54 protein-coding genes, 8 tRNA genes, 1 pseudogene and 1 riboswitch (1 of these 64 running past the window's edge) are annotated in these 57,671 nt (G+C 36.4%); of the genes and pseudogenes, 44 read left to right on the top strand and 19 right to left on the bottom strand.

The features are described from left to right. A protein-coding gene (locus tag RZ74_RS05395; RefSeq protein WP_053950388.1) for a YbhB/YbcL family Raf kinase inhibitor-like protein crosses the window boundary here: on the bottom strand, positions 1-485 show its 5' portion. 28 nt of this gene lie to the left of the window's left edge; the window shows 485 of its 513 coding nt (coding positions 1-485); it begins with the start codon at positions 483-485; the stop codon falls past the left edge of the window. A gap of 12 nt (positions 486-497) precedes the next feature. Then, entirely contained in the window at positions 498-950 is a 453-nt protein-coding gene (locus tag RZ74_RS05390; protein ID WP_053950387.1) for a hypothetical protein, read from the bottom strand. 133 nt (positions 951-1,083) lie between these two features. Between RZ74_RS05390 and RZ74_RS05385 the strand changes: the two genes are divergently transcribed. The 4 genes from RZ74_RS05385 to RZ74_RS05370 all read left to right on the top strand — a co-directional run bounded on the left by RZ74_RS05385 (position 1,084) and on the right by RZ74_RS05370 (position 4,051). Further along, positions 1,084-1,947, top strand: a complete 864-nt coding sequence (locus tag RZ74_RS05385; protein WP_053950386.1) for an NAD(P)-dependent oxidoreductase — start codon at positions 1,084-1,086, stop codon at positions 1,945-1,947. 183 nt (positions 1,948-2,130) lie between these two features. Then, on the top strand, positions 2,131-2,595 hold the full coding sequence (locus RZ74_RS05380) for a hypothetical protein (RefSeq protein WP_053950385.1): 465 nt from the start codon (positions 2,131-2,133) through the stop codon (positions 2,593-2,595). A 93-nt stretch (positions 2,596-2,688) separates the two neighbouring features. Beyond that, the gene (locus RZ74_RS05375; RefSeq protein WP_053950384.1) at positions 2,689-3,408 is read left to right on the top strand and encodes a hypothetical protein; all 720 of its coding nucleotides are present in this window, start codon (positions 2,689-2,691) and stop codon (positions 3,406-3,408) included. A 16-nt stretch (positions 3,409-3,424) separates the two neighbouring features. Then, complete coding sequence (locus RZ74_RS05370; RefSeq protein WP_053950383.1) at positions 3,425-4,051, top strand: zinc metalloprotease; 627 nt, start codon at positions 3,425-3,427, stop codon at positions 4,049-4,051. Between the two features lie 42 nt (positions 4,052-4,093). Here RZ74_RS05370 and RZ74_RS05365 read toward each other — a convergent pair whose 3' ends face one another. From RZ74_RS05365 to RZ74_RS05345, 5 genes are all read right to left on the bottom strand, one after another. Then, positions 4,094-4,864 carry an ABC transporter ATP-binding protein gene (locus RZ74_RS05365; protein ID WP_053950382.1) on the bottom strand — a complete coding sequence of 257 codons (771 nt, stop codon included), beginning with the start codon at positions 4,862-4,864 and terminating at the stop codon, positions 4,094-4,096. Then, a complete protein-coding gene (locus RZ74_RS05360; RefSeq protein ID WP_053950381.1) occupies positions 4,857-5,753 on the bottom strand; it encodes an ABC transporter permease in 897 nt (298 codons plus the stop codon). The genes RZ74_RS05365 and RZ74_RS05360 overlap by 8 nt, the downstream gene beginning before the upstream one ends. Beyond that, positions 5,750-6,745 (bottom strand): tryptophan ABC transporter substrate-binding protein, encoded by a 996-nt coding sequence (gene trpX / locus RZ74_RS05355; protein WP_053950380.1) that lies wholly within the window; start codon positions 6,743-6,745, stop codon positions 5,750-5,752. The genes RZ74_RS05360 and trpX overlap by 4 nt, the downstream gene beginning before the upstream one ends. 364 nt (positions 6,746-7,109) lie before the next feature. Continuing rightward, positions 7,110-8,750 carry an APC family permease gene (locus RZ74_RS05350; protein WP_053950379.1) on the bottom strand — a complete coding sequence of 547 codons (1,641 nt, stop codon included), beginning with the start codon at positions 8,748-8,750 and terminating at the stop codon, positions 7,110-7,112. Between the two features lie 166 nt (positions 8,751-8,916). Beyond that, positions 8,917-9,291 (bottom strand): VOC family protein, encoded by a 375-nt coding sequence (locus RZ74_RS05345; RefSeq protein WP_053950378.1) that lies wholly within the window; start codon positions 9,289-9,291, stop codon positions 8,917-8,919. A gap of 191 nt (positions 9,292-9,482) precedes the next feature. On the opposite strand from RZ74_RS05345, the gene RZ74_RS05340 reads away from it, so the two are divergent. Next, on the top strand, positions 9,483-11,036 hold the full coding sequence (locus RZ74_RS05340; protein WP_053950668.1) for an ABC-F family ATP-binding cassette domain-containing protein: 1,554 nt from the start codon (positions 9,483-9,485) through the stop codon (positions 11,034-11,036). 40 nt (positions 11,037-11,076) lie between these two features. Here RZ74_RS05340 and RZ74_RS05335 read toward each other — a convergent pair whose 3' ends face one another. From RZ74_RS05335 to RZ74_RS05325, 3 genes are all read right to left on the bottom strand, one after another. Then, a complete protein-coding gene (locus RZ74_RS05335) occupies positions 11,077-11,886 on the bottom strand; it encodes a hypothetical protein (protein WP_053950377.1) in 810 nt (269 codons plus the stop codon). A 106-nt stretch (positions 11,887-11,992) separates the two neighbouring features. Next, positions 11,993-12,904 carry a proline iminopeptidase-family hydrolase gene (locus RZ74_RS05330; RefSeq protein ID WP_053950376.1) on the bottom strand — a complete coding sequence of 304 codons (912 nt, stop codon included), beginning with the start codon at positions 12,902-12,904 and terminating at the stop codon, positions 11,993-11,995. A 36-nt stretch (positions 12,905-12,940) separates the two neighbouring features. Next, positions 12,941-15,358, bottom strand: a complete 2,418-nt coding sequence (locus tag RZ74_RS05325; protein ID WP_053950375.1) for a Xaa-Pro dipeptidyl-peptidase — start codon at positions 15,356-15,358, stop codon at positions 12,941-12,943. A gap of 135 nt (positions 15,359-15,493) precedes the next feature. Between RZ74_RS05325 and RZ74_RS05320 the strand changes: the two genes are divergently transcribed. Together RZ74_RS05320 and RZ74_RS05315 are read left to right on the top strand one after the other, a co-directional pair. Continuing rightward, entirely contained in the window at positions 15,494-15,910 is a 417-nt protein-coding gene (locus RZ74_RS05320) for a bis(5'-nucleosyl)-tetraphosphatase (protein ID WP_053950374.1), read from the top strand. Between the two features lie 3 nt (positions 15,911-15,913). Then, positions 15,914-16,459: a guanylate kinase gene (locus RZ74_RS05315; protein ID WP_053950373.1), complete on the top strand. Its 546-nt coding sequence runs from the start codon at positions 15,914-15,916 to the stop codon at positions 16,457-16,459. A gap of 33 nt (positions 16,460-16,492) precedes the next feature. On the opposite strand, the gene RZ74_RS05310 is transcribed toward RZ74_RS05315, so the two are convergent. From RZ74_RS05310 to hflX, 3 genes are all read right to left on the bottom strand, one after another. After that, positions 16,493-16,816 (bottom strand): AzlD domain-containing protein, encoded by a 324-nt coding sequence (locus RZ74_RS05310; RefSeq protein ID WP_053950372.1) that lies wholly within the window; start codon positions 16,814-16,816, stop codon positions 16,493-16,495. Continuing rightward, positions 16,803-17,459, bottom strand: coding sequence for an AzlC family ABC transporter permease (locus RZ74_RS05305; RefSeq protein ID WP_378252666.1), 657 nt, complete (start codon positions 17,457-17,459; stop codon positions 16,803-16,805). The genes RZ74_RS05310 and RZ74_RS05305 overlap by 14 nt, the downstream gene beginning before the upstream one ends. Positions 17,460-17,531: 72 nt before the next feature. Further along, positions 17,532-18,806, bottom strand: a complete 1,275-nt coding sequence (gene hflX, locus RZ74_RS05300; protein ID WP_053950371.1) for a GTPase HflX — start codon at positions 18,804-18,806, stop codon at positions 17,532-17,534. Positions 18,807-19,125: 319 nt separating this feature from the next. Here hflX and RZ74_RS05295 point away from each other — a divergent pair, with 319 nt between their 5' ends. The 5 genes from RZ74_RS05295 to RZ74_RS05275 all read left to right on the top strand — a co-directional run bounded on the left by RZ74_RS05295 (position 19,126) and on the right by RZ74_RS05275 (position 24,848). Then, positions 19,126-20,751, top strand: coding sequence for a peptide ABC transporter substrate-binding protein (locus tag RZ74_RS05295; RefSeq protein WP_053950370.1), 1,626 nt, complete (start codon positions 19,126-19,128; stop codon positions 20,749-20,751). A 133-nt stretch (positions 20,752-20,884) separates the two neighbouring features. Beyond that, a complete protein-coding gene (gene opp3b, locus RZ74_RS05290; protein WP_053950369.1) occupies positions 20,885-21,814 on the top strand; it encodes an oligopeptide ABC transporter permease in 930 nt (309 codons plus the stop codon). Next, positions 21,814-22,833 (top strand): ABC transporter permease, encoded by a 1,020-nt coding sequence (locus RZ74_RS05285; protein ID WP_053950368.1) that lies wholly within the window; start codon positions 21,814-21,816, stop codon positions 22,831-22,833. Before opp3b ends, RZ74_RS05285 begins: the two co-directional genes overlap by 1 nt. 9 nt (positions 22,834-22,842) lie before the next feature. Then, the gene (locus tag RZ74_RS05280) at positions 22,843-23,895 is read left to right on the top strand and encodes an ABC transporter ATP-binding protein (RefSeq protein WP_053950367.1); all 1,053 of its coding nucleotides are present in this window, start codon (positions 22,843-22,845) and stop codon (positions 23,893-23,895) included. An 11-nt stretch (positions 23,896-23,906) separates the two neighbouring features. Then, positions 23,907-24,848 carry an ABC transporter ATP-binding protein gene (locus RZ74_RS05275; RefSeq protein WP_053950366.1) on the top strand — a complete coding sequence of 314 codons (942 nt, stop codon included), beginning with the start codon at positions 23,907-23,909 and terminating at the stop codon, positions 24,846-24,848. A gap of 53 nt (positions 24,849-24,901) precedes the next feature. Here RZ74_RS05275 and RZ74_RS05270 read toward each other — a convergent pair whose 3' ends face one another. Beyond that, positions 24,902-25,564, bottom strand: coding sequence for a histidine phosphatase family protein (locus RZ74_RS05270; protein ID WP_053950365.1), 663 nt, complete (start codon positions 25,562-25,564; stop codon positions 24,902-24,904). Between the two features lie 145 nt (positions 25,565-25,709). On the opposite strand from RZ74_RS05270, the gene helD reads away from it, so the two are divergent. The 6 genes from helD (at position 25,710) to RZ74_RS05240 (ending at position 33,557) form a co-directional block, all read left to right on the top strand. Then, a complete protein-coding gene (helD, locus tag RZ74_RS05265) occupies positions 25,710-28,010 on the top strand; it encodes an RNA polymerase recycling motor HelD (RefSeq protein WP_053950364.1) in 2,301 nt (766 codons plus the stop codon). A 119-nt stretch (positions 28,011-28,129) separates the two neighbouring features. Then, positions 28,130-29,053, top strand: coding sequence for a type I pantothenate kinase (coaA, locus tag RZ74_RS05260; protein WP_053950363.1), 924 nt, complete (start codon positions 28,130-28,132; stop codon positions 29,051-29,053). 77 nt (positions 29,054-29,130) lie between these two features. Then, positions 29,131-30,678: a glutamine-hydrolyzing GMP synthase gene (gene guaA / locus RZ74_RS05255; protein WP_083437202.1), complete on the top strand. Its 1,548-nt coding sequence runs from the start codon at positions 29,131-29,133 to the stop codon at positions 30,676-30,678. Between the two features lie 135 nt (positions 30,679-30,813). After that, positions 30,814-31,722: a DMT family transporter gene (locus RZ74_RS05250; RefSeq protein WP_053950361.1), complete on the top strand. Its 909-nt coding sequence runs from the start codon at positions 30,814-30,816 to the stop codon at positions 31,720-31,722. 75 nt (positions 31,723-31,797) lie between these two features. Further along, complete coding sequence (locus tag RZ74_RS05245) at positions 31,798-33,189, top strand: flavocytochrome c (protein ID WP_053950360.1); 1,392 nt, start codon at positions 31,798-31,800, stop codon at positions 33,187-33,189. Positions 33,190-33,200: 11 nt separating this feature from the next. Next, on the top strand, positions 33,201-33,557 hold the full coding sequence (locus RZ74_RS05240) for a hypothetical protein (protein ID WP_053950359.1): 357 nt from the start codon (positions 33,201-33,203) through the stop codon (positions 33,555-33,557). A 26-nt stretch (positions 33,558-33,583) separates the two neighbouring features. Here RZ74_RS05240 and RZ74_RS05235 read toward each other — a convergent pair whose 3' ends face one another. Next, complete coding sequence (locus RZ74_RS05235) at positions 33,584-34,216, bottom strand: carbonic anhydrase family protein (RefSeq protein ID WP_053950358.1); 633 nt, start codon at positions 34,214-34,216, stop codon at positions 33,584-33,586. A gap of 78 nt (positions 34,217-34,294) precedes the next feature. On the opposite strand from RZ74_RS05235, the gene RZ74_RS05230 reads away from it, so the two are divergent. From RZ74_RS05230 to RZ74_RS05210, 5 genes are all read left to right on the top strand, one after another. Continuing rightward, positions 34,295-35,188, top strand: coding sequence for an RluA family pseudouridine synthase (locus RZ74_RS05230; RefSeq protein WP_053950357.1), 894 nt, complete (start codon positions 34,295-34,297; stop codon positions 35,186-35,188). Next, on the top strand, positions 35,188-35,946 hold the full coding sequence (locus tag RZ74_RS05225; protein WP_053950356.1) for a DUF1003 domain-containing protein: 759 nt from the start codon (positions 35,188-35,190) through the stop codon (positions 35,944-35,946). The genes RZ74_RS05230 and RZ74_RS05225 overlap by 1 nt, the downstream gene beginning before the upstream one ends. Before the next feature lie 2 nt (positions 35,947-35,948). Next, entirely contained in the window at positions 35,949-36,347 is a 399-nt protein-coding gene (locus tag RZ74_RS05220; RefSeq protein WP_053950355.1) for a hypothetical protein, read from the top strand. Positions 36,348-36,526: 179 nt separating this feature from the next. Then, positions 36,527-37,069, top strand: a complete 543-nt coding sequence (locus RZ74_RS05215) for a GNAT family N-acetyltransferase (RefSeq protein ID WP_053950354.1) — start codon at positions 36,527-36,529, stop codon at positions 37,067-37,069. Between the two features lie 70 nt (positions 37,070-37,139). Next, positions 37,140-38,048, top strand: coding sequence for a cation diffusion facilitator family transporter (locus RZ74_RS05210; RefSeq protein WP_053950353.1), 909 nt, complete (start codon positions 37,140-37,142; stop codon positions 38,046-38,048). A gap of 60 nt (positions 38,049-38,108) precedes the next feature. Here the strand turns inward: RZ74_RS05210 and RZ74_RS05205 are convergent, their stop codons facing one another. Then, positions 38,109-38,453, bottom strand: coding sequence for a hypothetical protein (locus tag RZ74_RS05205; RefSeq protein ID WP_053950352.1), 345 nt, complete (start codon positions 38,451-38,453; stop codon positions 38,109-38,111). A 156-nt stretch (positions 38,454-38,609) separates the two neighbouring features. Between RZ74_RS05205 and RZ74_RS05200 the strand changes: the two genes are divergently transcribed. The 4 genes from RZ74_RS05200 (at position 38,610) to RZ74_RS05185 (ending at position 41,044) form a co-directional block, all read left to right on the top strand. Further along, the gene (locus RZ74_RS05200) at positions 38,610-39,269 is read left to right on the top strand and encodes a metal-dependent transcriptional regulator (protein WP_053950351.1); all 660 of its coding nucleotides are present in this window, start codon (positions 38,610-38,612) and stop codon (positions 39,267-39,269) included. 102 nt (positions 39,270-39,371) lie between these two features. Further along, positions 39,372-39,704 carry a hypothetical protein gene (locus RZ74_RS05195; protein ID WP_053950350.1) on the top strand — a complete coding sequence of 111 codons (333 nt, stop codon included), beginning with the start codon at positions 39,372-39,374 and terminating at the stop codon, positions 39,702-39,704. Positions 39,705-39,812: 108 nt separating this feature from the next. Beyond that, entirely contained in the window at positions 39,813-40,577 is a 765-nt protein-coding gene (locus RZ74_RS05190; RefSeq protein ID WP_330376134.1) for a threonine/serine exporter family protein, read from the top strand. Further along, positions 40,574-41,044 carry a threonine/serine exporter family protein gene (locus RZ74_RS05185; RefSeq protein WP_263505217.1) on the top strand — a complete coding sequence of 157 codons (471 nt, stop codon included), beginning with the start codon at positions 40,574-40,576 and terminating at the stop codon, positions 41,042-41,044. The genes RZ74_RS05190 and RZ74_RS05185 overlap by 4 nt, the downstream gene beginning before the upstream one ends. A gap of 25 nt (positions 41,045-41,069) precedes the next feature. Here RZ74_RS05185 and RZ74_RS05180 read toward each other — a convergent pair whose 3' ends face one another. Both RZ74_RS05180 and RZ74_RS05175 read right to left on the bottom strand, forming a co-directional pair. Further along, positions 41,070-41,438: a DUF1634 domain-containing protein gene (locus tag RZ74_RS05180; protein ID WP_053950348.1), complete on the bottom strand. Its 369-nt coding sequence runs from the start codon at positions 41,436-41,438 to the stop codon at positions 41,070-41,072. 10 nt (positions 41,439-41,448) lie between these two features. Then, complete coding sequence (locus RZ74_RS05175; protein ID WP_053950347.1) at positions 41,449-42,291, bottom strand: sulfite exporter TauE/SafE family protein; 843 nt, start codon at positions 42,289-42,291, stop codon at positions 41,449-41,451. Positions 42,292-42,439: 148 nt separating this feature from the next. Between RZ74_RS05175 and RZ74_RS05170 the strand changes: the two genes are divergently transcribed. Continuing rightward, a complete protein-coding gene (locus tag RZ74_RS05170) occupies positions 42,440-43,108 on the top strand; it encodes a phosphatase PAP2 family protein (protein ID WP_053950346.1) in 669 nt (222 codons plus the stop codon). 21 nt (positions 43,109-43,129) lie between these two features. Here RZ74_RS05170 and RZ74_RS05165 read toward each other — a convergent pair whose 3' ends face one another. After that, on the bottom strand, positions 43,130-43,948 hold the full coding sequence (locus tag RZ74_RS05165) for a lp_1002 family arylesterase (RefSeq protein WP_053950345.1): 819 nt from the start codon (positions 43,946-43,948) through the stop codon (positions 43,130-43,132). A 59-nt stretch (positions 43,949-44,007) separates the two neighbouring features. Between RZ74_RS05165 and RZ74_RS05160 the strand changes: the two genes are divergently transcribed. The 16 genes and pseudogenes from RZ74_RS05160 to RZ74_RS06895 form a co-directional block, all read left to right on the top strand. Then, a complete protein-coding gene (locus tag RZ74_RS05160) occupies positions 44,008-44,496 on the top strand; it encodes a GNAT family N-acetyltransferase (RefSeq protein ID WP_053950344.1) in 489 nt (162 codons plus the stop codon). 44 nt (positions 44,497-44,540) lie between these two features. Then, positions 44,541-44,719, top strand: a riboswitch (Lysine riboswitch). Positions 44,720-44,829: 110 nt separating this feature from the next. After that, complete coding sequence (locus tag RZ74_RS05155; protein ID WP_053950343.1) at positions 44,830-46,287, top strand: amino acid permease; 1,458 nt, start codon at positions 44,830-44,832, stop codon at positions 46,285-46,287. Between the two features lie 117 nt (positions 46,288-46,404). Then, on the top strand, positions 46,405-47,046 hold the full coding sequence (locus tag RZ74_RS05150) for a deoxynucleoside kinase (RefSeq protein WP_053950342.1): 642 nt from the start codon (positions 46,405-46,407) through the stop codon (positions 47,044-47,046). Positions 47,047-47,316: 270 nt separating this feature from the next. After that, positions 47,317-48,600 carry a serine--tRNA ligase gene (serS, locus tag RZ74_RS05145; protein ID WP_053950341.1) on the top strand — a complete coding sequence of 428 codons (1,284 nt, stop codon included), beginning with the start codon at positions 47,317-47,319 and terminating at the stop codon, positions 48,598-48,600. 306 nt (positions 48,601-48,906) lie between these two features. Next, positions 48,907-48,979: transfer RNA gene (locus RZ74_RS05140), tRNA-Val, on the top strand. Positions 48,980-48,981: 2 nt separating this feature from the next. Beyond that, positions 48,982-49,054: transfer RNA gene (locus tag RZ74_RS05135), tRNA-Lys, on the top strand. Between the two features lie 35 nt (positions 49,055-49,089). Beyond that, positions 49,090-49,173: transfer RNA gene (locus RZ74_RS05130), tRNA-Leu, on the top strand. Positions 49,174-49,195: 22 nt separating this feature from the next. After that, positions 49,196-49,269, top strand: a tRNA-Thr gene (locus RZ74_RS05125). Positions 49,270-49,274: 5 nt separating this feature from the next. Further along, positions 49,275-49,346 (top strand) — tRNA-Gly (locus tag RZ74_RS05120). A gap of 12 nt (positions 49,347-49,358) precedes the next feature. Next, positions 49,359-49,444: transfer RNA gene (locus tag RZ74_RS05115), tRNA-Leu, on the top strand. A gap of 25 nt (positions 49,445-49,469) precedes the next feature. Beyond that, positions 49,470-49,543: transfer RNA gene (locus tag RZ74_RS05110), tRNA-Arg, on the top strand. A gap of 12 nt (positions 49,544-49,555) precedes the next feature. Continuing rightward, positions 49,556-49,629, top strand: a tRNA-Pro gene (locus RZ74_RS05105). Between the two features lie 126 nt (positions 49,630-49,755). Further along, the gene (locus tag RZ74_RS05100) at positions 49,756-50,223 is read left to right on the top strand and encodes a CtsR family transcriptional regulator (protein WP_053950340.1); all 468 of its coding nucleotides are present in this window, start codon (positions 49,756-49,758) and stop codon (positions 50,221-50,223) included. Positions 50,224-50,238: 15 nt separating this feature from the next. Beyond that, the gene (locus RZ74_RS05095; RefSeq protein WP_053950339.1) at positions 50,239-52,737 is read left to right on the top strand and encodes an ATP-dependent Clp protease ATP-binding subunit; all 2,499 of its coding nucleotides are present in this window, start codon (positions 50,239-50,241) and stop codon (positions 52,735-52,737) included. A 273-nt stretch (positions 52,738-53,010) separates the two neighbouring features. After that, complete coding sequence (gene rpoB, locus RZ74_RS05090; protein WP_378252643.1) at positions 53,011-56,610, top strand: DNA-directed RNA polymerase subunit beta; 3,600 nt, start codon at positions 53,011-53,013, stop codon at positions 56,608-56,610. Between the two features lie 17 nt (positions 56,611-56,627). After that, positions 56,628-57,671, top strand: a pseudogene (locus RZ74_RS06895) (DNA-directed RNA polymerase subunit beta'); the annotation flags it as partial.

The following is a 57,671-nucleotide window of genomic DNA, read 5'->3' as shown; positions in this document are numbered from 1 at the left end:
TTGACTTTTTCAATAATATGACCAGCCATATTATGAATTAGTTCGTTGTACCAAAAGCCATCATTGAAATTTAATTTGGTGTCTAATGCATAGACAGTTAAGGTGTAGTCATGAACACCACTAGGTGGTTTGGGTCCCATGTAATGTTGACTGATAGGTTGGTCTTTCATGTCATAGATGTGACCAGCGGAACTGTTGTAACCTTGTGTCCAATTTAATGGGTTGTTACGACTAGAGTCTTCTGGGACGTCAACATCGTGGCCGTCTAAACCAGCGACTAACCAGTGAATCCATTCAAAACCACATACTGGAATTGAATCTAAATCAGTTAATGCAAAGGCAATTTCTTTGGTGCCTGCAGGGACATCTTTGATTGAAAATGGGAATGATACCACTGGAAAATCATGTTCCATATATTCAACAGCAGCGTGCCTAGTATATTTATCTGGAAGACGATTATTATCTAAGTTAACTTCAATCTTCATAGTACAAACCTCCTATTTAATAAATTTCAAAATATAATAACCTTGTGAATCAGCTGACACGGTATAGTTGGTATAACCAGCTTTTAACCATTGGTCTTGAGTTGCCTTAGCATAGTTTTGAGCATCAGCAACTGAACTGAAAATATGGGTACGATCAAACATCGTTTTCTTGCCAGATTTCTTAGTTGGCATGGCATATTGATTTCTATCATTTTGATTCTGTGAATCGGTTTGAGATTGTTTATTTTTAACTTGTGAACTCATCTCGGTTGACTGGTTTGAGTGGCTATTAGAAGTAAAGTAGGTGATGGTTTTAACACCAGCTAGAATTAATCCAGCCACTACGACGATAAAAATTATGATCGGCCAAATGCGGTTATTGTTTTGGCGACTTTTATTAGCATTTGTAACAGTATCATCAAACGTGTATTTACGGATTCTACTGTCGTTATCACCATTATTCATACAAATAATCCTCCATTCGGAAAAATAGTATTACTTATCTATTATAACAAAAATTGCCTGCGATAGGAATTAAGCAGAAAGTTTGCGAGAAAGTGATAATAGTTATAGGCTATAAGAAAAGGAGGAATCAACTATGAAAATTGGTTTTATTGGAACCGGAGTAATGGGTTCTTCAATGATTCAAAACTTATTGAAAGCTAACCACGAGGTGAACGTATTTAACCGTACTAAGGCACATGCACAAACGGTTTTAGATGATGGAGCTAAATGGTATGATACACCAGAAGAAGTGGCTAAAAATTCATCAGTGGTGATTACTATTGCTGGTTTTCCAGATGACGTTAAAGAAATTTACTTTGGCGACCACGGATTATTTGCTGGATCTGATGATCAGACCATTTTAATTGATTCGACGACAAGTACTCCTAAACTAGATGAAGAAATTTATGCAGAAGGACAAAAACGCGGGATTCAAACATTAGATGCACCAGTTTCTGGTGGGGATGTTGGCGCTAAGAACGGTACGCTTACCATTATGGTCGGTGGTGATGAAGCTACCTTTAATCAAGTCAAACCAGTCTTAGAAGTGATGGGAAGCCAAGTGAAATTATTTGGTGGTCCCGGAAAAGGCCAACATACTAAGATGGCGAACCAAATCATGATTGCTGGGACGATGACCGGGATGGTTGAAATGTTCGAATATGGTAAAGCCGCCGGACTGGACTTAGCTTCGATGATGGATACTGTTTCTAGCGGAAGTGCTGATAACTGGAGTCTCGACAACTATGGACCTAGAGTATTAGCGGGTGATTTTAAACCTGGTTTTTCAGCTAAGCACTTCTTAAAGGATCTACGCATTGCTCTTCAAGGAGCGGAAGAAATGCAAATTGATTTGCCTGCTACTAAGCTAGCAAAAGAACTCTACGAAAAGATGGTTGATGAATACCATTTAGGCGATGATGGAACACAAGGACTAGTGAAAATTTATAAGAAGTAAATAAAAAAGATTGTGATTTGAATGAAAAAATCACAATCTTTTTTTGATTTCAGAGCTAAATATTAATTTTCTTTTAATTTATAAGAATATATATATATATATATAAGTTAGTGGTAATATCTAATTAAGATATAGAAAGTATATCTGCAATTATTTTATTTTATTCAAAGGAGATCTTGTATTATGAAGATTAATAAAGGAATTTTAACAGGGATGACAGCTTTATCCCTATTCGCAACATCAGCTGCCGCTGCTACAAGCGCGGTTACTCCAGTAATCTCAAATGCGGCTGCTAAGAAAACAGAAGTAAAGAGATCTGTTAAATATGTTTTCTTAGAAAAGGTAGTAAGTAAGGGTCATGCAACTAAATACTTTAAAATTGTCGCAAAAAGCCCTAAGATGACTAATGATAAACTACAACTTGGGTGGGGCGTTTCTATTGCTTCTCAAAAGGGATATTCTGTCAAAAACAAAAGACTTGACTTTGGAACAATGCCAAACGGTCGTGTTGTTGCCTCATTTGCCTCATACGCAACATTTACAAACATTAAACACAAGGCTATTAAGGATTCTCAATTTGTAGGCGATGGAGCTGTTCGTATTTCAAAAGCTGAATTTAACAAAATTGTTAAACAACAAAAACTTTAAAATCAAAACGGCATAAAGTTGATAATAAACAAGTCTCGCAATTTATGCGAGACTTGTTTTACATAAAGTAAAAACGGAGGAATCTGAATATTGATGAAGAATAGTAATTTAGAAATTATCCGACAAATTAGAGACAAAAAAGTTGATAATCAAAACGGCGAAAAATTAAGCTTAAGCCGAGTATCTTCTTGGTTTCTATATCAATCAGAAGGATACGCACTTAATGACCCCAAGAGAATAGATGATTATTTTAATCGAAAAAAGAAAATCCAAAGAGATGAATTATTATTTCCTACTAAATATCAAAATGATGATGATCTCGCTAAGGTGATTACTACAGATGTGATTGTATATGGTCTAAATCCTTCATCTAGAGGGATTAATCAGAACTATTCTGATTGGGCTAATTTTCACGATAACGACGGTAAGACTAGGGACAGGGCATTTCTTTTTGAAAGATATAATAACGACTGTTTAAATGGATGTTATATGTCAGATCTTTTTAAAGGTTTTTCTGAAGACTCGAGTAAGATTACTGTTAAGCAATTTATGGACGGATTAGAACAATCCAAAACATCTAAATATAAGACTAAAGAATATTTGCAAGTCTTAAACTTTGAAATTAATTTAATTAAGCCTAAAAAAATTGTTTTATTCGGAAATAAAGTTCAAGATTGTTTTGAACGATTATGTGAACAAAATAAAATTGAATTTCCGAATGAAGATATATGTATTATTAATCGGGCTCACCCTAGTGGAACTAGTTGTACATTCAAAGAAAGAGCGGATTCGAACGAGATTTGCAAAAAATAATAGGAGATGCAGTGACATGAAAATGAATAAATTAATTTTAGCGGGGATGGCAGGAACCTTATTATTATTTACTGGGGTTAGTTACCAATCAGTGATTAATGGCACTAATGTGACTGCTAATGCGGCTAAGAAGACTCACAAAAAAGCTAAGAAAACTGTAAAGAAACATGCGAAAAAGGCAGTAAAAAGTAATGTTCCAAGTTCATATAATGGTCAAAAGTTCCACTACGACTATGATTTTAAGCAAAGCAAACGAACAATTAAGTACTATATTGCCCCAAGTGAAAAAAAGAATGAAGCTACTATTGATTTGGCGACTAGCAAGTTTAACGATACTGGTGTAATTAAGTTTATTAAAGTTAATAACAAGAAACACGCAGATATTACATTTAAACTTTCAAGTAAAATACCTATGGACTCATCAGTTGCCCACAACAATTTCTTAACTACGTGGCTTGATTTGGGTCAAAGTTCAAGCGACACCGGTTTCTTAAATGTAGTTATGTTGGGATTAGGGTCTGCAGTTGGCTTAGATAATAACAATATTGATAATTCAGTTATGAGCGAGGACATAAGTATTACCACTTTATCGCCATATGATGTTGCTTCATTACAATATTTATACAGAAATACTAAATGGTAAAAATTAAAAAACACCTTTGATTAATTCAAAGGTGTTTTTTGTTTATTGAATTTCATTGAAGAAAGTCATTAGTTGTTCTTTTGTTAACTTGGCTTTTTCTTCTCCAGAGATGTCATATGAGATTTTACCTTGGTGTAATACCAATAGGCGGTTTCCATATTTTAAGGCATCTTCTAGGTGATGAGTAATCATTAGACAAGTTAGTTTTTGTTCTTTGATGGTTTCATCGGTGATGTCCATTAACTTTTGAGAAGTTTTAGGATCCAATGCAGCGGTATGTTCATCTAATAATAAGATGCCAGGACGATTGATGGTAGCCATTAAGAAACTCAATGCTTGGCGTTGACCACCAGATAAGCTACCAGTGGCGGTGTTTAAACGATGATTTAGGTTATTATTCATTTTAGCAGTAATTTCCGCAAAGTGTTTCATTTGGGTCTTCAAACGACGAGGAATAAGGTGATGATGACCACCACGTTTTTCAGCTAGTAATAAGTTTTCGGCAACGGTCATACGAGGGGCAGTCCCTAATTTAGGGTCTTGGAAGACGCGACTTAGAAATGAAGTGCGTTTTACGACTGACATATTAGTGATGTCTTTATCCTTGTAGATAACTTGGCCGGAAGTAGGGCGAAGGTTACCACCAATGGTATTAAATAAAGTTGACTTACCAGCACCGTTAGAACCTAAAATGGTAATGAAGTCACCTTCATGAATGTCTAAATTGACGTGATCTAAAATGTTTAATTCTTCAGGAGTATCAGGGTTAACAGTTTTAACCACATCTTTTAATTGAAAGATTGTCTTAGTCATTTTTTAGCCCCCTTTTTAAAACATGTTTTAGATGGAAGCGTGATTCGAAAGCAGGTACTCCCATGAAAATAGCTAATAAGATTGATGAAATTAAGTTCAAGTCGTTGGCGTTAAAGCCTAGTTGAAGCACTAGTAGTAATACTAAACGGTACAAAATACTACCCACAATGACAGCGACTAGACGTTGATTCATAGTTAAATCACCGAAGATAACTTCACCGATAATGATAGAAGCTAGGGCAACAACGATAATTCCAATTCCCATATTAACGTCAGAGTAACCGTTGTTTTGAGCAACTAGGGCACCACCTAGGGCGATTAATCCGTTAGAAACACTGACACCCATGATTTTCATGTTATCGGTGTTAATTCCTAGTGATTCAGCCATGTTTTCGTTATCCCCAGTGGCGATGAAAGCTTGTCCTAAATCAGTTTGTAGGAAGTAGATTAAAATGACAGTCACAACTGTAATAACAATTAGTCCTAACACAACACCATCAAAGTAGGCAGGAAGTGATTTTAGGAATTTACCACTTAATAAAGTAGGTAGGTTTAATAATGATAAGTTTGGTTTACCCATGATACGAAGATCAATTGAGTAAGAAGCAGTCATTACTAGAATTCCGGCTAATAGAACAGGAATCTTAGCTTTAGTGTAAAGTAATCCGGTTACTAGACCAGCAAGACAACCAACCACAAAGGCTAGTAGTGTTGCCAAGAGTGGATTGATACCATGAGCGATGGCAGTTACCGCAGTGGCAGCTCCCATTGGGAAAGTTCCTTCAACAGTCATATCAGGGAAATCAAGAATTCTAAATGTTAGATATAGTCCAATTCCAATGACAGCCCATAATAGGCCTTGTCCGATTGCAGATATAATTAAACTCATTTGTAGATCACTCCATTTCTTTTGGCTTCTTTGATTAGTGAATCAGGAATTTTAATACCCAAGCGTTTAGCCTGTGCTAGGTTGATTGCTAAGTCACCGTGAGCTAATTTTTCGATTGGCATAGTTGCTGGGTTAGCACCCTTTAGAACTTTAGCAGCCATCTTACCAGTTTGAACACCTAGTTTGTATTGGTTTAAACCAATTGTAGCTAGCGCACCTTGTTTAACAACAGTTGATGCAGTAGGGAAGACAGGCACGTTCTTTGTGTTAGCAACGTTAACTAATGTTTGGATTGCTGATGCAACAGTGTTGTCATTTGGTACATATACCGCGTCAACATTTTGCACCATTTGAGTTGCTACTTGGTTCAAGTCGTTAGTGTTAGAGATTGAGTAACCTTTAACGTTAATATGTTCTTTTTTACATAATGCAACGAATTGATGGTATTGAGAAGTTGCTGAATCATCACTTGATGTGTAGATTACCCCTAAAGTATGTAGGTTAGGCATAATTTTTTTGATTAGTTCTAGTTCTTCTTTCATTGGTGGGAAATCGGACACACCAGTAACCAATCCACCAGGGTGTTCGTTTGATTTAACCAATCCAGCTGATTTAGGGTCTGTAATGGCACCTAATATTAATGGAGTGTTCTTAACAGTGTTTGCTAAGACTTGTGCTGACGGTGTGGTAATTCCGATTGATAAATCAACATTTTCAGTCGCAAACTTAGAACTCATTGTCTTTAGGTTGCCTTGATCACCTTCAGCGTTTTGGAAATCAATGTTGATGTTCTTACCTGGTGTGTAACCAGATTGTTTTAGACCAGCAATGATTCCAGCATGAATCGCGTCTAGGGCAGGGTGTTCTGTTAATTGTAGAATTCCAACAGTAGGAATATGATTAGTGCTAATTTTATGTGGTTGTTTTTCTTGGTAAAAACCAAATCCTAATAGTACAACTAGGATACAAATGACTGTATATAGTCTCTTCATAATAGATTCTCCTTTTTGGTTAAGATGGTTATTAATGCAATAAAAAAACGGATAACCCAAAACACAACAGGTTATCCGATACATTTTTGGCCTGTGGTGTCTGAATCATATCCGCACAGGCTTATTATTTCGTGAGAAAGAAGCCGGTACAGATGCGCTTAATGATTGCATCATATAAGTCGCATCTGTGATAGGGCATGCGACTTATAGGCACCAGCTTTGCCAACGAGAACTTAAACTTGATGATAACATATTCTTCATTGGTTTCTTTCTCCTTTCAATTAAGTTAAGTTTATTTTAAGTTTATCAAATTTAATTGTCAAGAAATAAAATAAAAAAGAACACCAAATGGTGTTCTTTTGCTTTATTTGTCTTCTTTATTTTCGTTAGTTGGTTCATCTTCATATGCATCCAAGTTGATTTGGTCATTGACCATTTTTGCATTGTGAAGATCAGTACTTACCATTGAACTGGAGATTCCCCATCTGTAGAAGATTAGAGAAACAATGATGATAACAACGAAGTCTAAAGGATATGGAATCCAGTTTTGACCACCAAATGGGGTAGAACCTACGTATGACATCACTGAGATAAAGATTAGGTAACCAATCATCCAGAAACTTCCGGCAAATTGGTTCTTAGTCTTGCTCCAGTTAGTTTTCCATTCGAAGTAGAAGTAGAATGGTAGACCCAATAGAATTACGATAATAACCTTTACAGTTGTAGGCCACATTGCCCAGTAAGCAGCTAAACTAGCTAATACAAAAGCAAATGGTGCCATAAATTGTAGCATTCTCATACGGATTGGACGCTTAAAGTTAGGTGCCATCTTTCTCAATGATGTTACAGTAACAGGACCTGTTAAGTAAGCAATCAAAGTAGAAGTAGAGATAACACTAGCGAGTGTACCCCAACTTCTAAATAAAGCAACTAATAGCACACTGATAATCATGTTAACGACCATCGCAATTCGAGGGATACCCCAACGAGAATTAATTTTACCTAAGAATTTAGGCATATGTTCATTTTCAACCATCGCAGCAAGAGTACGACTTGTTTGAGCAACGAATGATACCCCAGTACCGAATGGTGAAATGAATGCATCAAAGTATAGCAATACAGCTAACCAGTGTAGACCTAACATAATCGCTAAGTCGGCAAATGGAGATTCAAAGTTAATTCCATGCCAACCAACTTTGGCTAGCACTGATGGTTCAACGGCACTAATAAATGTGAATTGTAGTGCAACGTAGATAACGATACTGATTGCAAGTGAGATTGTAATACCTAATGCGATGTTTCGCTTAGGGTTCTTGATTTCTTTTCCCATGTTAATAACTACTTGGAATGCATTGTATGAGAAGATGATCCCGGATGCAGTAGTTGCTGAGAAAATAGCGGCACTACCATAAGGCATGAAACCTTGTGAAGTGAAGTTTCCACTGTGGAAACCTGACAAGATTAACATAATGATAGTAAGTAGCGGAATTCCTAGTTTGAAAATTGAAATAAAACTAGTGAATCTAGCTAGTAAATTAACAGACCAATAATTTAATAGCGTGAAGACTAATATGAAAAGAAAAACGACAAATAAACCTAGATTAGAAATTTCTCCATTAATTAGGAATCCGTGAGTCCAGTGAGCCCATTTCCAAGGCCATGAACCCATGTATTGAGTAGCAGCAACGGCTTCAATTGGGATCAAAGTAACTAATGAAACCCAGTTTGACCAGGCAGCAATAAATCCTAATAATGACCCGTGGGTGTATTGAGCATACTTACTCATTCCACCACTTTCGGGGAACATTGAACCTAATTCGATGTAGTTAAAGGCGATTGAAGCAATAACAATGGCACCGATAACCCATGAGATAATGGCAGCTGGTCCAGCAACACGAGAAGCCTCCCATGAACCAAACAACCAACCAGAACCAATAATGGAACTAAGTCCTAACATTACAATTTGAAATAAACCTACTTTTCTTGATTTCTTATTTTTTTTCATAAAACTCCTTTCATGGTCTTTGAGTATACTAACAAAAAACACTTTGCATGTAAAATGTTTAAAGACCTGTCATGGCAAAGCTTTTGGTGCTTATCGGGCATAATAATAGCGTTTGTTAGCACTTAAAATTTATTAAAAAAAGTGTGATATTGTTGATAATTTTTGATTAATATTCGCAAATTTCAATCACATTGTTTTCTGGATCATTTATGAAAATTGAGTTCATCATACCGTTAGCGCCCTTAATTTTTTTCGGACCGTCAATGATTTTGACCCCATAATTGGCAAGATGTGAGCTTAAATCATTTAATGAATCCTTCACAATGATGCAGAATTTAGCTGAACCCGCAGTAAGATTTTCCGGGACGTTATCATCGCTATCATTTTGAAGGAAGATTAGTTTTTGTTTTCCTAATTGAAATTCTAACTTAGTGTCAGTCATTTCAATGATAGGTAAATCTAAAACTTCATGGTAAAAACGCATGCAAAGTTTTAAATCAGCGGCAAAGATGGTTATATTATCAATATCTTTTACCTTCATTATGATCATTCCTTTGTTTTTATTTATCTAATTAATTATACCATTGTCGAAATAAAATATTGTTTAAATATCTCTAAAGACGCCGAAAAATTGACGTTGATGGCAAAAATATGTTAATTTTATAATTATATATAAGTACGGTAGAAAGAGGAGAATATGAATTGGCCTTATTAGATGTAAAAGATATAAGCATGGGCTTTGCTGATAAGATGCTATACGATGAAGCAAGTTTCACTTTGAATAAGGGTGAACACATGGGAATCGTTGGCCAAAATGGAGTGGGTAAATCAACTCTAATTAAGATTATCACTGGAGTGGAATTACCAATTTCCGGTTCAGTTAAATGGCAAAACAACGTCAGCGTTGGATATTTGGATCAATACGCTGATATTCCAGAAGGAATGACATTGATTGATTTCTTACATACTGCTTACCAAGATTTATATGATAAATCTAAGCACATGCAAGAACTATATGAACAATACGCAGAAAACTTTGATGATAAGTTATTAACGCAAGCTGGACGGATTCAAGAAGAATTAGAAGCTAATAACTTCTATGACATTGAAACTGAAATTGAACGAGTAATCACTGGTTTAGGTTTAGATGATGTCAAAAGAGATCAACAAATCACTAACATGTCTGGTGGGCAACGTTCAAAGATTATCCTTGCGAAATTGATCTTGGAAAATCCAGATGTAATTCTTTTGGATGAACCTACTAACTACCTTGATGTGGCACACATTGCGTGGCTAGAAGATTACATCAATGGCTTCGAAGGTGCAGTCATGGTAATTTCCCATGATTATGATTTCTTGGAAAATGTTACGAACTGTATCGTCAACATCGCATTCGGTAAGATTACCAAGTATCGTGGTGACTTTAAGTCAGCTATGAGACAACGTGCTGAACGTGAAATGGTTCAACAAAGAGAATACGATAAGCAACAAGTAGAAATTGAAAAAGCCAAAGCGTTTATTCGTAAGAATAAGGCAGGTTCAAAATCTACCATGGCTAAATCAAGAGAAAAGATGTTATCACATATGGAATTGGTTGATCCACCTTCGACTAATATTCATGCATCATTTAATTTCCCATACGAAGATACTGGTTCACAAAATGCATTGGTGGTTGATGAACTATCAGTTGGTTATGATAAACCATTATTAAAACCAGTTAGTTTTTCAGTGAATACTGATGAAAAGGTTGGTTTCCAAGGATTTAATGGGGTGGGTAAATCTACTCTAATCAAGTCGATTTTAGGTTTATTAAAACCAAAGGGTGGAAAAGCAACATTCTCACCATCAGCTAAAGTCAGCTACTTCAGTCAAGATTTAGTTTGGAGCAACAATAATGAAACACCAATGCAAATTATCCAAAATAAGTTCCCTAAATTGGAACAAAAAGAAATTAGAACTAAGTTAGCTAAGTGTGGCTTAGACGCTGCTAACGCTTCTAAGCCAATTGGCGAACTATCTGGGGGAGAACAAACAAAAGTTAAGTTAGCGATGCTAGAATTTACACCATCTAATTTCTTAATCATGGACGAACCTACCAACCATTTGGATGATGAAACCAAAGAATCATTAAAGCATGCAATTAATAACTTCCCAGGAAACGCAATTATCGTCTCCCATGAAACTAGTTTCTATAATGGACTAGTCGATAAGGTCTTAGATGTTGAAAAACTTAGTCTAAGAGATGCCGATGAGATTGCCAAAGCCCAAGGTCAAGTTAATAACTAAAACAAAAAAGACTAGTTGGTTATCAACTAGTCTTTTTTTACTATATAAAGTTACCTGGTTCGTCAGCATAATCTTCTAAGAAGTTTTTGGCATCACCATAGGTTGCGAATTGACTGACGATGGAGATGTCAGGGCGATGCGAACGGTCGCTGCGGTGGGTTACTTGTTTAACTAAAAAGTATTCTTTGATTTCGTCTAATGGCTTTTCTTCGTTATTACGGACATATAGTTGTAGGTAAATGTGTTGATCTGAAAAGACCAGTTCACGTTTCGCTAACTTAATGTAATTCTTAGAATTAAGTTGTGATTGACGGGGATGTTTTTCCGCCAATGCATTGTCGTTTTGACAGAAGTAAACCGCAAACCAATAAACGTTTAATAAGAATAATGATAAGGCGAAACAATTTCTAAATAATGTTGGCCAAAACACTGATTGTGTACTTAGCGCTTTGGCATCCATAATGAATTTGAAGTCGATTAAACTTTCTAGGTTCGTAGCTAATAAACAAACTGTGAATACTATAATCCATACATATTTGTATAGTTTAATTAACTGCCTGAAAAAATTGCGGTGTAAATTATCTAAATAGCGATGATGCATCGATGCTTCAGATACTAAGAATAAGATAATAACAGTAATTAAACAAATTAGTGGGATTTTATAACTAGTAATTAAGTAGAAAACACTTAATAAGAAGTTGTTCATAGCAGGGGTTAGAAATGATGGGACACGATACCCAAATACTTCAAGGACAACAAGGATAATTGCGCCTTCTCTGAATAGATTGATGAATCGTTCCACGCTATTACTGTTGGTTCGATTCATGACGATATTATAAACATTTTGCATAGTATTTGAACTCCTTTATTCAATACCTTATTTATACCACGAAAAACTTAAAAAGATATAAAAAAAAGACCCATTGGGTCTTTTTTAATAGATTCTTAAACAATCATTATTTGTTAAAAGTATCGCTTTCAACTTCACGAATGAAAGTTGCTAGGTGATCGTAGTAAACTGGCGCGTTATCAATCATGTGGTGATGACCAGCGTTTGGAGTTGAAACGAATTGGGCGTTTGGAATCATTTCAGCCATACGTTTACCAGTTTCAACAGGCATTGATTCATGTTCACCGAAAGTAACTAGGGTAGGGACATGGTTTTCTGATAAATGATCAGTGTTGTGCCATTCACCTAACTTACCAGTGATAACAAATTCATTGTCACCTTGGAATTCATTGTAGATGTCAGTGTTTGAAACGCTGATTAAATGTTCTAGTTTTGAAGGTTGCTTCCTATCAATGTATCCCTTGTTTAGTTGGTCAACATCGTTTTGGTAACGTTCGTTATCGTAATCGTTGTTAGCTTCACATTCCTTCATGAATGCTAATTCTTCAGGTGAGAATTCTTTTTCACGAATTTCATCTAAATGCTTAGTGTAGTCATCAATTTCATCAACCATTGAAGAAATGATGGCACCCTTTAGATGGTCACCATATTTTTGGGCGTATAGTTGAACTAATACACCACCCCATGATTGACCAATTAAGTAGAAGTCGTCTAAGCCAAGCTTTTGACGAACTTCTTCAACTTCGTCTACGTAGTAGTCGTAAGTTAGGATTTTTTTAGCAACTTCAGGATCTGAGAAGTCAGGAGTATCTGAGTACCATGAACCTAATTGGTCATAGTATGATACGGCAACGTCTAGTCCTTGTTTCTTTAATTGATCTGCAGCATCTTCCCAGTATTCGTGGTTTCCACCAGGGCCACCATGTAATGCTAGTAGGTTGATCTTACCTTCTCCAGAAGTGTGAGTCCATAAATGGTATCCGTTATCTAAAGTAATAATTTTTGTTTGTTGCTTCATCTCAATACCTCATTTCATTTTAATCATATTCTAATATTAATCTTTATTGACTGGTAGTTCAATAGTAGAATTTTCCAAATTAATGGTGTATTGAACATCTTGATTACCACGAATACTCTTATCAAAGTCTGTTGCATAGATGATTACAGCTAGTTGATGATCAGCTTTGACACGATATACATTTGGTTGTAAATCAAATTCGATGTCATAGAAATGACCAGCTTCCAATTCTGATACTTGGTAAGCATTATTTCTATTTTGCATATTGATATGACCTTCGGCTACTTTCTTGAATGGTGACTTTGCTTTTTCAAATTTAAATTCACGAAGGTAATCTTCACGCCATAGGTATCCTAAACTAATTCGTTTGTTATCAACTGGAAGTGGGTTAGCACTTAGACGATAGTCTTCACCTAGATCAACTAATTGGGCACTTAACATTCCAAAGTTTTGAGAAGAAGCGGCGTTGATTTTAATACGTGCGCTTCCGTTTAAGGTGATATCGTTGTCTAGTTTGTCTAACTTGAAGATAACACGATTATCAGTCATTGTAGATTGACTATCACCTAGCACTAAGTCATGTTGCCATTGTTTAGCATTGTGACAGTACTTGTTAAAGTCATCGTCGGATAGATTATCTTTGAATGATACTTGGTTATTTTCAACTCTAGTACCGTCTTCAGGAGTACCTAAGCTAACTGATTCAACGTTTTCACGACCGTCAAAATCGTCTACTTCATACCAGCTTTGTTCTGAAGCGTTATCTTGAACTAAGATATTTGGAATTAAGTTGTCGGCATCATTTTCGACTTCTAATAATTTGTTGGTAAACCACAAGTTCACCATTTCAGAGAAATCAATTGATTGGAAAGCATTGATGTAGATGTGTTGGCCTTGGTGTAAAATCATTTTTTTGCTGATCTTAAGTGGGGCTACTGCTTTCCAAATATTAGCAACGTTGATTGGTTTAACGTTTTCGTCATTTAGTCCATGGACGAAGAACATATCAGCCTTAATCTTCTTGGCATCATTTAAGTAATTACGAGCGTCCCAAAAGGCATTGTAATCACCAGTTTCACGGTCTTGTCCTTCAGTAATAGCTTTTAGTTGCTTATCCCAAACTTCCTTATTCTTGATGGCTTCTGCCGCTGATTTTTGACGACTGTAAGTTTCAACAGCTAAGACGTCAGCATCTTCACCTTGGAAACCACCGGGAGCCATCACTAGACCATTTTCACGGTAGTAGTCGTACCAATTAGAAATTGCCGCTTCAACTAGGCAGGCTTTTAGGCCTTCGACACCAGAGGTGGCTGCAGCAATTTGAAGGGTACCTAGGTATGATCTTCCAGACATGGCAACGTTACCGTTTGACCAGTAAGCTTCAATTTGGTTGTTATCGAATTTATTAGTAAAAGCAACGCGATTACCAGCTAACCATTCGATCACAGCAGTAGCTGAAATAGTTTCGCTAGCATCACCAGTAGTTCTAACACCATCAGATTCGTAAGTGCCGACACCTGCAGAGTAGACGATTGCAAAACCACGAGCTAGTAAGTAATCATTTAAAGTGTATGATTGTTCACGGCTAAAAGTTTGTTCAGCTTTTCTAGTTTTACCTTCGACTTCACGAGGTGCTGGTAAATCAACGCTTTCTTTCGTACTTAATTCAGAAAGAGAAGTTTGGTTAGGAGTCTTATGTTTTAATCCATAATTAACGTTATGAGTTAATTTTTCACCGTCAGCATCATTAGTTCCTTGGTTGTAAGGACTAGCAGTTAAGATGGCTGGTACTTTTTGTTTATTACTTTCTTTTGGACGGATAATTTCGGCTTTTAGTAAGTCTAGTTTGCCGTCATGATCAGTGTCTAGCGGTGCTTCAACATAGACCACTTCACGAATTAAGTTACTAGTATCGTAAACAGGCATGGATTTACCATTGAAAATTAATGGATTATCAAATGAATTGTAGTTTTGCGCGAAGTAACCTTCGTTAGCTAAATCATCAATCAAAGTAATACCATGCTTAGTTCTAGTATTTAATAGTAGGTACCAAGCACAAGTAACGTCGTATAGGTTCATCGGATCGTTAACGTCAGCGATTGGTAGGTTTAAAGTTTTCATCTTAGTAATTGAGTTATCAATTAAAAAGTCTTCGCCAACTTCAAAGTGAAGTAATTGAAGGGCAATATTATAGAAAGCAATTTTTGATAGTGGTGCGTTTTTATCTAAATATGTTAGAGCATCTTCTTCAAAACTAGCCATCATTTGAGAAATCTTTTGGCCTCTAATAGCGATGCTTTGTGAATCTAGAAAAGCAGTCATTAAGAAGTGCTTTAATAAAGCGGATGGATTGTCGATCTTGTCAGTTTCTTCGTCTAAGAAATGAATAGAACGTAATTCTTTTTGTGCAATTTTTAAATTGTATTTGGCAATTGCATATTGGTGATTTTTCATAATCATCCTCCTAACGTATATGTATGGCTTCATTATATCAGATTCCAAATAAAATCAAGAAAGTGATTGATGAAAAACTTAATATCGTCCCTGCAAGGTGCTATAATAATTACAAATTATTGTGGAGGGATTATTATGACAACAGAAATTGATGGTGGGGCAATTGTTTATCGCGTTGTCGATAATCAACCGGTTTATTTATTAGAAAAAAGTGCTACTAGTGACTTTTGGGGTTTTCCTAAGGGCCACGTTGAAGGTAGTGAAACATTGGAACGAGCGGCCATTCGTGAAATTAAAGAAGAAACCGGGATTGATGCGCAAATTGATACAACATTTAGCATCGATGCCGAGTATGACATGAAAAATGGTCATCATAAAGTTATCACTTTCTATACTTCTGAAGTTAATAGTGATAAAGTAACGCTACAACCAGAAGAAATTAGCGATTATGTCTGGGCACCTTATGAAGAGGCAAGAAACGTAATTACGTACGATAACCTAAAACAAGTTTTAGACAAGACTAATCAATATATTGTAGAAAAGCTGGGATAGCCAATGAATGAACAGAAGCTAATTGTGATAACCGGTCCCGCGGGAAGTGGGAAGACTTCCATTCGGGATTATGTGATTGAAAAATATCATGCGGGGAAAGTGATTACACATACTACTCGTAAACCACGTTGTAATGAACAAAACGGAATCGATTATTATTTTGAAACTCCAGAATCATTTCAAAAGCTCCACCTATTAGAACAGGTGGAATATTCACATGCCCATTATGGGTCTTCATTAGAAGGGGTAAATGAAGCATGGCAAAAGTCACCGATTGCGATAATTGTATTAGATACCCTAGGGGCAGCCACTTATAAGAAGCAATTGGGTGATTGCGTTGATGTGTGGTTCGTACAAGTTAATGATCCAATCATCTTAAAACAACGTATGATTGACCGTGGTGATGACATTACTAAGGTGGAACAAAGAATTGCCAGCAATGAATACAAACGAGATATTCAAATTCCAGATGAACTAAAGGATTTTGCAATTATTATTGAAAATAACGACTGGCAACAAGCTCAAGCTCAAGTCGATAAATTGATGTAAAAAAGACCTAACAAAACGTTAGGTCTTTTTCTTTTATATTAATCTGATAATCGCTAGTGAAAGAATTCCCACAATCACTACCACTAATAAACTTTTAGAAATAAATGCAGCCAGTACACTTGGAATTGATGCTAAGAAATTTTCCCAGTTAATGGTGGGAAGACTACCTAAATGTTGGTGAAATAATGAAGTGAACCATAGACTTGCCATGATGACAATTGGTACAAAGCTTAAGTATTCTTCAACTGGTTTAGATAGTTGGAATTTCTTTAATAGTACAAATGGAATTACTCGAGATAACCAAGTAACAATGGTACAACCGATGATGGTTAATAATACGAAATTAAAAGAAGGCATGTTTGATAATCACTCCCATCGCACAAGTAATTAATGTCACGATTAAGATTAATAGACTACTTGGAATAAAGATTAAGCCTAAGTAAACCATTAATAGGGTGAGAATAATCATAACTAATTTTAATTTTTTATCCATATTATTGTCTGCAGTAAATTGTAAATATAACAACCCGATGAACATCGCGATAATCGCAAAGTCTAACCCAATCGCATAAGGATTATGAATAAAGCTACCTAACAATGCACCGACGCCTGAAGCAGCAGCCCAGGTAAAGTAAGAAACGATGTTGGCGGCATTGAACCATTCAAATGATAATTGATGGTTTGTGTAGTTTAGTTTATTCATACCTAATGCAAAACTTTCGTCGGTTAAAAAGGAACCAATTAAAATATTTTTCAACATTGAATCTTGTTTGAAATATGGTGCAGTCGTAATACTCATTAATATCATTCTGGAATTAACTAAGAAAATCGTCAGAATGATTGAGAAAATTGGACTTTTTAGGGCTAACATCGAAACTAAGATAAATTGCGCTGATCCAGCATAAACGGTTAGGGACATGATAGTAACCCACAATGGATTAAATCCGAGCGCTTTTCCAATAATACCGAAGGGCAAACCAATGCCGATGTAGCCAAACATTGTGGGGATGCTTTCGAAAATTGCAGTTTTAACAGTCAGTTGATTATTAATGCTGGACACATCCTTTATATATTATTCGTTGGTAACGATAAAATCTTTAAAACGATCACTGTCGACAGCTGTTAATTCAGCTTGGATTTGGGTTCCGTCAGCGACATATTCAGTGCTAATCACATTAGCGTTAGTGTTTAAGTAATTGACAATTTCACCTTTATTAAAAGGAATTAAAAATTCGTTAATCACGTAATCATTGTAACTATTTTCTTTAATCACATTTACAAGTTCGTCAATGGAATCATCTTCTAATGCAGCAATGACTAAGTTATCACCGGCACGTTGAGGACGAGGCTCATCCAAGATATCAGCTTTGTTGAAGACGGTAATCATTGGGATGTTTTCAACACCAATTTCTTTTAATGTTTGTTCAGTTGTCTTCATCATTAATTCTTTATTTTCGTCAGATTCATCAACTACTTGGACTAATAAGTCGGCGTTAGCTGCTTCAGCTAATGTTGATCTGAATGCTTGCACCAATTGATGCGGTAACTTACTTACGAAACCAACAGTATCAGATAGTAACATCGTCTTATTATCTTCGAAAATTAGCTTACGAACACTCGTATCTAGAGTCGCGAATAACATGTTTTTAACCATGACTTGTTTTTCGTTATTTTCACCGTAACGATTAACTAGTTGATTCATAATAGTGGATTTACCAGCGTTGGTATATCCAACTAAGGCAACGGTCGGAATTGATTTAGAATCACGTTGTTTACGTTGAGTTAAGTCAGACTTTTGAATATCTTTTAACTCTTGTTTGATATGCGCGATATCTTTTTCAATTACACGACGGTTTAATTCAATTTTAGATTCACCAGAACCTCTACTGGTAAATCCGCCACCACCACTACCAGTTTGTTGGTCTAGTCGTTGACTAGCACTGGTATGTAAGCGGGGTAGTTGATATTGCAATTTAGCAAGCTGTACTTGTAGTTTGGCTTCATGTGTTCTGGCACGGTTAGCGAAGATTTCTAGAATTAAACCAGTTCTATCGATGATTTTTGTTTCGACAGCTTTTTCTAAGTTTCTAATTTGACTAGGTGATAATTCATCATTAACGATTACCATGTCAGCATCGTGGTCTAAAACACTTAGTCTTAGTTCTTCGACTTTTCCTTTACCAAAGTAAGTAGCCCTGTCTGGATGGTCTAACTTTTGAACCAAACGATCTACTACATCTAAATTGTTAGCTTCCGCTAGAGCGGCCAATTCAGTCATAGAATATTCGAATTGTTCATTATCTAAGTTCAAACCAATGATAATGGCTTTTAAGTTTTCTGTATCCATTCGCGTCCCTCCAATTCATTTCATTCATTATAACATTAATGAAGGTCTTATCTGGAATCTTTAATAAGAAGTTATATGAAATATTAGATTTATTTTAATAAACTCCAATTGTATAAAATGAGCATTATTAAAATATGGTAAGTATAAACCAAAATCAGTGATATCAATGCTCTTTATTCAATTATTGTGTACTTTTTTTCAACTAAATTAAAATTAAATTAGAAAAAGTCTTGCAATTTATCATAAAAGGGTGGTATTATTTTCACAATCCTTATTAAGAATAATCATTTCTTATTAATTGAAATTGGGGGTATTGGAAATGAAATTTAGATCCGTAGTAAAGCTAGGGATTGTAGGTGCAGCATCTGCATTCCTATTAGCAGCTTGTGGTAACTCATCAAAGGAATCTACAAGCAAGTATATTAACTGGCAAGAAAATTCACAATTGCCTACTTTGGATGCCTCAAAGGCAACCGACACTGTTAGTTTTGGTGCATTAAACAATAGTAATGAAGGACTATTAATCAATGCAGCTGACAACAAGGTTAAGCCTGGGGTAGCTGAAAGCTACACTGTTTCAAAAGATGGAAAGACTTACACTTTCAACCTAAGACATTCAAAATGGAGTGACGGTAAAGCTGTTACTGCTAAGGATTTTGTTTATGGTTGGCAAAGAACTGTAAATCCTAAGACTGCATCACAATACTCATACCTATTCTCAGATGTTAAGAATGCTGATGCAATTGGTAAGGGTCAAGCTCCAGTATCATCATTAGGTATTAAAGCCGACGGTGACTACAAGGTTGTTGTTACATTAGACAAACCACAAAACTACTTCAAGTACTTAGTAACTATGGCACCATTCTTGCCACAAAGCGAAGCAGCCGTTAAGAAATTCGGTTCAGCTTACGGTACTACAAGTAAAGACATGGTTTACAACGGACCATTCAAGATTGAAGGATGGACTGGTACAAACAACTCATGGACTTTAGTTAAGAACAAAGACTACTACAATGCAAGCAAGATTAAAGTTGCTGGTATTAAGTTCAATGCTCAAAACGATTCAAACACTTCTGTAAACCAATACGAAACTGGTTCATTAGACGAAGCAGTTCTATCAGGTGCACAACAAGTTGGTAAGTACAAGGGTACTAGCGAATACCATGCATTGAAACAAGCATCAACTTTCTACATTGAATTAAACGAAAAGAAAGATCCAATGTTTAAGAACGCTAACATCAGAAAAGCTATCTCATTAGCAATTGACCGTAAAGAATACACTGGTAACACTTTAGGTGACGGTTCAATTCCTGCTGTAGGTTACGTATCACCAGGTATGTCAGAAAGAAATGGTAAAGATTTCACTGCTGACGCTGGTACTACAACTGGTGTTTCATACAACTTATCAGAAGCTAAGAAGTTATGGGCTAAGGGTCTAAAAGAAGTTGGTAAGAAATCTGTAAGTCTATCAATCCTATCAGATGATACTGATAACGGTAAGAAGACTACTGAATTCCTACAAACTGCTCTAGAAAAATTACCTGGTCTAAATATTTCAACACAAAACATTCCATTTAAGCTAAGATTAGCTCATTCACAATCTGGTCAATTTGACATGGTAGTGAGTGCGTGGGGCGCTGACTTCCCAGATCCAATTTCATTCTTAGAACTATTTACTACTGATGGTTCATACAACAATGGTAAATGGTCAAATGCTAAGTATGACGAACTAATCAAGAACGCTGACGGTAAAGATGCAAACGATGCAGCTAAACGTTGGGATGACATGGTTAAAGCAGAACAAGTTCTTATGAGCGACCAAGGAATTATTCCTCTATACCACTCAGTACAATCACGTGTTATCAAATCTCGTGTAAGTGGTGTTCAATTCTTCCCTACAGGTTCTCCATATGACTTTAGAGATGCTAAGATCACAAACAAATAATTAAATATTTTATAATTTTTGAAATATAATTGAGAAGAGTTTTAGGTTTTGACTATAATAATATTAGTCGGGCTTAAAACTCTTCCGTACATAAAAGGAGAAAACCACTCCTAAGATTGCGAGGAATAAAAATATGGTTAAGTATCTGTCAAAACGAATTTTTTATCTTTTATTGACACTATTTATCGTTGTGACCGTTACATTCTTCTTAATGAAGATCATGCCTGGGACACCTTTAGCTAATGAAGCTAAATTGTCTGTGGCTGAACGTAACATGGTATTGAAGCAATATGGTCTAGATAAACCACTATGGCAACAATATATCAGTTACATCGTAAATGCTGTTCAAGGTAACTTTGGGACTTCATTCCAATTTAGTGACCAACCAGTTTCATACTTGATTTCAAGTCGTATGGGACCATCACTATTAATTGGTTTACAAGCTATGATTGTGGGTGTATTAGCAGGTATCGTTGTTGGTGCTATTGGTGCCATCAAGAAGAGTACTTGGGTTGACACTTCAACTACAATTATTTCAATTTTAGGAATTTCAATTCCTTCATTTGTTTTCTCAGTTCTATTGCAATATGTAATTGCTTTGAAGTGGGGACTACTACCAATTGCGGGTTGGGGTGGATTTGCATACACAATTCTACCTACACTTGCGCTTGCCGCAATGCCTTTAGCTGAATCAGCTCGTTTTATGAGAACTGAAATGGTGGACGTACTAAGTTCAGACTACATTGAATTAGCACGTGCAAAAGGTCTAAGTAAGTTTGGGATTATTTATCACCATGCACTTAGAAATAGTTTGATTCCGTTGGTTACAATCATTGGACCATTGGCAGTTAACATTATGACTGGATCACTAGTTGTTGAAAACATCTTTGCGATTCCAGGTATTGGGGAACAATTCGTTAACTCCGTTTTAACTAATGATTACCCAACCATCATGGGACTAACAATTATGTATTGTTTCCTATTATGTGTGGTTCTATTAATCACTGACATTGTTTATGGATTAATTGACCCTCGAATCAGAATTGCGGGAGGTAAGAACTAATGGCAGATAAGTCAAAAGAACTACCACAAGATGCCTTTGAAATGTTATCTGATGGAGCTCATTTAGATAACGAAAAAATTGCCGCTCCTTCATTAACTTTCGTAAAAGATTCATGGCGTCGTTTAAAGAAAAATAAAGCAGCGATGATTTCGCTATATATTTTAATTTTCCTATTTGTTGTTTCATTTGGATCAGCATTATTCCCATCAATTAGAAATATTGCTACTCATCCAACATTGAACAACTTACCACCACGTATTCCTGGAATCGACATTCCTGGTTTTAACGGAACTTTAGTTCAAGGTGGAAACCGTATTAACGCCTATACTGGTGCTGCCGCTAACCATTACTTCTGGTTAGGTAGTGACTACTTAGGTCGTGACTTATTCGCAAGAACATTATATGGAACTCGTATTTCATTAATTATTGCGGTTGTTGCCACATTCTTCGATTTAACTATCGGGGTTGCCTACGGAATTATTTCTGGATGGATTGGTGGTAAAGTTGATACTTTCATGCAACGTGTGATTGAAATTCTACTTTCAATTCCTAACTTAGTTGTAATGATTTTATTACTATTGGTATTAAAACCAGGTATCGGCGCAATCATTATTGCGATTGCATTCTCTAGTTGGATTAACATGGCTCGTTTAGTTCGTGCACAAACACTTGAATTAAAGAACCAAGAATTCGTGTTAGCAGCTAGATCATTGGGTGAAAGCTCATTGAAGATTGCATTCAAACACTTATTACCAAACTTAACATCTGTAATTATCATTAATACAATGTTTACAATTCCAAGTGCTATTTTCTTCGAAGCATTCCTATCATTTATTGGTATCGGAGTTCCTGCTCCAGCTGCTTCATTAGGTACTTTGATTAGTAACGGTCAAAAGTCATTCCAATTCCTACCATATCAAATGTGGGTACCAGCCATCGTGCTTTCATTATTAATGATTGCATTTAACATTTTAGGTGATGGTTTACGTGATGCCTTTGATCCTAAATCAAGAGAGTAGGTGACTAGAATGGAAAACAATGAAAACATATTAGAAGTAAGAAACCTATCTATTAACTTCCAAACCTACGCTGGAACAGTTCAAGCAATTAGAGATATTAGTTTTGATTTAAAGAAGGGTGAAACCCTAGCAATCGTTGGGGAATCCGGTTCTGGTAAATCAGTAACAACAAGAAGTATTATGGGATTAAACGCCTCAAATGCTGATGTTGTTAGTGGAAGTATTAACTTTAAGGGTGAAGACATCCTTAAAAAGAACGAAAAAGAATTAGGACAATTACGTGGTAAGAGTATCGCGGAAATCTTCCAAGACCCAATGACTTCATTGGATCCAACTATGAAGATTGGTCGTCAAGTTGCTGAACCACTAATGATCCACCAAGGTTTAAGTCGCGAAAAAGCGATGGAAAAAGCTTTGGAAATGCTAAAACTAGTGGGTATCACTAATGCGGAAGAACGTATTAACGATTATCCATACCAATTTTCAGGTGGGATGAGACAAAGAATTGTGATTGCAATTGCTTTGGTTAACTACCCTGAAATCTTAATTGCTGATGAACCTACTACTGCTTTGGATGTTACAATCCAAGCTAAGATTCTACAATTAATGAAAGAATTGCAACAAAAGATTAATACATCAATCATCTTCATCACTCACGATTTGGGTGTTGTTGCTGGAATGGCTGATCGTGTTGCTGTTATGTATGCTGGTAAGATTGTTGAATATGGAACTGTTGATGAAATTTTCTACAATCCACAACACCCATACACTTGGGGGTTATTAGGTTCAATGCCTACTTTAGATACTAACGAAGACGTATTGCCTTCAATCCCAGGAACTCCTCCAGATTTATTGGAGCCACCTGTAGGTGATGCCTTTGCAGCTAGAAATAGTTATGCATTAAAGATTGATACAATCGAAGAACCACCTTTCTTCAAAGTGTCAGATACTCACTATGCCGCAACATGGTTGTTAGATGAACGTGCACCTAAGGTGACACCACCAGCAGACATTGTAAAACGACAAGAACACTTTAAGAACCGTAATCAAACACAAGGATAGGTGGTGAAAGTATGTTAGATAAAGATGCACCCAAGATTTTAGAAGTTAAAAACTTAAAACAATACTTTAATGTTGGTAAAAAAGAAGTTGTTAAAGCCGTCGATGACATTACTTTCGATGTTTACGAAGGTGAAACTTTCGGACTAGTTGGAGAATCTGGTTCTGGTAAAACCACTACGGGACGTGCCATTAGTCATTTATACGAACCAACTGATGGCGAAATCATCTTTGAAGGTAAAGATGTTTCAAAATTAAAGACTAAAGCGCAAGAAAAAGAATTTAGAAGCGACATCCAAACTATTTTCCAAGATCCATATGCTTCTCTAAACCCTCGTATGAAGGTTAAAGATATCATTGCTGAAGGTATTGATATTAACCATCTTGCCAAAGATAAAGCAGACCGTGATCACCAAGTGGAAGAACTATTGGAAACTGTTGGTCTAAATAAGGAACATGCTAACCGTTACCCACATGAATTTTCAGGTGGTCAACGTCAAAGAATTGGGATTGCACGTGCATTAGCAGTTAAACCTAAGTTTATTATTGCCGATGAACCAATCTCAGCTTTGGATGTTTCTATTCAAGCACAAGTAGTTAACTTACTAAAAGATTTACAAAAGAAACGCAAATTAACTTACCTATTTATTGCCCATGATTTATCAATGGTTAAATACATTAGTGATCGTATTGGTGTTATGCACTATGGTCGTATGTTAGAAATTGCTGACGCTGACGAACTATACGCTAACCCATTACATGATTACACTAGAAGTTTACTTTCTGCTGTTCCGGTTCCGGATCCAGAATTTGAACGTCAACGTGAAATCGTTGATTACGATGCTAGCGTTGAAAGTGACGGTAAGGAACGTAAGTTAGTAGAAATTGCGCCTAATCACTATGTTCGTGCTGCTGAAGACGAAATTGAAATGTACAAGAGTCGTCTAAAAGGTTAATTGAACATAAAAAATAACCGTTACTATTTGTAACGGTTATTTTTATAAGAAGACTAGACGTCTTTTGAAACGTTGTTATAGTATTCAACGGAAATTTGTTTGCCGTCCGGACTAGCAACTAATTTTGAAACACTACCGTTTTGGATTGGCACGGAAACATCAATGGAATCATCCTTAAATTGGTCAACAGCCCATCTAATGATAGTTCCATGAGCAGCGATTAATATGTTTTCACCATCGTTAGCGTTCTTAATTACTTCTTGTAATCCAGGGATAAAACGATTCAATAAATCTTCGTTGTTTTCAGCATCACCGTATGGGTCACGACTGGCAATTAAGTCAGCTGTACCACCCATACCAAGTTTTGCAATCATTTTAGGATATGAGTCGAGGCCATCTGGTCCTCCGATTTGATGCCAAGCAGCATCGCCATCATTTCCTTCGAAATAGCCAAAGTTCTCTTCACGAAAGGCCACTTTTTTGATGGGTTCTTCTAGTGATGAAGAATTTTGCGCTAATACATATTTTCCAGTATCAAATGCGCGGGGCATGTCACTTGAATAAGCGTGATCAAAATGAATTGCGCTTAGTCGTTTACCGGCATCAATCGCATCGTTAATTCCTTTTTCAGTCAAAGGTGCGTTAGCGATTCCTTGAATACGGTTATATTTATTTAAGTAAGTTTGTCCATGTCGTACAAGATAGATGTTAATCATAAAAAATCCTCCTGACATAATTATTGACTTAATTTTATCATAGATGGGGTAGTCATAAAATCAATAGAGATGAGAAGAGCTTTTCTTTCATCATTTTATGTGCTAAAATTGGTAACTAAATTTTGAAGATAGGAGCGTTGCTCGTATGTCTGATTCAATTAAAGAAACGGAACAAAAACACTTAAATCATATTTTAAGCAAAGTCGAAGTTGCAAAGGCGGAGGCTGTTAAAAAAATAAATCGTGCTGAAAAAGATGAACATGATATTAATAAGAACTTTTATAATGATGTTCGACTAAAAACTAGTACTTATTCAGGGATGATGGAAACTTCTGTTTCAATTCGTCAACAACAACAAATGTTGGAAGAAAGAGAAAACAGTTGGAAACATGCTACCCGTGAATATGACAAGCTACAAAAGATGCAAGAAAGACCATACTTTGCTCGTTTAGATTTTGAAGAAGCGGGTGAAAATAAAGCCGAAACTATTTACATTGGTTTAGGTTCTTTTGCGGATAGTCCAGATCATTACTTAATCTATGATTGGCGTGCGCCAATTTCTAGTATCTACTATGATAGTAAGATTGGTAAATTAACATACCAAACTCCAATGGGTGAACAAACTGTGAATGTGACCTTAAAACGTCAATTCCAAATTAAAGATTGTAAGATTGAAACCATTTTTGATACTGATCAAGTCGTTGGGGACCAAATGCTATTGGATAACCTAAATGGTAAATCCAATACTAAGATGAAGAGTATCGTTACTACCATTCAAAGAGAACAAAATAAAATTATTCGTGATACTAAGTCAGACTTACTATTCGTTCAAGGGGCTGCTGGTTCAGGTAAAACAGCAGCGGTTCTTCAAAGAGTTGCTTTCCTATTGTATCAATACAGAGGCAAGCTAAGTTCTGCTCAAGTGGTATTATTCTCACCTAACCAATTGTTTAATGATTACATTAACCAAGTGTTGCCTGAATTAGGTGAACAAAACATGGTTCAAATGACTTACTACCAATACAGTAGTTTACGTGTACCTAAGTTTAAGGTGGAAACATTATCAGAACGTTTTGAAGAAGATAATTCTGAAGATAAGTACGTTAGAAACATTAATAATTTAAAGAACTCACTAGATTTCTTTAAGGCTGAAACTGCCTACACTAACCATTTGAATACTGAAGATATGAAGTTCAAGAACCTTAAATTCCAAGGGGATGTCTTCATTTCTAAAGAACAAATCGAAGAAATTTATTACAGTTTCAATGAAAACTACAACTTAAGAAATAGACTGGATGCTACCAAGGAAAGATTAATCAAGATTTTGAACCGTCGTGTTAAATCTGAAATGAAGAAACCATGGGTAGAGCAAGCTGTTCAAGACTTAAGTCGTGAACAAATTCAAGCAATTCAAAATGCTCATCCTGATGAATTTGAAAATGCTGAAAAAGAATTTGATTTCTTAGCAAGACATATTGTTATCGGTGCCTTCAAACGTATCAGATCACAAATCGTCCATGGCCGTTTCATCGGGGTTAACAACCAATTTGTTCATTTCTTAAGAAACGTACCAAACCTAATTGACTTATCTAAGTTCAACGTCAATAAGGAAGAATGGATTCAATCAGTCGATGATTCAATTGCTCGCATGAAGAGCGGTCACATCTCAATGTCAGATGTTTCCATTTATCTATATCTATTTGACCGGATTTCTGGTAAACGTCCTAAGACAGATATTAGATATCTATTCATTGATGAAGTGCAAGATTACACCGCATTCCAAATGGCATTCATGAAGTTCACTTTCCCACGTGCTCGTTTTACATTATTGGGAGACTTAAACCAAGCTATCTTTACTCATGAAAATAGTCATACTTTATTGACTGAACTATCTACAATGTTTGATCCAGAAAAGACAAACGTTGTGCAATTAACCAAGTCATACCGTTCAACTGAACAAATTACTGACTTTACTAAGCACATCTTAGAAGGTGGCAGTCAAATCGAATCATTTGCTAGAATTGGTGATAAACCAGTAATGCAAGTGGTGGATAATCATGAAGCTGCATTAGATAAATTAATTGTAAAAATTAATGATGATAAGCAAAAACATGATACAACTGCCATAATTGTTAAAACTTTGGCCGATGCAGTTGCATTATCCGAACAATTAGACGCTAAGAACGAAAAAAATACGCTTATACAGACCGAAAACCAACGCTTGGCTACTGGAACCCTAATTATCCCTGCATACCTCGCAAAAGGGCTAGAATTTGATTCTGTGGTTATGTTTGATGGGGATGACGTTCATTATGGAGATGAATCAGACCGTCAATTGGTTTACACAATCTGTACTCGTGCAATGCATGAATTAACTATTATCGCTGAAAACAAGACAAGTCACTTGTTTGATGTGGTTCCAACAGATTTATATGATTTACAATAATTGCAATTAGTAACAACGAAAAGTGCCTATCTATCAAGGATAGGTGCTTTTTTTATGAATAAATCGTTTAATCGGTGGTATGATGGGTGTACTAATTTTTATTGAACGGGGGCGTAAAATTGGCTGATTTAATCAATTACTACGCATTTAAAAAAGATGAGTGGAAAGACTTATACAAACTACAAACAGTGCCTTTAACCAAGGACAGTCTAAAACAAATTAAGGCTTTTAATGATGAAATTTCAATGCAAGACGTGCGCGACGTCTATGTCCCAATTGTGCATTTATTAGATTTATGTACTCAAAGCTTTAATGAGTGGCAAAAGACGAAGACCCATTTCTTAGCGAAAGAAGATCGCAAAGTCCCATTTATCATTGGAATTTCCGGAAGTGTGGCTGTTGGTAAGTCAACTACCGCTAGACTATTAGAAGTATTATTGAGTCGTTACTTCGAAGATAAGAAAATTCAATTAATTACCACCGATGGATTTTTATACAATTCTGCCGAATTGAACCGTCGTCATATTATGGATCGCAAAGGTTTCCCGGAAAGTTATGACATGAAATCATTGATTAACTTTTTAAATGAAGTTAAATCTGGTAAGCCTAATGTATTGGCACCAGTGTACTCACATGACGTTTATGATATTATTCCTGATAAATTTGATGTGATTGACCAACCAGATGTTTTAATCATTGAAGGAATTAATACTTTGCAGTTGCCAAGTAATCAACAAATTTATGTTAGTGACTTTACCGATTTTTCAATCTATATCGATGCAGATGATGATTTAATTGAAAAATGGTACTTAGAGCGTTTCGAAAAGTTGATGGATACTGCATTCCAAAAGCCATCTAACTACTATTACGAAATGGCGCACAAAGATCGTCAAAAGGCGATTCAAAAAGCGAAAGAAGTTTGGAAAGAAATTAATTTACCTAACCTGTTAGAAAATATAAAACCAACTAGGACTAGGGCTGACTTGATTATTCATAAGACTGATGAGCATTTAATTGACCAAATTTTACTTAGAAAGTACTAGATTTAATTTGACGCCATTAATTTTTCTCGGTATTATTAATACAATTTAATGATTGGAGAGTGAACGGTTTGGCTGAAATGGATTTATCATCATTTGATAAAATCTTGGTTCTTGACTTCGGAAGTCAATACAACCAATTAATCACCCGTCGTATTCGTGATTTCGGAGTGTACTCTGAATTAAAGCCTCATGATATGACAATCGACGAAATCAAAGATTTTAATCCTAAGGGAATTATCTTCTCTGGAGGTCCCAACAGTGTATATGCAGAAGACGCATTAACTGTGGACCCTAAGATTTTTGAAATGAATATTCCAATTCTAGGTATTTGTTATGGTATGCAACTAATGGCATATAACCTAGGTGGAGGACGAGTTGATGGAGAAGAACATGGTCAATATGGTCATGCTGACATCGACATTACTTCTGATAATGCGGAACTATTCAAGGATTTACCTAAGGAAGAACCAGTTTGGATGAGTCATGGAGACCTTGTAAGAAAGGTTCCAGATGGATTCGAAAATGTGGCAACCGCTGATGGTTGTCCTATCACTGCAATGCAAGATACCGCTAGAAAGTTCTATGGAATTCAATTCCATGCGGAAGTTAGAAATACCAAGTACGGTACTGACATCCTAAAGAACTTCGTGTTTAACGTTTGTGGCGCAGAAGCTAACTGGTCAATGAATGATTTCATCGGCTTACAAATCGACCAAATTAGAGAAGAAGTTGGCGATAAGAAAGTTATCCTTGGTTTATCTGGTGGGGTAGATTCAAGTGTTACTGGTGTTCTATTGAACAAAGCAATTGGTGATCAATTAACTTGTATATTTGTTGATCATGGATTACTACGTAAAAATGAAGTAAAAGAAGTTATGGATAGTTTAGAAGGTAAGTTTGGCCTAAACATTATCCAAGTTGATGCAAGTCAACGCTTCTTAGATAAGCTAAAGGGTGTTACTGATCCTGAACAAAAGAGAAAAATTATCGGTAACGAATTCATTGAAGTTTTCAATGAAGAAGCTCTTAAGCTAAAAGATGTTGATTTCTTAGCACAAGGTACTCTATATACCGACGTGATTGAAAGTGGTACTAACACCGCTGAAACTATCAAGTCTCATCATAATGTTGGAGGTCTTCCAGAAGACTTACAATTCAAACTAATCGAACCAGTTCGTTCACTATTTAAAGACGAAACTAGACGTTTGGGTGAAGAAATGGGGATGCCAGATTACTTAGTATGGCGTCAACCATTCCCAGGTCCAGGTCTTGGAATTCGTGTTATTGGTGAAGTAACTGAAGATAAGTTACAAATCGTTAGAGATAGTGACTTTATTCTTCGTCGTGAAATTGCCGCAGTTGGCTTAGATAAAGATATTTGGCAATACTTCACTATCCTTCCTGGATTTAGAAGTGTTGGTGTAATGGGTGACGGTCGTACTTACGATTACACTATTGCAATCCGTGCCGTTAATTCAATCGATGGAATGACTGCTGACTTTGCACAAATTCCATGGGATGTATTATCTGATATCTCAACTAAGATTACTAACGAAGTAGATGGGGTTAACCGTGTAGTATACGATATTACAAGTAAGCCACCTTCGACAATTGAATGGGAATAATATTCTCACTAAAAAGAGCTCAACGTTTATGTTGAGCTCTTTTTATTTTTGTTCAAAAAGATTAAAATTAGAATTGCCTTAGAGGAGTATTAGATGTATTGTAAGTGATAGTTATTTTATATCGGAGGACGACGAATGGCAGGACATAAGAAATTTCTCGGACTACTATTGGTAATTATCGGTAGTGTTGCTTGGGGAGCATCCGGGACTGTCGCTGATTACATGTTTTTAACTCAACATATCCCAGTAATTTGGGTAGTGGGGGTCAGAATGATATCAGCCGGCATATTACTATTACTTACATATAAATTAATGAACCATCAATCAATTTTCACAATTTGGCATGACCGCAAAAGCATCATTCAATTACTAATTTTTTCAGTGTTTGGGATGTTAATGTCACAATTTTGCTACTTATCAGCGGTCAATTATGGGAACGCTGCAACGGCGACAGTGCTTCAATTTACAGCACCAGTCTTTATCATTGGGTATTATGCAATTACGAGAAAAAAATGGCCGATCAGATTAGACGTTATCTCGATTGTCTTAGCAGTTATCGGTACATATTTATTAGCGACTAAGGGCCATTTTGATTCACTTTCGATTTCGGCATTAGGTTTATTCTTCGGTATTGCGGCGGGAGTAGCTAATGCCAACTGTACGATTATTCCGATTGATTTATTGAATAAATACGATGCAAAACTAGTCTGTGGTTGGGCGATGATTGTTGGCAGTTTACCACTCCAACCAATTGTCATTGCTAATGCGCATCAAATTCATTTTAATCCGACATTAGTAACTGAATTAATTGTTATTACACTTGTCGGGACAATGCTCGCTTATCTTTTTTATGAAGCTAGTTTGAATTATTTAAAACCAGCAGTGACCGGAACAATGGGATCATTTGAACCATTAACCGCCACCATTTTATCGATTGTCTTTTTACATATCGATTTTAATTTAATCGAAATTGTCGGGGCGGTTTTAATTTTAGGGATGGCATTATTGCAATCACTACCGAATAAAAATGAATTAATTGAGTAAAACAAAGCATTGTCTTTTGGACAATGCTTTTATTTGTAATAAAATAAAAATAAATGGAAATGAGGAGGAATTACAATGGCAAAATATGTATTTGAACCTAACCAAATTGCTGACTTAAAATCAGAATATGACGTGATTATCGTCGGTTCTGGTGCAACTGGATTAATCAGTGCAATTCAAGCTGCAGAACTAGGTTTAAAACCAGTTGTTTTTGAAAAAATGGATAAGTTAGGTGGTAATTCCACTCGAGCATCTTCTGGAATGAATGCCGCTGAAACCTATGTGCAATTAAATCACCATGTTGTCGATAGTTTTGAAGACTTTTATAACGATACATACATTGGTGGGGGTAAACAAAATAATGTCGAATTATTAAAGTACTTCACTAGTCATGCAGGATTAACTATCGATTGGCTAAAACAACATGGTATTGAGTTAGAAGATTTGACCATTACCGGTGCAATGAATACGACTAGAACGCATCGTCCTAATTCACAAGCTCCAATCGGTGCATATTTGGTAACTAGTTTCCTTCAAATTATCGAAAAAATGGGCATTGAAGTATATAACAATGTTTCTGTAGATAAGATTACTCGAGATGATGAAAAGATTACCGGCGTAGTTATTTCTGATGTTAATGGCAATCAGCATCAAGTAGCTGGAAAGGCGGTTCTGTTAGCTACTGGTGGTTTTGGTGCCAATAAAGAATTAATCGGTCAATATCGCAAAGACTTAACTATATATCGTACTACTAATCAAGAAGGGGCAACCGGTGATGGTTTAAAACTAGCCACAGATGTCGGTGCTGCTTTAGTGGATATGGATCAAATTCAAGTCCATCCAACTGTTCAACAAGATAATGATCACGCCTTTTTAATTGGTGAAGCAATTCGTGGAGAAGGAGCGATTTTGGTTAATACCGATGGAAATCGTTTTGTGAACGAACTAGATACGAGACAAAAAGTAACTGATGCGATTAATGAACAAGATACTAAGCATGCCTATTTAATATTGGATGCGGAAGTAGTTGACCACGCGCCAGCTGTTCGTTTTTACGATTCAATCGGGATGGTAGTTCACGGTCAAACTATTGATGAATTAGCGAATAATATAGATGTTGATGCTGACAACTTAGCGAAAACAATTGAAACTTGGAATCAAGCTGTCGTAAACCATGATGATCAATTTGGCCGTAAGACAGGAATGAATCGTCAATTAAACCATCCAGACTTTATGGCAATTCACATTGCACCAGCAGTTCATTACACAATGGGTGGAATTAAAATTAACCACTATACTCAAGTTTTAAACCAAGATGATCAAGCTATTAACGGACTATTTGCAGCTGGTGAAACATCTGGTGGTTTACATGGAAATAACCGTATTGGTGGGAATTCAATTGCTGAAACGGTCGTCTTTGGTCGTCAAGCAGGACAAAGAATCTTTAAATACATTCAAGAACAATAGGAGGAACAATTATGCATAGCGGAGAAGCAGCAGAATGGGTGGCAGCAGTTGCCGAAGCACTATCAGTCGTAGTTGCATTATTCTTGCCATACTATAACCAACATGTCGAAAATAAGCGTAAATTGCGCAATATTAAGATGTTAATTCGTCGAATGAGTAAAAGAGCGATGGATGGGGAAGAAGACGCCTTAGAACATTTAGGTACCATCTTAACCACCGCTTATTTAAAGAATATGAATTCTAAAACAGAAGATGTTATTAATGATGGTCAACAAATTTTAGATATTTTAAAGATGTCGAAAGGAAACCCAACTGAAGAACAACGCCAAAAGATGCGTGCATTGTTAGACGAAATTAATTCAATTTAAAAAAGGAAGCCGTTTATGGCTTCCTTTTATTTGTGGTAATATTGAATGTTTCTTTGGTTAATTGGTTGGCAAGCACGGTTATTTTTACCGAACTTTTGAATAAACCAGTCGACTTGAGATTGACTGACTGTCAGTGTCGAGTTATTAATCACAATCCATTCAACCCCCTCAGTAAGTGGCGGGGTCGTTAACGATCCCAGGTAGTGAAATCCAGTTTGGAAATCATTGATTTGGTGATGAATTTTTAGCGACACGCTGTGGTCGTGATTACCTTCAAAATTATTAATGATGTTTTGAATGTCGGGATTAGCATTGCCCAGTTGTGGGAATAATGCGACTACTACGGTTTGCCCAACATCATTTTCGTGAACTAAATGAATTTCAATCGGATTAACTTGGCCGTCAATCACGTGTTCAGCAGGTGCATGGAAATGAACTTGCTGGAAATGATAGGGACGCTCGAAAATACTAGCGTTCCCCATTCCAAGTAATCTAATCGTGGTGTGGTCGTCAATTTCTGTATTTAATTGGTAAAACTCATCGGCATGAATTGGCAGATAATCAGCAAGATGTTGATTGTCATTGGTTGATAAATTAATTGGTGATTGAATCTGACCAAAGCCGTTTTCCCAATTAGCTTGTTCACTATAATCTAACATAATGATCTTCTTTCCATATTAATATGAGTTTGGTTTTTTAATATGTTAATATAACATACATAGAAAAACAATTCGGAGATGAAAAAATTGCAAATCACATGGACTAATCAAGACCAACCAGACGCTGGAATTAAGCATTTCTTAGGGGTTCATGGCGTTTCTCATCGGATGTATAACGACTTAAAGCAATCCGGTACAATTATGGTCAATGGTAACGAAACTAAGCTAGACTATAAACTCCAAGTAGGTGATGAAATCACGATTATCTTTCCACCAGAAGAAAGTGATGATGACGTGGCTTTCAGTGATCAACCAATTGACGTGGTCTACGAAGACGATAATTGGTTAGTGATTAATAAACCGGCTGGTTTAACTAGTGTTCCGGGACCTGCTAACAGAGAAGATACCTTGGTAAATCGAATTAAAGGGTATTTAAGACAACAAGGATCGGTAGATTTAAAGCCACATTTAATTACTCGATTAGATCGATTTACATCCGGTTTAGTATTGGTAGCTAAGCATCGTTTGGCCAATAGTTTAGCTAATCAAGAAGTAGCAGAACACAAGATTGATAAATACTACTATGCGATTGTTTCTGGTACCGGCTTACCTGATCACGACATTGTTGATTTACCAATTGGGAGAGTCGGTGACAACTTTAGAAGAGAAGTAATTGAAGATGGTCAATCAGCTAATACTGAATTTTGGATTGTAAAAAATTTTAGTAATTACAGCTTAGTTAAATTAAAACTACATACTGGTCGGACACATCAAATTAGAGTGCATATGACCGAACTAGGCCATCCGCTATTAGGGGATGAACTATACGGTGGTCCGCTAGATCAAGGTATTAATAGACAGGCACTTCACGCCTATTATTTATCATTTAATGATGGAATCACCAATCAAATCAGAACGTTTGAGACTGAATTGCCAAATGATATGACAGCAGTCATTGAGGAGGAAAAGTAATGAATGAAGAAATTCATGAAGTAAAATGTTTAGTTGATAATGAGCCAATGCTATCGGATGAAGGGTTTTATCTGCAAGAATTAAGCCAACCGATTTCAAATGCCGTTAAAGCTGATTACGCAAAGGCGAAGGTAACTAGTTTTATTTGTGCGCATCACTTGTTAAAATATCGTGTGAACCACGTTGATAACTTAATTAATGCCGATTTAAAACAAAGTCAAAAAATTAACCGTAAGCTAACGAGAGCGCTCCGTGATGATAATTACGACATTAAAGACGTTAATGATTCATTACAAGAAAGTTTGACTTTCGGCCAAAAGGTTTCTGACGCAGTGGCCAAATTCGGTGGTAGTTGGCCATTTATTTTCATTTTCATTGTGCTATTGATTGTTTGGATGGTAATTAATGGGATGGCGCTATTTGGTGTTCATTTTGATCCATATCCATATATTTTATTGAATTTGTTTTTAAGTTGTTTTTCAACAATTCAAGCACCCATCATTATGATGAGTCAAAATAGAGCGGCTGAACGTGACCGTTTGGATTATGAAAATGATTTCCATGTTAACTTAAAGTCAGAACATGAATTAAGAATTTTGCATGCTAAATTAGACCACTTAACACAAAATCAATTGCCACATGATTTGGAAGTCGAAAAACTACAACTAGAAATTTTAGGTGAAGTGAGAACCGAATTAGCCAAGTTACGTGAGGAAAATAGTAAACTAAAAGATAAGTTACGCCAAAAGGAGAATTAAAAATGGAAGATAATATTTCATTGGGAGAACCAGTTTTTGATAAGATGATGTTCGTCTTAAAGTCACCGATTACTGATGACAACCACAAGTACTACAAATTTAATGATGAAGAAATGCAAGAAATTGCTGAAGATGTATGGGCAATGCCTGCATACATGAAAGAAGACGATGATTTTTCAATGTTCTTCATTCTAACTAAGATTGAAAGTGGTGAAACCGTTATCGCGTTTTCACAAGGTGAAATGAGTGATGGTAATTTCTCATTAAGTGAACCCATGGTTTCTGGAAATGGTTTAAATGTTTTGAATGCACATGATGAAAAATCAGCTGCTTCAGTTCTACATTTTTTGAATCAAATTTCCAAAGCTAATGAAGGTGATTGGAGAATGATAGAAGACTAAAAATCATTGATTTTAAAGGACTTCTCAACGTGCGTCATGATGGGCTTTACAAGCATTTTTGTAAAAGCTCATTTTTTTGTAAAAAAAGCTTTGCTTTTTGGAAAAATGGTGGTAATATTTTTAAGTCGCTAAAATGCTTTTAAATTTTTAAATCAAACACAAAAAGGGGGGCTTAGATCATGTTAATGAGAAGAGCACAAATCGAAGATTTTAACGCAATTGAACAAATTATTTTCGAAGGGAAGGAATTGCTCGCCAAACAGGGTGTTAACCAATGGCAAACAGGTTACCCAAATGCGGAATCATTAATGAACGATATCATCAATGGATGGACTGTCGTACTAGAAGAAAATGGCGAAATTCTAGGCACAGCAGCTGTTATTCCAGGACTAGACACTAGTTATGAAAACCTTGATGGTCAATGGTTATCTAACGGCCCTTACCTATCAATTCATCGTGTGGCCGTTTCAAACAGACACCACGGCAGAGGTCTAGCTCAACAACTATTTGAAGGAATCTTTGCTGCTGTTGAAAAGATGGATGATGTTCAAAGTGTACGCATCGACACAAATCCAATGAACCTAGGCATGCAACATGTCATCAAAAAAGCTGGATTTGTTGAAACTGGCAGAGTAGTTCCAATTTCTGCAGTTGACCCTACAAACGTAGTAATGAACTTCGCATACGAAAGAGTTATCAAACAACCAATGTTAATTGCTTAAGCTGATTTTTTTAAATCAGCTTTTTTTGTTGCTCTTATAAAGGTATAATTATCATCAGGAGGTGAAACATATGCACGAACATAATCATGATGAAGCAATGTCACAACAACGATTTTTTACTGTAACGATTTTAAATACATTGATTACCTTAGTGGAATTCGTTGGTGGAATTTTATCAGGTAGTTTGTCATTACTATCAGATGCATTTCATAACTTCGCTGATTCAGCATCAGTAGTTGGTAGTTACTATGCTCATCAAATTAGTCAAAGACCACAAAACCAATTGAACACGTTCGGATATAAAAGAGCACAAATTATTTCAGCCTTTTTAAATTCACTATTCTTAGTGATTATCTCAGTTGTCTTGATTGTTGAAGGGGTCCAAAAACTATTTAAACCAGAACAGATTAACGGAAACTTGATGTTAATAGTTGCTGTGGTTTCGACGGTTGCTAATTTGATCTCTACTGTCATGTTGAGTCGTGGTTCTAAACATAATTTAAATATTCGCGCTACATACTTACACTTATTGAGTGATACATTGGCATCACTAGGTGTTATTTTCGGTGGGATTTTAATTAAATTATTTAACTGGGTCTTAGTCGATCCAATTGTAACCATTATTGTGGCAATCTATATTTCGGCAGAAGCATATCCAATCATAAAGAAGACCGTTAAGATTTTGATGCAAGGGTCACCAATGATTGATTGTTATGATATCCAAAAGGACATGATGCAAATTGATGGGATCACCGGTGTCCACCATGTTCACATCTGGTCTGTAGATGAAAATAGTGTTATTTTCTCAGCGCACGTCAACATGGACGATATGCTAATTTCTGAAGCTGAAAAGATTTATGATCCAGTTTCGAAATTATTGCACGATAAATATGGTATTGAACACGTCACACTGCAAGCTGAAGTAAAACGGGGAACCCAGGAAGATTTATATTTTGATACCAAAACAGATATAGAATAAAAAAAGACGCTTTTCCAATTCGGAAAAGCGTTTTTTGTAATTGGAAAAACGTCTTTTTAATTATACGCCGTGTGGTAGAGCAGCGTATTTTTGCTGGTACCAAGATTCCCAAGGGAACTCGGTGCTACCGTTAGCAAGATATCTCATATCGATTTCATTTAGTAGTTTTTCATAACTATGACTACAATAGATGATTGTATCTTTAGCAGCATGATCTACCGATTCATACTTGTTACGATATACCTCCTGATTGATTTGCCATAGCATGGATTGGTCAGGAACCTGACTTAATATCTCCATGTTTTCGCTGCGATAGCAGATGACATAAAACTTACTAAATGCGTTGATACTAGTAACTTTGGCCTGTTCGCTAAGTTCACTAAAATGGTACAACTTCTCTCCCATAAAAATGCCTCACTTTCGTATCGTAGATATTAATATTCAATATCTCGACGTAATTATATAATTTTCCTCAAAAAAAAGAAATAAAAATGGTAAAATAGATATTAAAGTTGTAAGATACTCTTTAGTAGATTTTATTTAGGAGACATGGATATAGAGATGACCCCAAAAAAAGAGGACTATTTAAAAATTATTTTTGAACTAGGTGGAACCAAGGAAAAGGTATCCAACAAACGCATCGCGATTAGCTTAGATATCGCACCTGGATCTGTAACCGAAATGGTGAATAAGTTACTAGATGAAGGTTTAGTAGAACACGAACCATATGCTGGGGTATGTTTAACCGAAGACGGAATTAAATTAGCAGAAGTGCTAGTTAGAAAGCACCGTATTTGGGAAAGTTTCTTAGTGAACGAATTAGGTTATCCACTACCTGATGTGGATAAGGAAGCTGAAGTTCTAGAACATGTCACAAGTGGACATTTACTAGAATCAATGTATGAAAAGTTAAATGAACCATCACATTGCCCGCATGGTGGAGTAATTCCTAACATGTCAGGCCATTACAAAGAAGATAGTCATCGACTATTAAATGATGCTGAAGATGGTGAAATGGTGGTTGTTGATCGTTTTATCGATAACCATGACCTATTAACTTATCTAGGTGATATCCAATTGGATATTGGTGATAAATTAAAGGTGATTAAGCATTCGCCATTTGAAGGACCGGTAACGGTGCAAAACCTAACTGATAATCAAGAAAGCGATATTAGTTACAAAGCATCACATTACGTGTTTATCCGCAAAGTTGCAGAATAAAGCAAAGGACTGAGTTGAAAAATTCAGTCCTTTTTTACATGCTTAACTACTAGTGCTAAACTAATAGTTAAATAATCCATACATAAAGAAGATGGTATCAAAATGAAGAAAATTATATCAGTGATTGTCGCAGTGGTAGTAGTAATGATTGCGGTGTTTGCCTTTTGGATGTACCGCCAATCAAGTTTTTATGCTGCGCAACAATTTAACCAATTAACTAGAAATAAAACAGAATTAAGAAAAGTTGCGGAAAATGATGCCGTATATCAATATATTCGGGATAATCATGACCATCAATTAACCGGGATTACTGATGATCAAGGTTCAGGTAAACTATTTTACTTTGCGGGTAAATATAAAGATAAATATATTGGTTTCGAAGGCGATTTTTATAATTTTGGAATAAAAATTAAAAAGGTCTTCTTTAATCAATAAATTCAAAACTCGTTATTCAACGAGTTTTTTTGCTGGCTTCACGCCGAAATGGGCTGTTTTATTCTAATCGTTAAATGTTATAATAAAAAAAATTACGCTTAAAGAGAGGTGAGATGGTTGAACGAAAGACAAAAAAGTAAGTTATTAGTTGAGACCTGTTTACTAGCTGGAAAGATAATGATTGAAAATGGTTCTGAAATGGTCAGAGTGACTGACACAATTGACCGTATTTCAATTAATGCTGGCGCGAAAGAAGCACGATCGTATGTTACGCTTACAGGGATTATCATGTCGGGGAGTCCAGATATGGGAGCGCAAGTAACCGCAATTGATAAGCGTACTTTTGACTTAGAAAAGGTGTCGACAGTTAATGACTATTCTCGCCAGTTCGCCAATAAGAAAATTTCATTGGGCGAATTTTACCGTCGCTTAAAAAGAATCGATAAAGATATCCTGCCATTTCCTTTCTGGTTGCAATTAATTGGTGCCTTTATGGTTAGTTCGACGCTAGAAATTGTCTTTAGAAGTAACTATTACGATTTCTGGGCAGCTGGAATTGTGGGGATGTTAGGGTGGTTTGTTTACTCACTAACCGATAAGTACACTAATATTCGATTTTTAAATGAATTCATTGCCGCAATCTGTATTGGATTCGTATCAATCTTTTTAATTCGTGCAAAGATTGCAATCTCAGCCGATGATTTGATTATCGGGGGACTAATGCCATTGGTACCAGGGGTACCAATTACGAATGCGGTTCGCGATGTCTTATCCGGAAACTTAGTATCTGGACCATCTCGAGGAATCGAAGCCATTATGAGTGCCTGTGCATTAGGTTTCGGTGTGTCAATGGCAATTAAAATTTTGGGGTGATAATCATTTTTCCATTAATAATAAATATTTTATGCGTGTACTTTGCGACTATTGGTTTTGGAATCTTAATTAATCTACCTAGAAAAGCACTTAACGTTGCCGGAATCGTAAGTCTTTGTGGCTGGTTAGTTTATCATATTGTTGATGTGCACCTTAATAGTTATCTTTTTGCCGATATCTTAGGAACTTTTACAGTCGGTTTTTTGAGTATCTTCGCATCAAGATATAAAAAGATGCCGGTTATTATTTTCAATATTCCAGCGCTAGTGCCATTGGTGCCAGGAGGACAAGCATATCAAGTTATGAAGTGTTTGGCGATTGGAAACTACGCATTAGCCAAAGCAAATTTAATTCAGGTCATTTTTATTGCTGGAGGAATTGCTTCTGGTTTCCTATTTTCTGAATTCTTAAACCAATTATATAATCGTTTTAAAGCTTACATGAAAGAAAAAAGAGCAATGAGATAATTCTCATTGCTCTTTTTATTTTGTTTTATCCGAAGAAGAAACTAATGATTAAGACGATTAACACGAAAGTGGTAATCCAGACATATAGCATGTCTTTTTCTTTGTAGAAAGAATAGATAGATACGATTACTCGTAATACTGGAGTTAGAATCAAGCAAAAGATTCCAAGCATCATAATCGCATATGGTTTAACGTGGGCAATTCCAGTAAAAATATCATGGAACTTAGTAGGAAAGACATTGGTAGGATAACCGGACTTACCAGTAATTAAAAATAATAGTAAACCAAGAATCATGATGGTTGCGGAGATAATAACACCGACACGAAGAATCTTACCAATTACTAATTCGATACGACCCATTTCTTCTTTAGTTGCAGGTTGTTCTTTATTCATAATTTACCTCCTAGAATCCTTTAAAACCGTTGATTAGCATGTTGAAACCAATGTAGACAATGATTGGAACGAAAATCATTCTAATCCATTTTGCTGGTAACACTTGCATAATTCTGGAACCAACAGTAGCACCACCTAAAATTCCTAATGCTAGTGGAACTGCGACTTGAGGTAGGATTGATCCGTTGAAGAAGTAGACTGTTGCAGAAGCTGCAGCGGTAACTCCCATCATTAAGTTACTAGTAGCACTTGATGGTTTTAAAGGCATCTTCATGAAAGTATCCATGGCGATAACTTTAAATGCACCAGAACCAATTCCTAATAAACCAGAAGCTAGGCCGGCACCAAACATTACTGATAGTCCACGGGGGATGTTTTCTACTTTATAATCAATTTGTTTCTTTTCTGACTTATCATAGTATGAAGAGTTTAAACGAAGCTTTTCAGCTAGTTTATCATCTTTAGTACTTAGATTTGACTTACTTTTGTTTAATAGTTTTTTAACCATGTTGAAACCAGAGAATAATAGCAAAAGTCCAAATAATATGTAAAGGTATTTAGGCTCTAACACGCCAGTAAGTAAAGCACCAGACAAAGCACCGATGGTAGTAGCAATTTCTAAGAACATTGCGACACGTAAATTTAAAACTTCATCCTTTAGATAAGCAATTGTAGAACCAGAACTAGTAGCGATAACTACGATGATACTAGCCCCAATCGCATATTTAATGTCCATATGGAAGAAGAGTGTTAGGACGGGGGTAACGATAATTCCACCACCAAGTCCTAAAATAGCACCACCAATACCGGCAACGATACCGATGATGATCATTAGTATGGCTGTTTCAATCAAAATATTTTCCTCCTAAAAAATTAAAATCATTTAATATTATAACAATTATTAGAATCATTGCACTGAATAAAGCAATTCTTAATTATTTTAGGTTCTGGAACTATGTTATAATAATTTTAAAAAGTGATTAGGGAGGATCGATGCGATTATGATCATCGATAAAGATTATACCCGTGGTTTTAGAATCTTCGGTGGAGCTGTACTATCACTAATTGTGACTCTATCTGTAATGATTGATTCAGGGTATTTAAGATTTTTAGATTCAGTAATGATTGGAGCAATCCAAAAGTCTGATGGAGGAATTAAGGATGCTTTAATGCACTTAAGTACTACATTGGCCAGTCCTAAATTTGATATTATTTATGTTTTAATCATGGCATTCTTCATGTGGGGCTTTAAGTTTAAACTGCAAGCACTTTGGGCAATCTTTACTATTATTGGTGGGGATGTAGTTGGTTTCGTCTTCAAAGAAATTGTCAGAAGAGCTAGACCAACATTACACAGTGCTTCAGATACTGGTTTTAGTTTCCCATCAGGTCACGTATTAGGAATCTTTATTGTTATTAGTATTATTTGGATTATTATTATTCCAGTAATGAAGAGTGATAGATGGAGAATTGCAATTCAAATTCTATCTGTTATCTTCTTATTAATGGTAATGATGTCTAGAGTATACCTAAACGCGCATTACCCAACAGATACCATTGGAGCAGTATTAATTGCTTACACTTGGGTTCAAATTTCAGAAATTTTCTACGTAAAATACGCACCAAGATTGAAGCAAAATTGGCGTCCAGTTTTACATTCATACTTATAAAATAAAAAAGAACTGATATAATCAGTTCTTTTTATTTTGCCAAATTTCAGCTAACCAGCTAATTGCTAAGTCAAACCAAGTAGCGACACGTTCGTTATTTGAATCATCATTCCATGCTGTTGTAGAGTTGGCCAGTCCCATTCCGTGAGGGCCGTGGTGGAAAATGTGTAATTCGTTATCCACACCGACTTCGTTTAAACGCATTGAATATTTCAATGCGTTTTTGACTGGGACGAATGGATCGTCAGCAGTATGCCAGATGAAAGTGGGGGCGTTTTTCTTGCTGACATATTTATCGGCTTCAATTTGTCTGTCATCATTGACCCAGTTTAAGATGCTTTCAGGATCTTTGGGGAAACCATCGTGTAAGTTAATCACAGGGTAGCTGAGGATAACTGCATTTGGTTTTAAAATATCTGAATTATCCACATGTGCATAATCCATTAGCCATTGTTCATGGTAAAAGTTATTATAGAGACTGCAGATGTGGCCACCGATTGAAAAGCCAGCGATGACGATACGGTCGGTATCAATGTTATATTCATTAGCATGTTCTTTAATGAACTTAATGCTGTTTGCTAGTTCGACTAGCGGATTAGGCATTAATGGTAACGCTTCATGTTCAAAGGTATATCTTAAATAGAAACTTTGATAACCTTGCGCTGAGAAATTAAGCGCAAAGTTTTCAGCTTGTTGCAGTGAAATATGGGTATAAGATCCACCAGGTACAATAATTACTGCTGGATATTTATATTGATTAGTTTGTACATCTGCTGATTTAAGATATCCTTGAATAAATGAACTTGAGTTTTCGCGTATTGATTCTCTAATAATTTTCATGAACGGACCTCGTTTACTAAAAAATAATTAACTATATTTTAACGCAAGGAGCAATAAGTGTGGATAAAAATATGAATAAAGAAATAGAAGTAACAGAATTATATGATACTGACTTTCCTGCCTACTTTGAAATGATGAGTGATCCAGTGATGGCTCAAAAGACCGGGTTTGAACCGGTAGAAGATGAACAAAAAGCTAAAATGTTATTTGAATCCGAAAATGATACAAATAAAACCTACGCGATTAGGCTAAAAGATACCCACAGATTAGTGGGACTTATTAACATTTTCCCAGAAATTGGGGATAACTTTGAACCCGATTTTGAAAATGTTGAACTAGGATATTTTATCAACACAAGTTATCAACAACGCGGATATATGACCTATGCATTACAATGGGTGCTAGAACAGGGGATGGATGGCGTATCAATAGTAGAAGCCACCGTTGATGTTAATAACATTGCATCACAGCACTTACTATTAAAGTTAGGTTTTACACAGGTGGATAAGTACGATGACAATTTAGTTTATTCACAAAAATTAAAATAATCATGTTGTAATTGGGGATATCTTAGGATATAATTATTCTCATAAATCTAAGAAGAGGCGCAGCTAACAAGAGTAGCTAATCTGAACTGATAAAGCAGTGATGAAGATTAGTGAAAGGGAAGGACTGCCGAAACAAGCAATCACTTTATGGATTGTACGTTGGGCTCTAGTTTAATAGACTAGGGACTGTCGTGATAATTTATCACGGAGTGCTTTTATGATCGATAATTAAAGTTACTGATTATGTGGTCTCTTCTTGCGTTTTGCAGGACGGGACTTTTTTAGTTATTTATCATTAGTACCTCTTAGAAATAAGAAAAGAGGGTGAAGTCAATGAGTCAAAATTCAGATAACACAGTGAAGAGAGGTTTAAAGACCCGTCATGTTTCAATGATTGCCTTAGGGGGTTCAATCGGAACTGGTCTTTTTGTTGCCTCAGGTTCAGTAATTAGTCAAGCTGGACCGGGTGGAGCATTAGTTGCATATTTATTAATGGGATTAATGGTTTACTTTTTAATGACTAGTTTAGGTGAAATGGCAACTAATACACCAATTTCAGGTTCATTTGCTGCCTATGCCGGTAAGTACGTTGATCCTGCGCTTGGTTTTGCGATGGGTTGGAACTATTGGTTTAACTGGGCAATTACAGTTGCGGTTGATATTAGTACTGCAGCTTTAGTTGTTAAGTTCTGGTTACCACACTTCCCAAGTTGGATTTTTAGTGCCGTTACTTTGGTATTGATCTTAGCCATCAATGCTCTATCAGTTAAGTCATTCGGTGAAACCGAATTTTGGATGTCCATTATTAAGGTGGTAACCATCTTTATTTTCCTAGGTGTCGGAATTTTAACTATTTTCGGTATCATGGGTGGTCACTTCGTTGGTCTATCTAACTTTACATTTAAGAAGGCACCATTTGTTGGTGGTCTTCCAATGATCCTAGCAGTATTCGTTGTGGCTGGTTTCTCATTCCAAGGAACCGAATTAGTCGGAATTACTGCTGGTGAATCAGATAACCCCAGAAAAGCTGTTCCACTAGCCATTCGTGATGTTTTCTGGAGAATCATTTTATTCTACATTCTTGCTATTTTTGTTATTGGAGCAATTATTCCTTACACTAGTCCTGATTTATTAGGTTCAAGTGCTACTGATGTTGCAATCAGTCCATTCACAATTGTCTTCAAGCGTGCTGGATTGGCTGCCGCTGCATCTGTTATGAACGCTGTTATCTTAACTTCTGTTATTTCTTCAGCTAACTCAGGGATGTACGCATCTACTAGAATGTTATACTCAATGGCTCACCAAGGTTTCGCACCTAAAATCATGGGTAAGACTAACCGTCGCGGAATCCCGGTTGGTGCATTACTTGTTACTACTGCGATTGCATTACTCACATTTATCACTAGTATCGAAGGACCACAAATCTACCTATGGTTAGTGGCTGCTTCTGGTTTAACTGGTTTCATTGCTTGGGTGGGAATTGCCATTTCTCATTATCGTTTCAGACGAGCATTTATCAAGCAAGGTCATAGTTTAGATGAATTGAAGTACTCTGCAACTTGGTTCCCAATTGGACCAATCATTACTTTAATTCTATGTATTCTTGTTATATGTGGTCAAAATATTACTTCATTTGCTAACTTAGATTGGGAACAAATTGGAATTACTTACATTTCAGTTCCACTTGTATTAATTCTATACATTGGATACAAGATTAAGTACAAGACTCATCTAATTCCATTAGACGAAGTCGATGTTTCACCATCAGATTTAAGAGAACAAGAAAAATAAGATTAAAAGATGCTAAGAATTAGCATCTTTTTTATTTTCCAGCCATATTGCCGTATTCAAAAATAGTCTGATGTATTAAAATAATATATAGAAGAAACTCAACTTAAGGAGACTAATATGATTGTACTTGCTGGAACAATTGGAGCGGGAAAGACCTCTTTAACTAAATTATTGTCAGAACACTTAGAATCAACTGGTTACTATGAATCAGTTGATGATAACGAAATTCTACCTTTATTTTATAAAGACCCTAAAAAGTATGCATTTTTACTACAAATCTACTTTTTAAATACTCGTTTAAACAACATTGAAAAAGCGCAAAATGAAAAACTAAGCGTAATGGATCGTTCAATCTATGAAGATTCACTATTATTCCGTTTGAATGCTGACATGAAACGTGCGACTTCTACTGAAGCAGATATCTATGATTCATTATTGGATAATATGATGGAAGAAATTCCAGGGTCACCAAATCAAAAGAACCCAGATTTATTAATCCACATCAATATTTCTTTCGAAACAATGTTAAAGAGAATTCAAAAACGTGGTCGTAGTTATGAACAAGTGGATAAAGATCCAGAACTTTATGATTACTACAAAGACTTAAACCAACGTTATGATGATTGGTATGCAAATTATGATTTATCACCAAAGATGGAAATTGATGGTGATAAGTTAGATTTCATTGAAAGTGAAGACGATTTAGCAGAAGTATTAAAACAAATTGATGAAAAAATTGCAGAATTGCAATTAAAGTAGTTGCCAATTTAAAACTTTTGTAATACTATTAAATCAACAAATAAACGCAATGTATGTTTTAAGTAGACACTTAAGAGATGTAATGGTTGGTGTGAATTACAAGTCGAAATTCCAGCATACGTAAAAGCGGGTAGGTAATGCTACACGGCTAGTGACCGTTATCACCATACGAGTGTTTAGCTTATGCTAAGAACTTGGGTGGTACCGCGAAAAGAAGACCTTCGTCCCAATGGATGGAGGTCTTCTTTTTATTTTCAGGAGGTATGTATTATGTTAGATATGAAAATGATTCGTCAAAACGCAGATTGGGTAAAAGAAAAGTTAGCTACTAGAAATGTTAAAGCTGAAACTATCGATGAACTATTAGGTTACGATGAAAAACGTCGTGAACTAATTGTGAAGAGCGAAAGCCTAAAAGCTAAGAAGAATGATGTTTCAAAGAAGATTGCCGAAGCAAAGCGTAACAAAGAAGACGCCACTTCAGCAATTGAAGAAATGCAACAAGTTGGTAAGGAAGTTAAAGATTTAGATGCTGAACTAGAAAAGGTTCAACAAGATCAACAAGATTTAGCTGCCCACTTACCAAACATTCCAGCGGATGAAGTTCCAATCAGTTTAACTGAAGAAGGAGCTGTGGAATTAAGAAAACATGGTGAACCACGTAAGTTTGACTTCCAACCTAAGAACCACTGGGAAATCGGTGAAGACTTAGGAATTCTAGATTTTGAAGCTAGTGCTAAAGTTGCTGGTAGCCGTTTTGTATACTACATGGGAGCAGGTGCACAATTAGAACGTGCTATCTATAATTTCTACTTAGACCAAAACGCTAAAGCAGGTTACAAAGAAGTACTTCCTCCATACATGGTTAACTCAGACTCAATGTTTGGAACTGGACAATTTCCTAAGTTTAAAGAAACTAAAGCTGGTTTCGAAATCGCAGATAGTGATTTAACAATGATTCCAACAGCCGAAGTTCCATTAGTAAATTACTACAGAGATGAAGTAATGGATGCTGACAAGTTGCCAGTTAAGTTTACTGCACTTTCACCAGCATTTAGATCAGAAGCCGGAAGTGCCGGACGTGATACTAGGGGTTTAATTCGTTTACACCAATTCAACAAGGTTGAAATGGTTCAATTCACTAAACCAGAAGATTCATGGGATGCACTAGAAAGCATTACTGCACATGCTGAAGAATTACTAGACATGTTAGAAATTCCATACCACGTAATTACTTTAACTACTAGTGATATGAGTTTCACTGCAGCAATGACCCATGATATTGAAGTTTGGATGCCTGCTCAAGGTCGTTACCGTGAAATTTCAAGTTGTTCAAACACGACTGATTTTCAAGCTCGTCGTGCACACATTCAATACAGAGATGAAAATGGAAAGCTTCAATTCGTTCACACATTGAATGGTTCAGGTTTAGCCGTTGGTAGAACTGTAGCAGCTATTTTGGAAAACTTTCAAAACGAAGATGGCTCAATCAGTATTCCAAAAGTACTACAACCTTACATGGGTGGTCGTACTACTATTACTAAAGAAGGTTAATTATATCTAAAACTGAAAAGAACCTCCTAAGATGATACCTTAGGAGGTTCTTTTTATATATAGAAATAAGATGTTCTTATAGGAAGGGATGATAATGAAATCAATCAAAACAGAATTGCTATTCATTTTTTGCAAAAAAAGGTAGACGAGGAATGTATTTTTCGATATAATATTTTTTGTTGAGTTATAAAACGGCTTACAAATATGAATTCAAAGCAAATTAATTAAAATTTTTGTTGACATGAATTGCTACAAATGATAATATTAAATAGTTGTCTTGTTAAGAGATGACTTGATTGACCTCATGGAGGATTAGCTCAGTTGGGAGAGCATCTGCCTTACAAGCAGGAGGTCACAGGTTCGAGCCCTGTATCCTCCATTGAGCCGTTAGCTCAGCCGGTAGAGCATCTGACTTTTAATCAGAGGGTCGGCAGTTCGAACCTGCCACGGCTCATTGGCTCAATGCCATATACATTTTAATATCACCATGCGGGCGTGGCGGAACTGGCAGACGCGCTAGATTTAGGTTCTAGTTTCCTTATGGAAGTGGGGGTTCGAATCCCTTCGCCCGCATTGCATTATTTGCAAAAATGCTGCCGACTTAGCTCAGTTGGCTAGAGCGCTTCACTAGTAATGAAGAGGTCGGGTGTTCGAATCATCTAGTCGGCATTTATGCGGAAGTAGTTCAGTGGTAGAACATCAGCTTGCCATGCTGGGGGTCGCGGGTTCGAATCCCGTCTTCCGCTTTGCATACTTCTGCCGGGGTGGCGGAATTGGCAGACGCACAGGACTTAAAATCCTGCGGTCAGTGATGACCGTACCGGTTCGATCCCGGTCCTCGGCATTATTTTTAATTTAATATTTATTATGCACCCATAGCGCAACTGGATAGAGTGTCTGACTACGAATCAGAAGGTTGTAGGTTCGACTCCTACTGGGTGCATTTTTTTTATTTCGGGAAGTAGCTCAGCTTGGTAGAGCACCTGGTTTGGGACCAGGGGGTCGCAGGTTCGAATCCTGTCTTCCCGATAATATAGATGAAAAAGAGAAAATGTTAATTCATTTTCTCTTTTTATTTTCGGTAAAAATCTTTGCATTTCGGCTATAATTACGTATAATTATAGTCAAGATTAGTCAAAGAATTGGGGTGGTAACATGCAAGGAAAAAACATTTCCGATATTATCGAAAGATATCTAAAGGAAATGATTGCTGAAGATGAACGTGTTGAGATTAGTAGATCTGATATTGCCAGTCACTTTGATGTTGTACCATCACAGATTAATTATGTGATTAAGACTCGTTTTACTATTCAAAATGGATATGTAGTAGAAAGTAAACGAGGTGGCGGAGGATACATCCGTATTGAAAAAGTGAAGTTATTAGACAATATTGAAATACTAGACACATTAATAGATGCAATTGGAACAGACCTAACGCAAAGAGAAGCGAAGGCATTAATTAATACTTTAGTTGTAAATGAGCTAATTACTGACAATGAGGCTGATTTAGTGTTAGCATCTATTACTAAACAAACTCTAGCAATCGGCAATACATTACTTGAAAATCAGATTAGAGCAAACATAATGATCGCCATTTTAGATCATTTGAGATACAAGAGCTAGAAAGTGAGGCATAACATGGATAACATTTTTACTCCTAGTGCGAAAAACGTTTTAATTATAGCGCAAGAACAAGCCAAAGTATTTGGCCATCAGGCTATCGGAACTGAACATTTATTACTAGCTTTAGCGATGGAAACTAACGGAATCGCTAAGTCAGCATTAAAACAATGCGATATCAATGAAGAAGATATTAAGGGTGAAATCGAAATCTTAGTTGGTTATGGTAATTTGCATGAATATGATCAAGATTCATACCTACCATATTCACCAAAGACTGAACAAATTCTTACCATTGCAGGGCAAGTTTCTAAGAAGTATGGTGCTGCCAGAATTGGTACAGAACACTTATTAATCGCTATTTTGGATACGCCAGAAACTGTCGCTACTAGAATTCTAGAAAGCATGAACGTAAGAGACATGAACTTTATTAAAAAAGTGCTATTACGTAAAATGGGCTTTTCATCAAATCCCAACCCAAATGCCAAAAACATTCCATTGCCAGGTGCTAAACCAGCAGTGACAAATGGAACAACTCCAACGCTTGACTCATTAGCAACCGACTTAACTAAGGCTGCTAAAGACGGTTTAATCGATCCTACAATTGGAAGAGATGACGTTATCAAACGTGTTATCCAAATTCTAAGTCGTCGTACTAAGAACAACCCAGTTCTAGTTGGTGAAGCAGGGGTTGGTAAGACCGCTGTTGTCGAAGGATTAGCTTTGAAGATTGCTAACCGTCAAGTGCCGGATGATATGGAAAACAAACGTGTCATGATGCTTGAAATGGGAACTTTAGTTGCTGGAACTAAGTATCGTGGTGAATTCGAAAAACGTTTAATGAAGATTATCAGCGAAATTAAATCAGTTGGTAACGTTATTTTATTCATTGATGAATTACACACCTTAATGGGTGCTGGTGGAGCTGAAGGGGCAATTGATGCTTCTAACATTTTAAAACCAGCATTAGCTAGAGGTGACTTACAAACAATTGGAGCTACAACATTGAACGAATACCAAAAGTACATTGAAAAAGATGGGGCTTTGGCTCGTCGTTTCGCTACGGTTTCTGTTGAAGAACCAACTAGAGATGAAGCAATTCAAATTCTTAAGGGGATTCGTCCTAAGTACGAAACTCATCATCAAGTTAAAATTACAGATGATGCAATTGAACAAGCGGTTGATTTATCATCTCGTTACATTAGTAATCGTTTCTTACCTGATAAGGCCATCGATTTGATGGATGAAGCAGCTGCTATGATTAGAATTGATAATTTAGACGATGAAGATCCATTGGATGAATTACAAAATCAAATCGCTGAATACAGTAAAGCACTGGAAAGTGCAATTGAAGAACAACGTTTTGAAGATGCTGTTAGTTTAAGAGAAAAAGAACAAGCAGTACAAAAAGAATTAGCTGATAAACGTGACAAGATTGCTGATCAACGTCAAAAGGCACAAAAGGAACATAAGTACAACATTTCAGAAACTGGTGAAGATGTTGCTAAGGTTGTTTCTGAATGGACTGGTGTACCAGTTACTAAGATGACTAAGACAGATAGCAAGCGCTTGGTAAACTTAGAAAGCATTTTACACAAGAAAATTATTGGTCAAAATGAAGCCGTTTCTGCAGTATCTAGAGCAATTAGACGTGCAAGAAGTGGAATTAAAGATCCTAACCGTCCAATCGGTTCATTTATCTTCTTGGGACCAACTGGTGTTGGTAAAACTGAATTGGCTAAAGATTTGGCTGAAGAAATGTTTGGCTCAAAAGATGATATTATCAGAATTGATATGTCAGAATATATGCAAAAAGAATCAGCTTCTCGAATGGTTGGTTCAGCTCCCGGATACGTTGGATACGAAGAAGGTGGTCAACTAACCGAAAAGGTAAGACAACATCCATACTCAGTTGTTTTATTCGATGAAGTAGAAAAGGCTCATCCAGATGTCTTCAACTTGTTACTACAAGTACTAGATGATGGATACCTAACTGATTCAAAGGGTCGTCACGTTGATTTCAGAAACACAGTACTAATTATGACTTCTAACCTAGGTGCTGCTGCACTTCGTGATAAGAAGACAGTTGGTTTTGGTGCTGAATTAGATAAAGACGATGAAAACTACAAGCTAATGAAGAAGACCGTTGAAGAACAAATGAAACGATTCTTCAGACCAGAATTCTTAAACCGAATTGATGAAACAATTATTTTCCATGAACTAAATCAAAAGCAAGTTCAAGAAATTGTTAAGTTAATGACAAATGATTTATTGAAGAGAGTTCATGATCTAGGTATCAACATTAAGATGACACCAGCCGCAATTGAATTGATTGCTAAGAATGGTTTTAATCCTGAATACGGTGCTCGTCCAATTAGAAGAGCACTACAAAATGATGTGGAAGATAAAATTTCTGAAGAAATTCTTTCTGGTTCAATTAAACCAGGGGATGAAGTTTCAATCGGAGCTTCCAAAGGGAAAATTACAGTTACTAAAAAAGAAACTGTTAATGCATAAAAAAGAGAGGATTTAATCCTCTCTTTTTTATGCAAAACATTGACTTAACTATGCTTTTAGAGTATCATACTGGGTATATAACTATGAAATGAAATGCGTGTCGGCGATCTATTGTCCGTCAGATGCGCCTATATCAACCAAAAATAAGCGTCAATCGAGATTGCTTGTTTTGGTTTTTTTTTGCTCATTTTTAGTAAAAATCAGTAAAAAAGTGCAATTGTAACACAATTGTAATATTTCATTTTCGTAGAATTTTTTGGAGGGGTGAAGAACTTGGCAGGACATTTAGTTAAATATGGTAAACACCGTATTCGTAGAAGTTACTCACAAATCAAGGAAGTTCTTGATTTACCTAATTTAATTGAAATTCAAACCGATTCATACATGTGGTTCTTAGATGAAGGTTTGCGTGAAATGTTTAACAGCATTATGCCAATTGATGATTTCCAAGGAAAACTATCCTTAGAATTCGTTGATTACGAACTATTAGAACCTAAGTACACTGTTAATGAAGCAAGAGATCATGAGGCTAACTACTCAGCTCCACTTCATATCACATTAAAATTGACTAATCATGAAACTGGTGAAATCAAGACCCAAGATGTTTTCTTTGGTGATTTCCCATTAATGACAGATCAAGGTACTTTTATTATCAATGGGGCAGAACGTGTAATTGTTTCACAATTAGTTCGTTCTCCTGGTGTTTTCTTCCATAAAGAAGAAGACAAGAACGGCCGTATCAGTTACGGTACTACTGTAATTCCTAACCGTGGTGCATGGATGGAATTCGAAACTGATGCAAAGAACTTATCATACGTACGTATTGATAGAACTAGAAAACTACCAATTACTGAATTAGTACGTGCTTTAGGTTTTGGCTCTGATGATGAAATTACTCAAATTTTAGGTAGCAATGACAGCCTTTCATTAACTCTTGAAAAGGATGTTCACAAAGACACCACTGATTCACGTGTTGAAGAAGCCCTAAAAGATATCTACGAACGTCTACGTCCGGGTGAACCTAAGACTGCTGACTCTTCTCGTAGTCTATTAACTACTAGATTTTTTGATCCAAAACGTTACGACATGGCTCCAGTTGGTAGATACAAGACCAACAACAAGTTGAGCTTAAAGACTCGTCTACTTGGATTAACCCTTGCTGAAACTTTAGCTGACCCAGATACTGGTGAAATTATTGCTAAGAAGGGTACTGTTGTTGATAAGAATGTTATGAAGGAAATAGCTCCATACTTGGATCGTGAAGACTTCAAAGCATACACATTCAACCCTTCAGATGAATCAGTAGTTCCTGAACCAATGACTGTTCAAATCATTAAAGTACAATCAGAAACTGATCCAGACCATGTTGTTAACATGATCGGAAATGATAACATTCCTGAAGATTTCCACCACATTACTCCGGCAGATATCATTGCCTCAATCAACTACTTCTTTAACTTACAAGAAGGAATTGGTGAACCTGATGATATTGACCATTTAGGTAACCGTCGTATTCGTTCCGTTGGTGAATTACTACAAAACCAATTCAGAATTGGTTTAGCTAGAATGGAACGTGTTGTTAGAGAACGTATGTCAATTCAAGACACTACTACTGTTACTCCTCAACAACTAATTAACATTCGTCCTGTTGTTGCTTCAATTAAGGAATTCTTTGGTTCATCACAATTATCACAATTCATGGACCAAACTAACCCATTGGGTGAATTAACTCATAAACGTCGTCTATCCGCATTGGGACCTGGTGGTTTAACTAGAGACCGTGCTGGATACGAAGTTCGTGACGTTCACTACACGCATTATGGTCGTATTTGTCCTATTGAAACTCCTGAAGGACCTAACATTGGTTTGATTAACTCACTTTCAAGTTATTCTAAAGTTAACAAGTACGGTTTCGTGGAAACACCATACCGTCGTGTTTCATGGGATACTCACAAAGTTACTGATAAGATTGATTACTTATCAGCTGACGAAGAAGATAACTTCGTAGTTGCTCAAGCTAACTCACCATTAAATGAAGACGGTTCATTCAAGAACGACGTTGTTATGGCTAGATATAAGTCAAATAACATCGAAACTAAGATTGAAAATGTCGATTACATGGACGTTTCACCTAAACAAGTTGTTTCTGTTGCGACTGCATGTATTCCTTTCTTGGAAAACGATGACTCAAACCGTGCCCTAATGGGTGCCAACATGCAACGTCAAGCTGTTCCTTTGGTAAATCCACATGCTCCACTTGTTGGAACTGGGATCGAATACAAGGCAGCACATGATTCTGGGGTTGCTCTAATCTGTAAACACCCAGGTACTGTTGAATATGTTGACGCTGACGAAATTCGTGTTAGAAGAGAAGACGGTTCATTAGATACTTACAAACTAATGAAATTCCAACGTTCAAACGGTGGTAAAAACTACAACCAACGTCCAATCGTTCGTGTAAACGACAAGGTTGACGCTGATGAAATTCTTGCTGATGGTCCATCAATGGAAAATGGTGAATTGGCCCTAGGTCAAAACCCTGTTGTTGCATTTATGACTTGGCAAGGTTACAACTTCGAAGATGCCATTGGTATTTCAGAACGTTTAGTTAGAGAAGATGTATATACTTCAATTCATATTGAAGAATATGAATCAGAAACTAGAGATACCAAACTTGGACCTGAAGAAATGACTAGAGAAATCCCTAATGTTGGGGAAGAAGCTCTAAGAAACCTTGATGAAGAAGGAACTATCAGAATTGGTGCTGAAGTACATGATGGTGACATCTTAGTTGGTAAGGTTACTCCTAAGGGTGTAACAGAATTATCAGCTGAAGAAAGATTACTACATGCTATCTTCGGTGAAAAATCTAGAGAAGTTCGTGATACTTCACTACGTGTACCTCACGGTGGTGGCGGTATCGTTCAAGACGTTAAGGTCTTCACTCGTGAAAACGGTGACGAATTAGCTCCAGGTGTTAACAAGATGGTTCGAGTATACATTGCTCAAAAACGTAAGATTCAAGTAGGGGACAAGATGTCTGGTCGTCACGGTAACAAAGGTACTGTATCTATTGTTATTCCTGAAGAAGATATGCCTTACTTACCAGATGGTACTCCAATCGATATCCTATTGAGTCCCATGGGTGTGCCTTCACGTATGAACATCGGACAAGTTCTTGAACTTCACTTAGGTATGGCTGCTAGAAAACTTGGTATCCACGTAAGTACTCCGGTATTCGATGGTGCTCGTGATTCTGATATTTGGGATGCTGTTAAGGAAGCTGGTATGGCTTCAGACGGTAAATCAGTTGTTTATGATGGTAGAACTGGTGAACCATTTGATAAGCGTGTCGCTGTTGGGGTTATGCACTACTTGAAACTTGCCCACATGGTTGATGACAAGATCCATGCTCGTTCAATTGGACCTTACTCATTAGTTACTCAACAACCACTTGGTGGTAAAGCCCAATTTGGGGGACAACGTTTCGGGGAAATGGAAGTTTGGGCCCTAGAAGCTTATGGTGCCGCATACACACTACAAGAAATCTTGACTTACAAGTCAGATGACGTTGTTGGTCGTGTTAAGACATACGAAGCAATCGTTAAGGGTGAACCAATTCCTAAGCCAGGTGTTCCTGAATCATTCCGTGTTCTTGTTAAAGAACTTCAAGCTCTTGGATTAGACATGAAGGTTCTAAATGATGACAATGAAGAAATCGAACTTCGCGACTTAGATAGTGAAGACGATGACAATGTCTTAAACACTGATGCTTTAAGCAAACTAGCTGAAAAGCAAAGACAAGGCAAGGAAGAAACAGACGAAGAAAAGTCTGAACAAGATGATAAAGCAAACACCAACTTTAAGGAATAAAGAAAGGGGACTATCCATTGGTCGATGTAAATAAATTTTCAAGCATGCAAATTGGATTAGCTTCTTCTGATAAGATTCGTAGTTGGTCATTTGGTGAAGTTAAAAAGCCAGAAACTATTAACTACAGAACCTTAAAACCAGAAAAAGACGGTCTATTCGACGAAAGAATTTTTGGTCCTACAAAGGATTGGGAATGTGCTTGTGGTAAATATAAACGTATTAGATATAAAGGTATTGTCTGTGACCGTTGTGGAGTTGAAGTTACTCGTGCCAAAGTACGTCGTGAACGTATGGGACACATTGAACTTGCTGCTCCAGTAACACACATTTGGTACTTCAAGGGTATTCCAAGTAGAATGGGTCTTGTATTAGACATGAGTCCACGTGCTTTGGAAGAAATTATCTACTTTGCTTCATACGTTGTTACTGATCCTGGTGATACTCCACTAGAAAACAAGCAACTAATTTCAGAACAAGATTACCGTGATAAGAAACTAGAATACGGTAATCGTTTCCAAGCACAAATTGGTGCTGAAGCAATTAGAACTTTATTGAACAATGTTGATATCAATAAAGAAGTTGCAGAACTAAAAGATGAACTTAAGAAAGCTACTGGTCAAAAACGTGTTAGAGCGGTTAGACGTCTAGATATTCTAGAAGCATTCTTACAATCTGGTAATGACTTATCTTGGATGGTAATGGAAGCAATTCCTGTTATTCCACCTGACTTAAGACCGATGGTACAACTAGAAGGTGGCCGTTTTGCTACTTCTGACTTAAATGACTTGTACCGTCGTGTTATTAACAGAAATAACCGTTTGAAGAGACTATTAGACCTACATGCTCCTGGTATCATCGTTCAAAACGAAAAACGTATGTTACAAGAAGCCGTTGATGCTTTAATCGATAACGGTCGTCGTGGTCGTCCTGTTGCCGGTCCTGGTAACCGTCCACTTAAGTCTCTATCACACATGCTTAAGGGTAAGCAAGGTCGTTTTAGACAAAACTTACTTGGTAAGCGTGTTGATTACTCTGGTCGTTCAGTTATTGATGTTGGACCT

This window comes from Apilactobacillus apinorum (assembly GCF_001281175.1).
Lineage (GTDB): Bacteria > Bacillota > Bacilli > Lactobacillales > Lactobacillaceae > Apilactobacillus > Apilactobacillus apinorum.
This window is presented reverse-complemented; position numbering and strand designations above follow the sequence as displayed.

What these genes read in the sequence shown, in the direction of transcription:
- RZ74_RS05220 (WP_053950355.1), top strand. Translation starts at nt 35,949, where the DNA reads ATGGAAGATAATATTTCATTGGGAGAACCAGTTTTTGATAAGATGATG.
- RZ74_RS05335 (WP_053950377.1), bottom strand. Translation starts at nt 11,886, where the DNA reads ATGCAAAATGTTTATAATATCGTCATGAATCGAACCAACAGTAATAGC.
- RZ74_RS05385 (WP_053950386.1), top strand. Translation starts at nt 1,084, where the DNA reads ATGAAAATTGGTTTTATTGGAACCGGAGTAATGGGTTCTTCAATGATT.
- hflX (WP_053950371.1), bottom strand. Translation starts at nt 18,806, where the DNA reads ATGGATACAGAAAACTTAAAAGCCATTATCATTGGTTTGAACTTAGAT.
- RZ74_RS05380 (WP_053950385.1), top strand. Translation starts at nt 2,131, where the DNA reads ATGAAGATTAATAAAGGAATTTTAACAGGGATGACAGCTTTATCCCTA.
- RZ74_RS05155 (WP_053950343.1), top strand. Translation starts at nt 44,830, where the DNA reads ATGAGTCAAAATTCAGATAACACAGTGAAGAGAGGTTTAAAGACCCGT.
- RZ74_RS05345 (WP_053950378.1), bottom strand. Translation starts at nt 9,291, where the DNA reads ATGAAGGTAAAAGATATTGATAATATAACCATCTTTGCCGCTGATTTA.
- RZ74_RS05370 (WP_053950383.1), top strand. Translation starts at nt 3,425, where the DNA reads ATGAAAATGAATAAATTAATTTTAGCGGGGATGGCAGGAACCTTATTA.
- RZ74_RS05375 (WP_053950384.1), top strand. Translation starts at nt 2,689, where the DNA reads ATGAAGAATAGTAATTTAGAAATTATCCGACAAATTAGAGACAAAAAA.
- RZ74_RS05195 (WP_053950350.1), top strand. Translation starts at nt 39,372, where the DNA reads ATGAAGAAAATTATATCAGTGATTGTCGCAGTGGTAGTAGTAATGATT.
- helD (WP_053950364.1), top strand. Translation starts at nt 25,710, where the DNA reads ATGTCTGATTCAATTAAAGAAACGGAACAAAAACACTTAAATCATATT.
- RZ74_RS05180 (WP_053950348.1), bottom strand. Translation starts at nt 41,438, where the DNA reads ATGAATAAAGAACAACCTGCAACTAAAGAAGAAATGGGTCGTATCGAA.
- opp3b (WP_053950369.1), top strand. Translation starts at nt 20,885, where the DNA reads ATGGTTAAGTATCTGTCAAAACGAATTTTTTATCTTTTATTGACACTA.
- RZ74_RS05245 (WP_053950360.1), top strand. Translation starts at nt 31,798, where the DNA reads ATGGCAAAATATGTATTTGAACCTAACCAAATTGCTGACTTAAAATCA.
- RZ74_RS05340 (WP_053950668.1), top strand. Translation starts at nt 9,483, where the DNA reads ATGGGCTTTGCTGATAAGATGCTATACGATGAAGCAAGTTTCACTTTG.
- RZ74_RS05305 (WP_378252666.1), bottom strand. Translation starts at nt 17,459, where the DNA reads ATGTTTGGCTACATCGGCATTGGTTTGCCCTTCGGTATTATTGGAAAA.
- RZ74_RS05350 (WP_053950379.1), bottom strand. Translation starts at nt 8,750, where the DNA reads ATGAAAAAAAATAAGAAATCAAGAAAAGTAGGTTTATTTCAAATTGTA.
- RZ74_RS05330 (WP_053950376.1), bottom strand. Translation starts at nt 12,904, where the DNA reads ATGAAGCAACAAACAAAAATTATTACTTTAGATAACGGATACCATTTA.
- RZ74_RS05310 (WP_053950372.1), bottom strand. Translation starts at nt 16,816, where the DNA reads ATGCCTTCTTTTAATTTCGTATTATTAACCATCATCGGTTGTACCATT.
- RZ74_RS05270 (WP_053950365.1), bottom strand. Translation starts at nt 25,564, where the DNA reads ATGATTAACATCTATCTTGTACGACATGGACAAACTTACTTAAATAAA.
- RZ74_RS05205 (WP_053950352.1), bottom strand. Translation starts at nt 38,453, where the DNA reads ATGGGAGAGAAGTTGTACCATTTTAGTGAACTTAGCGAACAGGCCAAA.
- RZ74_RS05170 (WP_053950346.1), top strand. Translation starts at nt 42,440, where the DNA reads ATGATCATCGATAAAGATTATACCCGTGGTTTTAGAATCTTCGGTGGA.
- RZ74_RS05165 (WP_053950345.1), bottom strand. Translation starts at nt 43,948, where the DNA reads ATGAAAATTATTAGAGAATCAATACGCGAAAACTCAAGTTCATTTATT.
- guaA (WP_083437202.1), top strand. Translation starts at nt 29,131, where the DNA reads ATGGATTTATCATCATTTGATAAAATCTTGGTTCTTGACTTCGGAAGT.
- RZ74_RS05225 (WP_053950356.1), top strand. Translation starts at nt 35,188, where the DNA reads ATGAATGAAGAAATTCATGAAGTAAAATGTTTAGTTGATAATGAGCCA.
- RZ74_RS05235 (WP_053950358.1), bottom strand. Translation starts at nt 34,216, where the DNA reads ATGTTAGATTATAGTGAACAAGCTAATTGGGAAAACGGCTTTGGTCAG.
- serS (WP_053950341.1), top strand. Translation starts at nt 47,317, where the DNA reads ATGTTAGATATGAAAATGATTCGTCAAAACGCAGATTGGGTAAAAGAA.
- RZ74_RS05215 (WP_053950354.1), top strand. Translation starts at nt 36,527, where the DNA reads ATGTTAATGAGAAGAGCACAAATCGAAGATTTTAACGCAATTGAACAA.
- RZ74_RS05275 (WP_053950366.1), top strand. Translation starts at nt 23,907, where the DNA reads ATGTTAGATAAAGATGCACCCAAGATTTTAGAAGTTAAAAACTTAAAA.
- RZ74_RS05295 (WP_053950370.1), top strand. Translation starts at nt 19,126, where the DNA reads ATGAAATTTAGATCCGTAGTAAAGCTAGGGATTGTAGGTGCAGCATCT.
- RZ74_RS05315 (WP_053950373.1), top strand. Translation starts at nt 15,914, where the DNA reads ATGAATGAACAGAAGCTAATTGTGATAACCGGTCCCGCGGGAAGTGGG.
- RZ74_RS05100 (WP_053950340.1), top strand. Translation starts at nt 49,756, where the DNA reads ATGCAAGGAAAAAACATTTCCGATATTATCGAAAGATATCTAAAGGAA.
- RZ74_RS05230 (WP_053950357.1), top strand. Translation starts at nt 34,295, where the DNA reads ATGAAAAAATTGCAAATCACATGGACTAATCAAGACCAACCAGACGCT.
- RZ74_RS05280 (WP_053950367.1), top strand. Translation starts at nt 22,843, where the DNA reads ATGGAAAACAATGAAAACATATTAGAAGTAAGAAACCTATCTATTAAC.
- RZ74_RS05390 (WP_053950387.1), bottom strand. Translation starts at nt 950, where the DNA reads ATGAATAATGGTGATAACGACAGTAGAATCCGTAAATACACGTTTGAT.
- RZ74_RS05240 (WP_053950359.1), top strand. Translation starts at nt 33,201, where the DNA reads ATGCATAGCGGAGAAGCAGCAGAATGGGTGGCAGCAGTTGCCGAAGCA.
- RZ74_RS05365 (WP_053950382.1), bottom strand. Translation starts at nt 4,864, where the DNA reads ATGACTAAGACAATCTTTCAATTAAAAGATGTGGTTAAAACTGTTAAC.
- RZ74_RS05200 (WP_053950351.1), top strand. Translation starts at nt 38,610, where the DNA reads ATGACCCCAAAAAAAGAGGACTATTTAAAAATTATTTTTGAACTAGGT.
- RZ74_RS05095 (WP_053950339.1), top strand. Translation starts at nt 50,239, where the DNA reads ATGGATAACATTTTTACTCCTAGTGCGAAAAACGTTTTAATTATAGCG.
- RZ74_RS05320 (WP_053950374.1), top strand. Translation starts at nt 15,494, where the DNA reads ATGACAACAGAAATTGATGGTGGGGCAATTGTTTATCGCGTTGTCGAT.
- RZ74_RS05250 (WP_053950361.1), top strand. Translation starts at nt 30,814, where the DNA reads ATGGCAGGACATAAGAAATTTCTCGGACTACTATTGGTAATTATCGGT.
- RZ74_RS05325 (WP_053950375.1), bottom strand. Translation starts at nt 15,358, where the DNA reads ATGAAAAATCACCAATATGCAATTGCCAAATACAATTTAAAAATTGCA.
- trpX (WP_053950380.1), bottom strand. Translation starts at nt 6,745, where the DNA reads ATGAAGAGACTATATACAGTCATTTGTATCCTAGTTGTACTATTAGGA.
- RZ74_RS05285 (WP_053950368.1), top strand. Translation starts at nt 21,814, where the DNA reads ATGGCAGATAAGTCAAAAGAACTACCACAAGATGCCTTTGAAATGTTA.
- RZ74_RS05150 (WP_053950342.1), top strand. Translation starts at nt 46,405, where the DNA reads ATGATTGTACTTGCTGGAACAATTGGAGCGGGAAAGACCTCTTTAACT.
- RZ74_RS05360 (WP_053950381.1), bottom strand. Translation starts at nt 5,753, where the DNA reads ATGAGTTTAATTATATCTGCAATCGGACAAGGCCTATTATGGGCTGTC.
- RZ74_RS05210 (WP_053950353.1), top strand. Translation starts at nt 37,140, where the DNA reads ATGCACGAACATAATCATGATGAAGCAATGTCACAACAACGATTTTTT.